Source organism: Methylobacter sp. (assembly GCF_036845245.1).
GTDB lineage: Bacteria > Pseudomonadota > Gammaproteobacteria > Methylococcales > Methylomonadaceae > Methylobacter_A.
In genome coordinates this window covers 1-57,671 of sequence record NZ_DAIUEH010000030.1, presented here as the reverse complement: position 1 = coordinate 57,671, position 57,671 = coordinate 1, and the positions used below count along the sequence as shown (strand labels likewise).

47 protein-coding genes (1 of these 47 running past the window's edge) are annotated in these 57,671 nt (G+C 48.5%); 17 read left to right on the top strand and 30 right to left on the bottom strand.

Features of this window, described 5'->3' with window-relative positions; translation table 11 throughout:
- The 14 genes from V7051_RS14260 to V7051_RS14195 all read right to left on the bottom strand — a co-directional run.
- Positions 1–435: the 5' portion of a c-type cytochrome gene (locus V7051_RS14260; protein WP_333875882.1), read on the bottom strand. Its footprint begins 132 nt before the window's first position; the window shows 435 of its 567 coding nt (coding positions 1–435); the start codon lies at positions 433–435; its stop codon lies beyond the left edge, outside the window.
- A gap of 263 nt (positions 436–698) precedes the next feature.
- On the bottom strand, positions 699–1,076 hold the full coding sequence (locus tag V7051_RS14255) for a ClpXP protease specificity-enhancing factor (protein WP_305273024.1): 378 nt from the start codon (positions 1,074–1,076) through the stop codon (positions 699–701).
- Positions 1,077–1,087: 11 nt separating this feature from the next.
- Positions 1,088–1,693 (bottom strand): glutathione S-transferase N-terminal domain-containing protein, encoded by a 606-nt coding sequence (locus V7051_RS14250; RefSeq protein ID WP_333875904.1) that lies wholly within the window; start codon positions 1,691–1,693, stop codon positions 1,088–1,090.
- Positions 1,694–1,884: 191 nt separating this feature from the next.
- The gene (locus V7051_RS14245; protein WP_333875878.1) at positions 1,885–2,607 is read right to left on the bottom strand and encodes a cytochrome c1; all 723 of its coding nucleotides are present in this window, start codon (positions 2,605–2,607) and stop codon (positions 1,885–1,887) included.
- A gap of 1 nt (position 2,608) precedes the next feature.
- Positions 2,609–4,036: a cytochrome b gene (locus V7051_RS14240; protein ID WP_333875876.1), complete on the bottom strand. Its 1,428-nt coding sequence runs from the start codon at positions 4,034–4,036 to the stop codon at positions 2,609–2,611.
- On the bottom strand, positions 4,033–4,629 hold the full coding sequence (gene petA / locus V7051_RS14235; protein ID WP_333875874.1) for a ubiquinol-cytochrome c reductase iron-sulfur subunit: 597 nt from the start codon (positions 4,627–4,629) through the stop codon (positions 4,033–4,035). The genes V7051_RS14240 and petA overlap by 4 nt, the downstream gene beginning before the upstream one ends.
- A gap of 264 nt (positions 4,630–4,893) precedes the next feature.
- Positions 4,894–5,982 carry a histidinol-phosphate transaminase gene (gene hisC / locus V7051_RS14230; protein WP_333875872.1) on the bottom strand — a complete coding sequence of 363 codons (1,089 nt, stop codon included), beginning with the start codon at positions 5,980–5,982 and terminating at the stop codon, positions 4,894–4,896.
- Between the two features lie 67 nt (positions 5,983–6,049).
- Positions 6,050–7,354: a histidinol dehydrogenase gene (gene hisD / locus V7051_RS14225; protein WP_333875870.1), complete on the bottom strand. Its 1,305-nt coding sequence runs from the start codon at positions 7,352–7,354 to the stop codon at positions 6,050–6,052.
- A 175-nt stretch (positions 7,355–7,529) separates the two neighbouring features.
- Positions 7,530–8,159 (bottom strand): ATP phosphoribosyltransferase, encoded by a 630-nt coding sequence (gene hisG / locus V7051_RS14220; protein ID WP_333875868.1) that lies wholly within the window; start codon positions 8,157–8,159, stop codon positions 7,530–7,532.
- A gap of 9 nt (positions 8,160–8,168) precedes the next feature.
- Positions 8,169–9,434, bottom strand: a complete 1,266-nt coding sequence (murA, locus tag V7051_RS14215; protein WP_333875867.1) for a UDP-N-acetylglucosamine 1-carboxyvinyltransferase — start codon at positions 9,432–9,434, stop codon at positions 8,169–8,171.
- A gap of 105 nt (positions 9,435–9,539) precedes the next feature.
- A complete protein-coding gene (locus tag V7051_RS14210) occupies positions 9,540–9,851 on the bottom strand; it encodes an STAS domain-containing protein (RefSeq protein ID WP_333875864.1) in 312 nt (103 codons plus the stop codon).
- The gene (mlaD, locus tag V7051_RS14205; protein ID WP_333875862.1) at positions 9,848–10,315 is read right to left on the bottom strand and encodes an outer membrane lipid asymmetry maintenance protein MlaD; all 468 of its coding nucleotides are present in this window, start codon (positions 10,313–10,315) and stop codon (positions 9,848–9,850) included. Before mlaD ends, V7051_RS14210 begins: the two co-directional genes overlap by 4 nt.
- 1 nt (position 10,316) lies before the next feature.
- Positions 10,317–11,099 (bottom strand): lipid asymmetry maintenance ABC transporter permease subunit MlaE, encoded by a 783-nt coding sequence (gene mlaE, locus V7051_RS14200; protein ID WP_333875860.1) that lies wholly within the window; start codon positions 11,097–11,099, stop codon positions 10,317–10,319.
- Positions 11,100–11,163: 64 nt separating this feature from the next.
- Positions 11,164–11,991, bottom strand: a complete 828-nt coding sequence (locus V7051_RS14195) for an ATP-binding cassette domain-containing protein (RefSeq protein ID WP_333875858.1) — start codon at positions 11,989–11,991, stop codon at positions 11,164–11,166.
- Positions 11,992–12,605: 614 nt separating this feature from the next.
- Between V7051_RS14195 and V7051_RS14190 the strand changes: the two genes are divergently transcribed.
- The 4 genes from V7051_RS14190 (at position 12,606) to V7051_RS14175 (ending at position 17,354) form a co-directional block, all read left to right on the top strand.
- On the top strand, positions 12,606–15,446 hold the full coding sequence (locus V7051_RS14190; RefSeq protein WP_333875856.1) for an Hsp70 family protein: 2,841 nt from the start codon (positions 12,606–12,608) through the stop codon (positions 15,444–15,446).
- A gap of 18 nt (positions 15,447–15,464) precedes the next feature.
- Positions 15,465–15,818 (top strand): hypothetical protein, encoded by a 354-nt coding sequence (locus V7051_RS14185; RefSeq protein ID WP_333875854.1) that lies wholly within the window; start codon positions 15,465–15,467, stop codon positions 15,816–15,818.
- Positions 15,819–15,838: 20 nt separating this feature from the next.
- Positions 15,839–16,090 carry a hypothetical protein gene (locus V7051_RS14180; RefSeq protein WP_333875851.1) on the top strand — a complete coding sequence of 84 codons (252 nt, stop codon included), beginning with the start codon at positions 15,839–15,841 and terminating at the stop codon, positions 16,088–16,090.
- A gap of 85 nt (positions 16,091–16,175) precedes the next feature.
- The gene (locus V7051_RS14175; RefSeq protein WP_333875849.1) at positions 16,176–17,354 is read left to right on the top strand and encodes an NAD(P)/FAD-dependent oxidoreductase; all 1,179 of its coding nucleotides are present in this window, start codon (positions 16,176–16,178) and stop codon (positions 17,352–17,354) included.
- Between the two features lie 121 nt (positions 17,355–17,475).
- Here V7051_RS14175 and V7051_RS14170 read toward each other — a convergent pair whose 3' ends face one another.
- The 4 genes from V7051_RS14170 to V7051_RS14155 form a co-directional block, all read right to left on the bottom strand.
- Complete coding sequence (locus tag V7051_RS14170; RefSeq protein WP_333875848.1) at positions 17,476–18,810, bottom strand: hypothetical protein; 1,335 nt, start codon at positions 18,808–18,810, stop codon at positions 17,476–17,478.
- Positions 18,811–19,070: 260 nt separating this feature from the next.
- Positions 19,071–20,513, bottom strand: a complete 1,443-nt coding sequence (locus V7051_RS14165; RefSeq protein ID WP_333875902.1) for an efflux transporter outer membrane subunit — start codon at positions 20,511–20,513, stop codon at positions 19,071–19,073.
- Positions 20,514–20,694: 181 nt separating this feature from the next.
- Positions 20,695–23,883 carry an efflux RND transporter permease subunit gene (locus tag V7051_RS14160; protein ID WP_333875846.1) on the bottom strand — a complete coding sequence of 1,063 codons (3,189 nt, stop codon included), beginning with the start codon at positions 23,881–23,883 and terminating at the stop codon, positions 20,695–20,697.
- Positions 23,880–25,049, bottom strand: a complete 1,170-nt coding sequence (locus V7051_RS14155) for an efflux RND transporter periplasmic adaptor subunit (protein ID WP_333875845.1) — start codon at positions 25,047–25,049, stop codon at positions 23,880–23,882. Before V7051_RS14155 ends, V7051_RS14160 begins: the two co-directional genes overlap by 4 nt.
- Positions 25,050–25,279: 230 nt before the next feature.
- Between V7051_RS14155 and V7051_RS14150 the strand changes: the two genes are divergently transcribed.
- A complete protein-coding gene (locus V7051_RS14150; protein ID WP_333875843.1) occupies positions 25,280–25,924 on the top strand; it encodes a TetR/AcrR family transcriptional regulator in 645 nt (214 codons plus the stop codon).
- Between the two features lie 89 nt (positions 25,925–26,013).
- Here the strand turns inward: V7051_RS14150 and V7051_RS14145 are convergent, their stop codons facing one another.
- The 6 genes from V7051_RS14145 to pgaB all read right to left on the bottom strand — a co-directional run bounded on the left by V7051_RS14145 (position 26,014) and on the right by pgaB (position 33,663).
- The gene (locus V7051_RS14145) at positions 26,014–29,145 is read right to left on the bottom strand and encodes an EAL domain-containing protein (protein ID WP_333875841.1); all 3,132 of its coding nucleotides are present in this window, start codon (positions 29,143–29,145) and stop codon (positions 26,014–26,016) included.
- A gap of 221 nt (positions 29,146–29,366) precedes the next feature.
- The gene (locus V7051_RS14140) at positions 29,367–29,672 is read right to left on the bottom strand and encodes a hypothetical protein (RefSeq protein WP_333875839.1); all 306 of its coding nucleotides are present in this window, start codon (positions 29,670–29,672) and stop codon (positions 29,367–29,369) included.
- A 38-nt stretch (positions 29,673–29,710) separates the two neighbouring features.
- The gene (locus V7051_RS14135; RefSeq protein WP_333875837.1) at positions 29,711–30,160 is read right to left on the bottom strand and encodes a tellurite resistance TerB family protein; all 450 of its coding nucleotides are present in this window, start codon (positions 30,158–30,160) and stop codon (positions 29,711–29,713) included.
- A 17-nt stretch (positions 30,161–30,177) separates the two neighbouring features.
- Positions 30,178–30,519 carry a tetratricopeptide repeat protein gene (locus V7051_RS14130; protein WP_333875835.1) on the bottom strand — a complete coding sequence of 114 codons (342 nt, stop codon included), beginning with the start codon at positions 30,517–30,519 and terminating at the stop codon, positions 30,178–30,180.
- A 280-nt stretch (positions 30,520–30,799) separates the two neighbouring features.
- Positions 30,800–31,642, bottom strand: coding sequence for a tetratricopeptide repeat protein (locus V7051_RS14125; RefSeq protein ID WP_333875834.1), 843 nt, complete (start codon positions 31,640–31,642; stop codon positions 30,800–30,802).
- Positions 31,643–31,746: 104 nt separating this feature from the next.
- Positions 31,747–33,663 carry a poly-beta-1,6-N-acetyl-D-glucosamine N-deacetylase PgaB gene (pgaB, locus tag V7051_RS14120; RefSeq protein WP_334181151.1) on the bottom strand — a complete coding sequence of 639 codons (1,917 nt, stop codon included), beginning with the start codon at positions 33,661–33,663 and terminating at the stop codon, positions 31,747–31,749.
- 453 nt (positions 33,664–34,116) lie between these two features.
- On the opposite strand from pgaB, the gene mgtA reads away from it, so the two are divergent.
- Together mgtA and ppk2 are read left to right on the top strand one after the other, a co-directional pair.
- Positions 34,117–36,660: a magnesium-translocating P-type ATPase gene (gene mgtA, locus V7051_RS14115; protein ID WP_333875832.1), complete on the top strand. Its 2,544-nt coding sequence runs from the start codon at positions 34,117–34,119 to the stop codon at positions 36,658–36,660.
- Positions 36,661–36,779: 119 nt separating this feature from the next.
- Entirely contained in the window at positions 36,780–37,565 is a 786-nt protein-coding gene (gene ppk2 / locus V7051_RS14110) for a polyphosphate kinase 2 (RefSeq protein ID WP_333875830.1), read from the top strand.
- Positions 37,566–37,569: 4 nt separating this feature from the next.
- Here the strand turns inward: ppk2 and V7051_RS14105 are convergent, their stop codons facing one another.
- The 6 genes from V7051_RS14105 to V7051_RS14080 form a co-directional block, all read right to left on the bottom strand.
- Positions 37,570–38,265, bottom strand: a complete 696-nt coding sequence (locus V7051_RS14105) for a TVP38/TMEM64 family protein (RefSeq protein ID WP_333875828.1) — start codon at positions 38,263–38,265, stop codon at positions 37,570–37,572.
- A 142-nt stretch (positions 38,266–38,407) separates the two neighbouring features.
- On the bottom strand, positions 38,408–38,749 hold the full coding sequence (locus tag V7051_RS14100) for a hypothetical protein (RefSeq protein WP_333875826.1): 342 nt from the start codon (positions 38,747–38,749) through the stop codon (positions 38,408–38,410).
- Positions 38,750–38,934: 185 nt separating this feature from the next.
- A complete protein-coding gene (lon, locus tag V7051_RS14095) occupies positions 38,935–41,358 on the bottom strand; it encodes an endopeptidase La (RefSeq protein ID WP_333875824.1) in 2,424 nt (807 codons plus the stop codon).
- Positions 41,359–41,367: 9 nt separating this feature from the next.
- Complete coding sequence (locus tag V7051_RS14090; RefSeq protein WP_333875821.1) at positions 41,368–41,670, bottom strand: Hsp20/alpha crystallin family protein; 303 nt, start codon at positions 41,668–41,670, stop codon at positions 41,368–41,370.
- A 251-nt stretch (positions 41,671–41,921) separates the two neighbouring features.
- The gene (locus V7051_RS14085) at positions 41,922–42,437 is read right to left on the bottom strand and encodes an aspartate carbamoyltransferase (RefSeq protein ID WP_333875820.1); all 516 of its coding nucleotides are present in this window, start codon (positions 42,435–42,437) and stop codon (positions 41,922–41,924) included.
- A gap of 110 nt (positions 42,438–42,547) precedes the next feature.
- Entirely contained in the window at positions 42,548–42,691 is a 144-nt protein-coding gene (locus V7051_RS14080; protein WP_333875818.1) for a hypothetical protein, read from the bottom strand.
- A gap of 361 nt (positions 42,692–43,052) precedes the next feature.
- On the opposite strand from V7051_RS14080, the gene V7051_RS14075 reads away from it, so the two are divergent.
- The 10 genes from V7051_RS14075 (at position 43,053) to V7051_RS14030 (ending at position 57,440) form a co-directional block, all read left to right on the top strand.
- Positions 43,053–43,181: a DUF3096 domain-containing protein gene (locus V7051_RS14075; protein WP_333875816.1), complete on the top strand. Its 129-nt coding sequence runs from the start codon at positions 43,053–43,055 to the stop codon at positions 43,179–43,181.
- A 111-nt stretch (positions 43,182–43,292) separates the two neighbouring features.
- Positions 43,293–43,676 carry a DUF4398 domain-containing protein gene (locus V7051_RS14070; RefSeq protein WP_334181150.1) on the top strand — a complete coding sequence of 128 codons (384 nt, stop codon included), beginning with the start codon at positions 43,293–43,295 and terminating at the stop codon, positions 43,674–43,676.
- A 22-nt stretch (positions 43,677–43,698) separates the two neighbouring features.
- Positions 43,699–44,496, top strand: a complete 798-nt coding sequence (locus V7051_RS14065; protein WP_333875814.1) for an OmpA family protein — start codon at positions 43,699–43,701, stop codon at positions 44,494–44,496.
- A gap of 80 nt (positions 44,497–44,576) precedes the next feature.
- Positions 44,577–44,720, top strand: a complete 144-nt coding sequence (locus V7051_RS14060; RefSeq protein WP_333875812.1) for a hypothetical protein — start codon at positions 44,577–44,579, stop codon at positions 44,718–44,720.
- 296 nt (positions 44,721–45,016) lie between these two features.
- Positions 45,017–45,706, top strand: coding sequence for a DUF5752 family protein (locus tag V7051_RS14055; protein WP_333875810.1), 690 nt, complete (start codon positions 45,017–45,019; stop codon positions 45,704–45,706).
- Positions 45,703–46,944 (top strand): glycosyltransferase, encoded by a 1,242-nt coding sequence (locus tag V7051_RS14050; protein WP_333875808.1) that lies wholly within the window; start codon positions 45,703–45,705, stop codon positions 46,942–46,944. The genes V7051_RS14055 and V7051_RS14050 overlap by 4 nt, the downstream gene beginning before the upstream one ends.
- A 9-nt stretch (positions 46,945–46,953) precedes the next feature.
- A complete protein-coding gene (treZ, locus tag V7051_RS14045) occupies positions 46,954–48,807 on the top strand; it encodes a malto-oligosyltrehalose trehalohydrolase (protein WP_333875806.1) in 1,854 nt (617 codons plus the stop codon).
- A 258-nt stretch (positions 48,808–49,065) separates the two neighbouring features.
- A complete protein-coding gene (gene treY, locus V7051_RS14040; RefSeq protein ID WP_333875804.1) occupies positions 49,066–51,975 on the top strand; it encodes a malto-oligosyltrehalose synthase in 2,910 nt (969 codons plus the stop codon).
- 188 nt (positions 51,976–52,163) lie between these two features.
- Positions 52,164–53,843, top strand: coding sequence for an autotransporter assembly complex protein TamA (locus tag V7051_RS14035; protein ID WP_333875801.1), 1,680 nt, complete (start codon positions 52,164–52,166; stop codon positions 53,841–53,843).
- A 156-nt stretch (positions 53,844–53,999) separates the two neighbouring features.
- A complete protein-coding gene (locus V7051_RS14030; protein ID WP_333875799.1) occupies positions 54,000–57,440 on the top strand; it encodes a translocation/assembly module TamB domain-containing protein in 3,441 nt (1,146 codons plus the stop codon).
- Positions 57,441–57,671: the final 231 nt, after the last annotated feature.

Genomic DNA, 57,671 nt, shown 5'->3' with positions numbered 1-57,671 from the left:
ATGCTGTCCGGCAAGTCTTGGAAACTGACCGTTACCTCCGCCAGTGGAACCGTGGCATCCCTGGCACATAGCGGCTTTGGATTCGCCTGATTTTGCCGATGCCGGATCGCCGCCAGACTTAACGGGTTGCTGGCTGGAGAAGTAAACGGCAAGGTTGGCGATATCTTCATTATTCAGGTTGGCTGCCATCGATTGCATCATAGGATTAATGCGATCTCCAGCTTTGAACGCTTTAAGCTGATTGGCTAGGTAGGTCGATTGTTGTGCCGCCAGGTTGGGCCATTGCGCGTTGCTGCTGTTGCCTTTGGGGCCATGACAACTGACGCAGGTCGCTGCTTTTTGCTCTCCTGCCGCCGTATCTGCTGCAGAAACCGGCAAGGTAAAAAAAACAGTCAGTAAAAAAGATGCGGTAATGGATTGTTGCAGTGAGTTCATGGGCCACCTCTTGGGATAAGGGTTAGGATTATCTGTTTGACGGGCTATCGAAAGAGCGTGTCTTTTCAGATAGATTTTTCACTATACAACTAAAAAGATTAACTGATAACAAAAAAAGTTAAAGTTAAAGTTAAAGAAGAGGTATCGAAGATAACAAGCTTTTTTGTAAATCAGAAACAAGTTTATGATATTTGTGCTCTATAAAAAACGCTGGATAAGACGAGTGCTATGTTCAGAAAGTCTGGACATAGCAAAAATCACCGCTATTTTACGATGCGTAAATTTGGTTTTGCGGCTGGTTTTTTGACAGGTGGTGGTTCGTCGCCATCACCATCTTCCTGATCGAAGATCATGCCTTTGCCGTTTTCTTTAGCATAGATTGCCAGCACAGCAGTTATGGGGGTGCTAATGTGCATTGGTTTTCCGCTAAAGCGGGCATTAAATTCAATTTCCTCGTTACCGAGAGAAAGCCCCTGTATTGCTTCCGGCCTTATATTTAAGACGATTTTTCCGTCTTCAATAAATTCTTTCGGCAAAACCGCACTGGTATCTTCGGCATCTACAAGAAGATGCGGTGTCAGGTTGTTATCAATAATCCATTCGTAAATTGAACGGATTAAATAGGGCTTTAGAGAAGTCATTTTGTTAGGGTCTACTTTAAAGGCTCGATCATTTCTTTTTCAGCTTCACTCAGGCTACGCTTGAATGCGGCTCTGTTGAATATGCGCTGGGCATAATTAGTAATCACTTCATTTGGAGTTGCCACGTCAATCCCTATGCTGGGTAAACGCCATAATAAGGGAGCTATAACGCAATCGATCAGTGAAAACTCGTCACTCATAAAATAGGGTCTGGCAGCAAAAATAGGTGCAGCAGATAATATGCTTTCTCTGAGCATTTTTTTAGCGCGGGCAGATTTTTTCTCTCCGGAAAATAAAATCTCGTCCAGTAACTGATACCAGTCCTGGTCGATGCGCTTGATTAGCATTCTTGCATTTGCCCGTGAAACCGGGTCCATTTGGTGTAAAGGAGGATGCGGAAAGCGTTCGTCCAGATATTCCATGATGATACGGGAGTCATAAAGAACCAGGTCTCGTTCAATCAATGTAGGTGACGTTCCGTTAGGATTTAGCTCAAGTAAATCTTCAGGCGGCTCTGTCGGGTCATAATATTCTATGTCTGCGACAACTCCTTTCTCGTGCAAAACAAAACGGGCGCAGTGACTCATCGCGCATGTTGGTGATGAGAACAGCGTCATTACAGATTTACGAGTAATATTTGTCACGAATAACAACCTCTTTGAAGACGTATAGGGCGGTAAAAAAGGGCATTATAACATGGTTGGCGAGGTTTTTATTTACAGTTGTTAGATTGAAGTACTGGGGAAAGATGGGCTTTTTCGTCAGCCCATCTTTATAGTTCTGATAACTATGTTCCTTTACCCGAGAATTAATCGATGTCCTTCCAGTATTCTTTCTTCAGCAGATAAGCCACAACTAAAAACATCAAAATGAAAAATATCACGTATTTTCCGATACGCTGTCTTTCAAGCTGCACGGGTTCTCCGGCATACACCAGGAAATTAACCAAGTCATTGACGAAAATATCAAATTCTCCTCCGGACAATGTCCCCGGTTTTTCAATAACTAACTTGTTATATTCTTCACCCCATATGGTTTTTCTGGGTTCTGCATACTGATCACCTTGCAATTGCCACAACGGGTTAGGCATAGCGGTATCCTCGAAAACCAGGTTGTTTACCCCTCTAGGGCTTTTGGGATCAATATAGTAGCTTTTTAGATAGCTGTACAACCAATCCGCACCACGCGATCTGGCAATTAGCGACAAGTCTGGAGGCTGAGTGCCAAACCACTTTTCAGCGTCATGCGCATTCATGGCACTGTGCAATTGATCGTAGATATTGGCTCCTTCCGGTGCGATATCCTTCAATATCTTTTTTGGATCGACATCAGTATCAAGAGCAATACGCAGGTAACGAATATGCTTGATTGAATGGCAGCCAAGACAATAAGTGACAAAGTGTTTCGCTCCCCGCTGCAATGAAGCATTATCGGAAAGATCAACATTCGCTTCTTGCAGCTCAATGCCTTCCGAGGCGGCAACCCCAAAAGACAGCAATAACAATAAAAATAATGCTATTAAATTTTTCATATTAATCCAGGCTCCCTTTTGCTTTTTTTGCTAATCGACTGATAACGTTTCTTATGCCTTTGGGATTAGGCTTTCTGGCAAAAAAAGAGCTTTTAAAAGCGGTATGACCAATTTCAGTAGTTGCCGGTTTTAATTCAGTAATCTCCTCAATTAATGTGGGCAATTGCTCCTCAAGGTTATGTAATTGCTCCTCAAGACTATGTACTTTGGTTAACCTTTGGGGTAGCGGCTTGGTTTTCTCCCAGCGAGTATAAATGGGCATTAACAGGAAGAAACCAAAATAAATGGTGGTAAATAGTCGTGCAAAAATAGTGGCTGTCGGGGTCGCAGGTTGCGTGCCCAAATAGCCCAGCGCCAGGAAGCTGATTACAAACAGGCACAAGGCTTTTTTGTAAATGCCGCCGCGATAACGAATCGATTTGACCGGGCTGCGATCCAGCCACGGCAACAGGAATAATACGACTATCGCTCCGCCCATGCCGATAACCCCGGCAAATTTATCGGGAATCGCTCTTAAAATGGCATAGAAAGGGGTGAAATACCAGACCGGCGCTATATGCTCCGGGGTTTTCATCGGGTCGGCAGGGATGAAATTAGCGTGTTCAAGAAAATAACCGCCCATTTCCGGCATATAAAAAATAACCGTGGCGAAAAACAGTAAAAACACGCCTACACCGACCAAATCTTTGACCGTGTAATAAGGATGGAAAGGAATACCGTCCACCGGATGGCCCCATGGATCCTTGGAGTCCTTGATTTCAATGCCGTCAGGGTTGTTGGAACCCACTTCATGCAAGGCCACGATATGCAGGAACACCAGCATGACCAAAGCCAGCGGCACCGCAATAACATGAAAGGCGAAGAACCGGTTCAAGGTCGCATCGGAAACCACATAGTCGCCTCTGAGCCAGAGCGACAGGTCATCACCGATAACAGGAATGGCGCTGAACAGCGAGATAATAACCTGCGCTCCCCAGTAGGACATTTGGCCCCAAGGCAACAGATAGCCCATGAAGGCTTCGGCCATTAACGCAACAAACAACAGCATGCCGAAAATCCAGACCAGTTCGCGTGGGTGCTTGAAGGAACCGTAAAGCAAGCCTCTGAACATATGCAGGTACACAACGATGAAAAATGCCGACGAACCGGTTGAGTGCATATAGCGAATCAGCCAGCCCCAGTTGACATCGCGCATGATGTATTCTACGGAATCGAATGCCAGTTTGGCATCCGGCTTATAGTTCATCGTTAAAAATATACCGGTCAGGATCTGGTTAACCAATACCAGTAAAGCTAGTGAACCAAAGAAATACCAGAAATTGAAGTTTTTAGGCGCATAGTAATGCGTCATGTGTTCATTCCAGAGTTTGGTCAGCGGAAAACGCTCCAAAAACCAATCGTTACATTCAGTTATGCGGCTACGTTTCATGCGGCTTCCTCTGCAGATTCACCAATAATCAGTTGTGTATCGGTAATATAGCGGTAAGGGGGGATTTCCAGGTTAGTAGGCGCCGGTACACCGCGATAAACGCGACCGGCCAAGTCAAACCAGGAACCGTGGCATGGACAGAAAAATCCGCCTTTCCACTTATCGCCAAGATCACTAGGCGCTATTTCTGGACGGAACGTGGGAGAGCAGCCCAAGTGAGTACACAAGCCCACGGCAACAAAAATCTCCGGTTTAATCGAGCGTACCGGATTTTTACTGGATTCCGGCTGTATCGAGTCGTGAGAAAGAGGATCTCTCAGTTCATCGTCCAGCGTTTTTAGTGTCTGGAGAACCTCAGGGGTTCTGTTGAGTATCCAAACCGGTTTGCCTCGCCATGCGACCCTGATTAGTTGACCGGATTCCATTTTACTTAGGTCAACTTCAACAGGAGCGCCGGCTGCCATCGCCTTGGCGCTAGGTTGCATTTGAGCAAGAAAAGGAACAGCTAAGTATCCTGTGCCGACTGCGCCAACCACGGTCAAGGCCGAGGTTAAAAACTGGCGTTTGGACTGATCGACGCCTTTATTATTCATTATAGAACTCTCCTGATTAAGTCTGCGCTTCTTAAGAGCGCATTATTTTCTATCGCCAATATACCATTAGAACTTATAAGATTTGAAGTGCTTATGGCGCTGGTTTTGGTATTTGTTAGCCGTTAAAAATAGTCTGAAACAATGCGTAAAGCACAAGTCTATGATATTGCAATAGATTGTTTACTATAAGGCAACATTAACGCTACTAAACTTTTTGTATACAAATGATGTGTATTTGATGATTTGATAAGGCTGTATTCCTAATTATGAAGTGACTAGGCTTTTTGTTAATGCAGTTAGAAAGGCTGCATTTTCTTCCGGTGTACCTATGGTTACTCGCAGACAATCGGCTAGCAAGCCGCCTTGAGGGCTAAGGTTTTTAATTAAAACGCCTTGTTTTTTTATCGATGCGAAGATTTCATTTGCCCGGTTTTCCGGTGTCTTAAACAGAATAAAATTAGCAGCGCTGAGATAGGCGGTAATACCGTTTAACGTATTCAATTTATTAAAGACGAGCGAGCGTTCAGCGCAAATTTTTTGCGTTTGTTGATCAAATAATGCTTTGTGGGACAGGGCAAAGTCCGCGCTTATCTGGGTGAGGCTGTTGATGTTATAGGGAAGGCGGATTTTATGAAGTTGTTCAATGATGCCCGGCAAACCTGCAATGTAGCCGAGGCGTAAGCCCGCCAGTCCCAGTTTAGATACAGTACGCATGACCAACAGGTTGTCGTATTGTCCCAAGCTGTCGATAAAACTGGCGTCGGCAAAAGGTGCATACGCTTCATCAATGACTACCAAGCCCTTGGCGGTCTTTATGATTTCCCGAATCGACGCTTTTGAAAATAAATTTCCGGTAGGATTATTCGGATAGGCCAGAAAAATAACCGAAGGTTGATGCTTTTCCATCGCGTCCAGCATTGCCGGTAGGTCCAGCTCGAAACTGTCGGCAAGCAACGGAATGCCGTAGTAGCTCAGTCCCAGACAAAGACTCAGCTGTTTATACATCACAAAGCCCGGATCCGGCGCCAGCACGCAGGCATTGGCAGGCAGCGCCATTAACAGCAACTGGATGATTTCATCGGAACCATTGCCCAGCAGCACATCGAACCGGTCGGGGATTTGATTCAGGCGCTTGATGGTTGCAGTCAGTTGCCTGGCTTCAGGGTCGGGATAGCGGTTCAGCGGGCAGTTTTTCAACGTTTCCAACCAGCTTTTTTTGATATCTTCAGGCCAGCTGTAAGGGTTTTCCATTGCATCCAGCTTGATCAATCCAGTGGCATCTGCAACTTTATAAGCGGACATCGCCAGAACTTCTTTACGAAAAATGGACGAAATTAAATTGGATTGTGTCATGTTCAAATTTTAAGGCTGTAGTACGACTTCAGTCGCCCAAGGCATAAAGGGCGACCGGTAGCCCTACTTATTTAATTCTATATTCCGCAGATCGGGCATGGGCAGTCAGGCTTTCGCCTCGTGCCAATACAGATGCGGTTTTGCCCAAAGTATCGGCACCTGCGTCAGAACAGTTGATCAAACTGGAGCGTTTTTGGAAGTCATAAACACCCAATGGCGACGAAAACCGTGCGGTGCTGGAGGTCGGTAATACATGGTTGGGTCCGGCACAGTAATCGCCCAATGCTTCGGCAGTATAGCGGCCCATAAAAATAGCACCGGCGTGGCGGATGTGTTTGCACAAGGCTTCCGGGTCTTCAACGGAGAGTTCCAGATGCTCAGGCGCAATGGTGTTAGCTACATCGGCGGCTGCCTTTAAGTCATTGACCTTGATCAGTGCGCCACGCATAGTCAGCGATGTTTTGATGATCTCGGCTCGTTCCATTGTCGGTAATAATTTGTTGATGCTTTGCTCAACTGCATTCAGATAATCAGCATCAGTACTGATCAATATGGCCTGGGCATTTTCGTCGTGTTCGGCTTGCGAAAACATATCCATTGCAATCCAGTCCGGATTGGTTTTGCCGTCGCAGATAATCAGGATTTCCGAAGGTCCGGCGATCATATCGATGCCCACTTGCCCGAATACCAGTTTTTTTGCGGTAGCCACATAGATATTGCCGGGGCCTACAATCTTTGCCACAGCGGGAATGGTTTCCGTACCGTAAGCCAGTGCGGCAACGGCTTGCGCACCGCCCATCGTAAATACGCGGTCTGCACCGGCCAGATAGGCGGCGGCCAGAACCAGTTGATTGGTATCGCCGTGTGGTGCAGGCACGACCATGATCAATTCGCCGACGCCCGCCACTTTGGCCGGTATTGCATTCATCAACACCGAAGAAGGATAGGCGGCTTTACCGCCGGGCACATAAAGCCCTACGCGATCCAACGGTGTGATTTTTTGCCCGAGAACGGTGCCGTCAGCCTCGGTATATTGCCACGATTCGATTTTTTGGTGCTCGGCATAAGCGCGGATACGGTCTGCGGCAGTTTGCAAGGCCTGGGCTTGTTCAGCCGGTAAGCTGTTCCAGGCCGATTTGAGCACTTCCAGCGATAATTCCAGTTCAGAGGCTTGAACGATGTCGCGATGGTCGAAACGATTGGTGTATTCGATAACCGCTTTATCGCCGTTTTTGCGGACATCGGCAATGATAGCTAAAACTCGCTGATGAATTTCCAGGTCGTCGGTTTCATCAAAAGCCAGCAGATTTTGTAATTGCCGTTCAAAATCAGCGGATGAGGCGTCGAGTCGGGTGATATTTATATTGGACATAGGCAGATAACCGAAAATTTCAAATGATGCAATATACTCAATCCAATAGTGTAAATGGATTGATTAATTCACCACGAAGACACGAAGAGTACGAAGAGTACGAAGTCTTTTTTGGTTTTCTTCGTGTACTTCGTGTCTTCGTGGTGCAATGCTTTTAAATTGAGTCTATGACAGGCTAGCCTCTTTTCGCCAGCGTCTTCTCAAACTGGTCTAATAATGTCTGAATCGCCTGGTGTTTCATTTTCATTGCCGCCTTGTTGACGACCAACCTGGAGCTGATATTCATAATCAAATCGCGAGGTTCCAGGTCGTTGGCTTTCAGTGTATTGCCGGTATCGACAAGGTCGACAATACAATCGGAAAGACCGACCAAGGGAGCCAGTTCCATCGATCCGTACAATTTAATGATTTCAGCTTGTATGCCCAATCCGGCAAAGTAACGCTGGGTTATTTTAACGTATTTAGTCGCAACCCGAACCCGCCCGGAAATCGCGGGCGCATCTTTATGTGCGGCCGTCATTAACCGGCAGCAAGCGATATTCAAATCTAAAGGTTCATACAGACTTTCAGCGCCGTGCTCCAGCAAGATGTCTTTTCCAGCGATGCCCATGTCGGCAGCGCCATATTCGACAAATGTAGGGACATCGGTGGCGCGGATGATGACCAGCTGAACATCATCTCGAGTGGTGCGTAAAATCAGTTTGCGGCAGGTAAGTGGATCGTCAATCGGCGTGATGCCTGCCTCTGCCAATAACGGCAGGGCATCTTCATAAATTCGGCCTTTAGATACGGCAATCGTTAACATAGTCTTACCTTATCTTGGGACGCGGCGTATCGTCGCACCCAATTGAGAGAGTTTTTCTTCGATGTGGTCGTAACCGCGGTCGATATGGTAAATCCGATCAACCAAAGTATCCCCTTCGGCCACCAGCGCCGCTATCACCAGACTTGCCGAAGCTCTTAAATCAGTCGCCATGACCGGTGCGCCGGTCAGTTTTGTAACGCCGGTACAGATGGCGGTATTTGATTCCAGCTTAATGTCGGCGCCCATGCGCTGCAATTCCTGAACATGCATGAAGCGATTTTCGAAAACCGTTTCAGTGATAATGCCGACGCCGTCGGCGACGGTATTCATGGCGGTGAACTGCGCCTGCATATCGGTCGGAAAGGCCGGGTATGGCGAAGTACGAACCGAAACAGCCTTAGGCTTTTTGCCGTGCATATCCAGTTTGATCCAGTCTTCGCCGGTGGTGATTTCAGCGCCGGCTTCAACCAGTTTTGCCAGAACAGCGTCCAGAATATCGGGGCGGGTATTTTTCAGCCTGATACTTCCGCCGGTAATCGCGGCGGCAATCAGATAGGTGCCGGTTTCAATCCGGTCGGGAAGGATGTCATAGTGAATGCTTTCAACGCCCAGCTTTTCAACGCCTTCGATGACCAGTACATCGGTGCCTATACCGGTGATTTTTGCGCCCATTTTATTAAGAAAGTGGGCCAAATCGGTGACTTCAGGTTCCTTGGCTGCATTTTCAATGATCGTGGTTCCTTCGGCCAGGACGGCCGCCATTAACAAGTTCTCCGTACCGGTAACGGTGATCTGCTCCAGAACCAGTCGGCAACCTTTAAGCCGAGCCGCTTTGGCATGGATGAAACCGTTTTCGACGGTAATATCGGCGCCCATCTTCATTAGGCCGTTAAGGTGAATGTCAACCGGGCGAGAGCCGATAGCGCAGCCGCCGGGTAACGATACATGGGCTTCGCCGAAGCGGGCCACTAAAGGCCCTAGTACAAGTATCGACGCACGCATGGTTCTGACCAGCTCGTAAGGTGCAACAAAGCTGTTGATCGTGCTGGAATCGACTTCGATATTCATTTTCTCGTCGACGGTGAGATGAACACCCATGCGGCCCAGCAGTTCCATGGTTGTGGTAATGTCATGGAGATGCGGTATGTTGCCGACGCTAACCGGCGCTTCCGATAGCAATGTGGCGGCCAGAATCGGTAAAGCGGCATTTTTGGCGCCGGAAATACGCAGTTCTCCGGAGAGTCTCGCGCCGCCGGTAATAATTAGTTTATCCATAAGATTTTAAGGTCAAAGGTTAGGTCAAAGGTGCAAGGCTTAATGGTGAAAGACTAAAAATTAAATGCTTACGTATAATTTTTTCCTTTCATCTTAAACCTTCACTTAATCGGTTTTGATTGCAAAATGGCTCGATTGATCAAAGCCGCTGAGTTTGGCAAGATTGAGCAATTGTTCGGGAATATTTTTGAAATTTAATTGCGTCCTGTTGTGCCGGGCATATTTTATCCATTCAATCATCAGTGCGAGCCCCGCACTGTCGGTATTGGCAACACGACTTAGATCAACAGTGACTTCACTTGCCGCTCTTAAGAATGAAAATGATTTGAGGCTTTGTTTATCGATGGTTGCGAACGTTAAATCGCCATCAATAACAAAATGCCTGGGCCCTTGTTTAATAATATTTAGCCGACTCACTTTTTTTCTGCCGCAGATTTAAACAGGAACTGGCCAAGCGCCTTTTCCAGAATAATGGCGGATTGGGTGATTTCAATTTTTCCGCCGTCTTTTAAATACTCGTCCGAACCGCCCGCATCCAGGTTAACGTATTGTTCGCCTAGCAAGCCTGCGGTGAAAACGCTGGCGGTGGTATCGTCGGGAAGAGTGTTGTATTGCTTGTCGATGCTCAGTTTGACAACGGATTCATAGGTTTTAGGATCGAAACTGATAGCACTGACTTGGCCGATTTTAACGCCGGCCGATGAAACCGGGGATTTCACCTTCAATCCACCTGAATTCTCAAAGCGGGCAGTAATCGTATAACTGTCATGCTCGGTAAATGAGCTTAGATTACTCACTTGCAAAGCAAGAAAAAACAACCCGGCAATGCCTGATGCGACAAAAAGTCCGACAAATGTGTCCTGGGTATTGGTGTGTTGCATGTTAATTATCTCCAAACATGAGTGCGGTCAGAATAAAATCAAGACCTAAAATACTAAAAGCTGAATTGACTACAGTACGAGTGGTGGCCCGGCTGACCCCTTCCGAAGTCGGGATTGCGTCATAGCCTTCAAACAATGCTATCCACGAAGCGACAAAGCCGAACACGAGGCTTTTGATAACGCCGTTGATAATATCATCCTGAAAATCAAGTTTGGCCTGCATTTGCGACCAGTAAGCACCCTCGTCAACGCCTAACAAGCCGGAACCAACCATTTGTCCGCCGATAATGCCTACTGCACTGAACAGTGCGGTAAGTAAAGGCATCGATAATAATCCTGCCAAAAAGCGGGGAGAAATAATGCGTTTAATCGGGTCGACAGCCATCATTTCCATGCCCGACAACTGCTCTGTCGCTTTCATCAAGCCGATTTCCGCCGTTAACGCGGAACCGGCCCGGCCTGCAAATAAAAGCGCAGAAACGACGGGGCCGAGTTCCCTGACCAAAGAGGCCGCAACCATGACGCCCAGCGTTTCTTCTGCGCCAAAATCGGAGAGTATATAATAGCCTTGCAGGCCCAGCACCATGCCGACAAACAATCCGGAAATAGTGATAATCAGGAAAGACAGCACCCCGACCGAATACATCTGGTTAAGCAGCAGCCGAGGGCGGAGCAGCACACTGAGTATGCCGGAAATAATCTGTAATAGGAAAAACGTGCCTCGGCCAAGCTTGGTAAAACCGGTGCGGGTGTTTTTGCCCAATTGCTGTAGAAATTCAATCATATTAATAGTTGTTTTAAACAGTCAGTATTGTTTCGACAAGGTGAAAAGTTGTTCGTCTTTAACTTTAATAACGTTTTCCTGTTGATAATAAATCATCAACGTAATCTTTTGCCGGATAATGAAAATGCGCCGGGCCGTCAGCAGCGCCGGTCATAAACTGTTGCACCCAGTCGGATTCGGATTGTTCGATTTCCTTAGAGGTACCCTGACCGACCACTTTGCCTTCTGCAATGACATAAATATAATCCGCTATTGCTGCGGTTTCCTGAACATCATGAGAAACAATGATGCTGGTTAAGCCCAGGATAGTATTCAGAGACTTGATAAGGTGAACCAATGCCCCTTTGGAAATAGGGTCCTGACCGGTAAAAGGTTCATCATACATGATCATCATCGGATCCAGCGCAATCGCCCTGGCCAACGCAATACGCCGAGCCATGCCGCCCGAAAGTTCGTTAGGCATCAGGCTGCGCGCTCCTCTTAAACCTACCGCCTGCAATTTCATCAGCACCAGCGTACGGATCATCGATTCGGGCAGATGAGTATGTTCACGTAACGGAAACGCGACATTATCGAACACGCTCATATCCGTTAATAACGCGCCGCTTTGGAACAGCATGCCCATGCGTTTGCGCAGATTGTACAGTTCCGACCGGCGTAACTGGTGGACATTGCTACCATCGACGGTGATAGTGCCTTGTTCAGGAAACAGTTGGCCGCCAATCAGTTTTAACAGAGTCGTTTTGCCCGTGCCGCTTGGTCCCATGATGGCGGTTATTTTACCGCGCTCAAATTCCAGCGATATATCGTCAAAAATTTTCTTGTTGCCGCGAGAAAACGACAAGTTTTGAACAGAAACCAGGCTATTTTTCGGGGAGACGCTGTTGTCCATGCGTAGAGAGTTATATGGGGAATTAAACGGACTATTTTCTATGACTACTCCCTGTTAAGTCAATCTATTGTGCCGATTGTCCAGAGGCAATAATTATATTAAGGTTGAATTTAGTTGCGCCTTATGAGTATTCGAACGCTATATCTTTGAATATTGTCGATGAGTTGGGTGTGGTAATTTCCTTCGACGCCATTATCGGCATAGGGGAGGATGTAAATCTAAAACATTTCGTGTATCCTTTTTTAGTAACTGATGTTACGCAAACTACATGAGAATCCCGAAGATGAAGATATTCAAGATCACTACTGTGTGGCAGAAAATGTTCGACGTGGTATTGATCACGCCGAACCGGAAAGAACACTAAGCCAGGGTGAAGTAGAGCTGTAGTTCGGTCAATTGTTTACAAAGTAGATTGGTCGCCGTAAACAATAGAAAATTTGCATTCAATCGCAGATTGTATTGCCAAAGACTTTCGTATTAATGCTCAGTCAGTTGCAGCAAAAGTTTTGATGTTTTAGAAGTTTTGCTTCGCATCCTTTTGTCGCTGTTATCCACGGAAAAGATTGATTGATAATATCTTGAACCGTTTGAAATTATAAAATTGCAAAAGCATCGTGAAAAATCTTACCTCACACTATCTAGTCGGCATCGACCTTGGCACAACGCATACCGTTGTCGCTTATGCTAAAGCCGATGATATCAACCAGGAAATACAAATTTTCCAAATCGAGCAGTTGATAGCGCCCGGCCAGGTTGCTCCAAGGCCGTTGCTGCCATCTGTGCGTTATCACCCTGCAACCGGCGAATTGTCCGAAGCCGATCTGTCATTCCCTAGTGGAGCGCGGTCGGAAGAAGCCGCGGTCATTGGCGAGGCTGCGCGTCTTTTAGGCGCCAAAACCAAAGGGCGGTTTGTAACCAGCGCGAAAAGCTGGCTGTCGCACCCGTCGGTCGATCACGGTGCAGATATCCTGCCGTGGGGTAGTAGCGATGACATCAATAAAGTTTCGCCTATCGCGGCCAGCGCCAGTTACCTGTCGCACATTCGTACCGTCTGGGGACATCGATTTCCCGATGCTCCGTTGGAACAACAGGATATTGTGATTACCGTGCCTGCTTCGTTCGATGAAGCGGCAAGATCGCTGACGCTGGAGGCGGCCCGGCTTGCAGGGTTAGATAAGGTCAGGCTGCTGGAAGAGCCTCAAGCGGTTTGCTACGACTGGTTAAGACGTAATACCGGCAGTATTAATCAGGCACTGGCTAATGTGCATCTGCTGCTGGTTTGCGATGTCGGTGGCGGTACTACCGACTTAACGCTGATCAAAGTAGAGCAGGGCGAGCAGGAACCTAAATTAACCCGCATCGGCGTTGGTGATCATCTAATGCTGGGCGGAGATAATATCGACCTAGCCTTGGCGCATCTTGCCGAAAGCCGCTTGGGTAATGAGGGAAAACGCTTGTCGGCGGCGGATCTGTCGCAACTGATCGAACAATGCCGGATTGCCAAGGAGCGTCTATTGGCAGACGATGCGCCGGAGCAAATCAATGTCACCTTGTTGGGCGGCGGATCCAAGCTGATCGGCAGTTCCCGTTCTGTTGCATTGTCTAAAGATGAAGTCAGGGAAATTGCGCTGGATGGCTTTTTCCCATTGTCAGGACTTGATGAGTTGCCGGACAGGAAACGTAGCGGCGTGGTCGAGTTCGGCTTGCCGTATGCCGCAGAACCCGCGGTCAGCAAGCATATCGCGGCATTTTTAAAGCTGCACAATGCCGCATCCCGTGAAGCCTTCGCCGCGTATGCCAGCGGCAAGCCTGCGGCATACACACCATCCATGGCGATAAAGGGAGAGGGCTGCGTACCCGATGCATTGCTGCTGAACGGCGGCGTGTTCCGCAGCCAGCCGATTACCCAACGCATTGTCGATTTAATCCAGTCGTGGCGCTCCAGTCCGCCGGTGTTGCTGGAAAACAAGCATCCCGAACTGTCCGTGGCTTTCGGAGCGGTCAGCTATGCGATTGCGAGGCGGGATAAAAAACTTAAAATCGGCGGCGGCTCGGCGCGCAGTTATTTTCTGTTGGTCGATACCGACGATTCCAGCAAACAGCAAGGCCCTTCGGCTCTACTCAGGACAGGCATTTGTATCCTGCCCAAAGGCAGTGAAGAAGGCGATGAAGTCATCCTGAAAGACCGGCGTTTTGCGTTGCGTTTAGGCGTTCCGGTGCGTTTTCATCTGGTTTCATTGTCCGGTGACGGCGACTTCAAACCGGGCGATGTGACCGAAATTACCGACTTGTTTCATTCCCTGCCGCCGCTGGCCGTGGCGTTTGAAGGTGACGACAGCAAGCCGAATGCCGAAGTCGTCGTCGAGTTGGCGGTCACGCAAACCGAAGTCGGTACGCTTAAAATTCAATGTATTTCAGTTGCGGACAGCAGCCAACGATGGGATGTTGAGTTTCAAATCAGAAAAAAAACGGCTGGATTACAAACGGATGCCGCTTTGCCCGCTAATTTTAATCAGATCGCCGAACAGATACAGACCATTTTCGGCGCTAAATCCAGGCAGGTTGACCCCAAAGCGGTCAAAAACCTGCGTGCCGATCTGGAAAAGCTCATCGGTGTTGCGCGTACCGAATGGACGACGCCATTGCTAAGAGCCATGTTCGGCACTTTATTGGAAGGGTTGAAATACCAGCGCCGCTCCGAAAACCATGAACGCGTTTGGCTGAGCCTGGCCGGTTTTTGCTTGCGGCCCGGTTTCGGTTATCCGCTGGATGACTGGCGCGTCGAGCAATTATGGAAAAACTATCCGCAAGGCATCCAGTTTGTTAACGAAACCCAAAACTGGACAGAATGGTGGACATTATGGCGACGCATTGCTGGCGGTCTGGATACGGCGGCGCAGGAAAAGATTTTTGCCGATATTGCAAAATTCCTGAATCCGGCTGCGGCAAGACAACCCGGTGTTGCCAAGCAAATCAAAAATCGCGGTTACGACGATATGGTGCGGCTGGCAGCCGTTTTGGAACGTCTGCCGGTCGCCAAGAAAATACAACTGGGCGAATGGCTGCTTAAACGCCTGGAAAAAGCCGGCGAGCCCAGCCAGACTTGGTGGGCGGTCGGACGTATCGGGGCCAGGATGCCGTTTCACGGTAGCAGTCATAATGTTATTCCTGCCGATACCGTCAGTTTGTGGTTACAGCAAATTTTGGCGGTAGACTGGAAGAAAATTCCGCAGGCAGGCTTTGCCGCGACACTGATTACCCGGATGAGCGGCGACAGGGCACGGGATATTGATGAAGTAATGCGTCTGCAAGTCATTGAAAAATTAAAGCTGAGCAAAGCGCCCGCATCTTGGATCGACATGGTCGAGCAGGTGAAAGAGCTGGACGAAAAAGAAGAAAAACAAATTTTTGGCGAGGCATTGCCGCCGGGATTAAAACTCATCAATGAAGCGTAGCGCTTAAAGAAGGGAATAATGAAGTTAGTTAGTATCGTCCTTATCGCAGGCATCATTTTGCTGTATTTCATAGATTCGGCGTTTAAATTGAATACGTTTGATCCGGAAATGCTGATTCACAGCGGCCTGAGGTTTTTTATCGGCTTTTTGATTCTGGGAATCGGTGTTTTTTATGCGCATAAAATAAGGCTCAAATTTGCAATTTGTCTGGTGTTGGCGCTGGCTTTGGGCGATGACGTCTGGGATTACACCCGGCATGTGAATAGTTTTAACTTTGAAGTCTTTTTGCACAGTTTGTATATGTTGCTATGGGGTTCTTTGGTGGGGTATGTACTTATGAGGCAGTGGCTGGATAGGATCAGGCCGGAATAAGGCGATCCAAGTCTGCATTGATGACTGATGATTTTGATTTCATAAACGGTGTATCCGGGCGTATTTGTAATCTTACAAGTTGTAAATTTAAAAATCCTGCCGTCTATTTTTTCGATGCATTAGCCGCACGCGGCGTAGCGCGCCGTGCGCGCCAAAGAGATAGCAACGTTTTTCAAGCATCGGGAAAGGCGCACACGGCACGCTCTACAGTGGAGAGAACTTTGTTCCATTTTTATAACAGAAGAAGCATTGTTTTTAATCACGTTTTTTAGCTTAAATGCAGTGACGCAACGCGAGGGAACGAGCACGCTTTCTTATTTTTCGTGTCACCCATAACAATATTTTGAAAGAAAAATCATGACTGACACAGAAGTCCTTATCATCGGCGCAGGCGCGTCGGGCCTGATGTGCGCAATCGAGGCAGGCAAGCGCGGGCGTAAAGTACTGGTTCTGGATCACGCCAACAAAGCCGGGAAAAAAATCCTGATGTCCGGCGGCGGTCGCTGCAATTTCACCAATTATTCCATTGAGCCGAATAACTATATTTCGCGCAACCCGCATTTTTGCAAGTCGGCGCTGAGCCGCTACACCCAGTGGGATTTTCTGGCGTTAATCGGGCGGTACCAAATCCCTTTTCATGAACGGGAGCATGGCCAGTTGTTCTGCGATGAAAGTGCTAAAAATATTCTGGAGATGCTGTTAGCGGAGTGCGACAAGGCCGGTGTGGGTGTGCAGTTGAATACCAGTATCGATTCGGTTGAACGGCTGGCTGACCGGTTTCATCTTAAAACAAACAACGGCAATTTTACAGGTCAATCATTAGTCGTTGCGACAGGGGGCTTGTCGATACCCAAAATGGGTGCGACGCCTCTGGGCTATAGGATTGCCGGGCAATTCGGTATTAATGTATTGTCTACCCACGCGGGCCTGGTTCCGTTTACTTTGCAGCCGGAAGACAAAGAAAAATTCTCGGCGTTGTCGGGTATTGCGGTGCCTTGTGTTGTCAGCAATAACCGGCAGAGTTTTAGTGAAAATGTCTTATTTACTCATCGCGGCTTGAGCGGTCCGGCTATTTTGCAGATTTCATCCTACTGGCGTGCCGGAGAGGACATTACGATTAACTTGCTGCCGCAGGTAAATCTGGAAATAGAGTTAAAATCCAAGCGTCAGCAAAAACTCAAAAGCAAGTTAAAAACAATTCTGGAAGGCTATTTACCGAAGCGGCTGATCAGTGTTTTTCTGCCTGAGGATGTGCTGGATTTGTCGTTACAGGATTTGTCGGACAAACAGATACAGCGGGTTGCGGATAGGATTAACAGTTGGACGATCAAACCCAATGGCACTGAAGGTTATCGTACCGCTGAAGTGACTTCGGGCGGTGTTGACTGTGATGCGGTTTCTTCCAAAACCATGGAAAGCAAGCAGGTGCCGGGGCTTTATTTTATCGGTGAAGTGCTGGATGTTACCGGTTGGCTGGGCGGCTACAATTTTCAGTGGGCATGGTCGTCAGCCTGGTGCGCAGGACAATATTGTTGACTTAACGATTTTGCGTTGAGCACTGAATCTGCCTAACAGTGGAGGTACCAATTGACCGGTAGAATATGCCGAACATTCTCTACCGGTCAATTTGTCAATCAGGAGTCTTATGCGCCTGTCATCATTTATCTTTCGATCTGAACTTACTATAAAAGCCTTTCAGCTTTCCCGGTGCTTTTTCATCGGGCTGTTGGTCTGCACTGGGTTGATCTGTATTTTGCGGCAATATTTCATCCGGTGTTGTGTCTGTCCATTGTGGTTCTGTTTTAACCGGCGGTTGTTTTTTACCGAACAGGTTTTTGATTGTTCCAAGTGATTCTTTAGTGGGAGTCACCGGTTGCTGTTCGACATCCAATGATGCATACAGAGCTTCTTCATGTGTCGGTTGCTTTTTACCGAACAGGTTTTTGATTTTTCCGAGTGATCCTTTGGCTGGAGCAGCCGCTTGTTGTTCGATGTCGGACGATACCGATGGTGTTTTTCTAACGACCGGTTGCATGTCTTCGTCCAGCACCAGATCGCTCGACTCTTCCTCTTCGATAACTCTTACCGAATCAGCTGGCGTTTGTTCAAGCTGCCAAGTAGGCGCAGCTTGCGGCTCTTCAATAATTTGTTCGACTTGTTTATCCGGTGCAGGCTGGGCAATCGCAGTATCTTCAAACGATGGACTTTCCACTATTTGTATCGGTTGTTGCCAGTCGCTGGCAGCCCTGAATATTTCCGGTTTAGGTTCTATTTTGGGCTCTATAGGTTGTGTTACAGCAGGCTGGAAATTTTTCAGGGTGTCGGATAAAGCCTGCTGGCTATTGTTTTGCTGTTGCAGTATCGATTTTTGTTCTTCGAGAGCCTGTTCCAGTTTGGAAAGTTGGCTAGTGTGATTGTCTAGTGTCGATTGCAGCGCATTAAGCAGGGTTTCTTTTTCGGCCAATTTTGCGGTGGCTGCCTGACAGGTTTGCTGCAACTCGTTTTTTGCCTGTTGCTCGATACGCAGACGATCTATCAGTTGCATGACGACTTTATCATGTTGCTGCCACAGCGGGTCTGCCTTAACGTCTTCGCTTGCAAGTAACGGCCGTTCGCCAAGATCAAAACTTGTTGCCAATGTCTGGATAGTTCCGGCAACCTGCTGGTTACGTTGGTAAATCAGCTGTTCAAGCGCTAAAGCCCGTTGCTTTTCGGCTTGAACGACAGATTGGGCTTTTTCCATTTGTTCAATAGTTGACGCCAGTTCCGCTTGGCTGAGCTGTAGCTCTTGTTGCGTAGCGTTGATAGTTTTGAGTGCGGCTTTTTCACTGGCCGCTTTGCTTCTTTTTATCGCGCTAATCCTGATGCTGTAAAGTATTGCCGTCAGCAGCCACACAGCTGTCGCTAATGCCGCAGCGTACAACGGATTATTCAAGGTCAAAAGATACCATTCGGAAAGCATCGCTTTGATAAAGGGTAGGTATGTTTGCATAGATGTTCCTCAATAATAAGATTTCTACATATTGTACTCGGAGCACTGTTAGCGATGCGATATTTTTACCAGAGCGTTATTCGGCGATTGTTTTTGGACGTTGCGATATTGCCAAAAGGATTGCTGTAGGGCGCGCTGCGCGCGCCTTGGGAACTGGGTAAATAGAAGGGAAGATTGCACAATAGTCGATTCAGGTAAAGCAGACAGAATGATTTAGGATACAACATTCTGCAAACGCCTGTTATTGCCGGCTAGACTGTTCATTGCACATTTGCTTTGCTCAAATCAAAATCCGATGCCCAGCCGCCGCCCAATGCTTTGTAAAGTGCCGCCAGCGCGGTCGCGGTGGCAGTTTCACTTTGGGCCAGACGATCCTGGTCTTGCAGAAGACGCAATTCGGTATCCAGTACTGTCAGAAAGTCGGTTACGCCTTCTGTAAAGCGCACGTGCGCCAGTTCATACGCTCTTTCGCTGGCTTTGGCTGCCGAGGTCAGCAATTTTCTCCGGCTTCGTTCCCTGTTGTAATTGACCAGCGCATTTTCGGTTTCTTCCAAAGCGCTCAGCACGGTCTGCTCGTATTCAGCCAGACTGGCCTCGGCACGGGCATCAGAGGCTTTGATGCGGGCATACACGCGGCCTAAATCCAGGGCCGCCCAACTGATCCTTGGACCAACCGAGTAAGTATCCGAGCCAACTCCACCGACTCCCGACAGCGTAGTGGCTTCGAGAGATAAGGTGCCGACAAAAGTTACCCGGGGAAAAAGGTCGGCAGTGGCAACACCGATACGGGCGGTAGCCGCTGCCAGCACCCGTTCGGCGATGCGGATATCGGGGCGGCGGCGTAACAGTTCCGCGGGCCGACCGATGTTGATGGTCTCGGGGATTTTAGGCATCGGCGCCTGCTGCGACAACTTCTCTGTCAGGGCGCCGGGAAGCTGTCCGGTGAGCACGCTGAGCCGGTGCATAGCCTGGTGAATCGCATACTCTAAAGGCGGAATGAGCGCCCGGGTGGAATCGAGCTGAGCTGTTGCCCTCGAAGTATCGAGCTCTGTGCCGCGACCGCTTTCGAGCCTGACGCGGGTTATTTCCAGCGTTTGGGTCTGGTTCTTGGCATTTTTTTGCGCTGTTGCCAACTGGTTTTGCAGCCCTCGCAATTCGAAATAGTTTCTGGCTACTTCAGCGATCAGGCTGACGCCGAGATCCCGAAGGCTTGCTTCCTGCGCATCGACTTCGTCGCTGCTCGCTTCGACGTTACGGCGCACGCGGCCAAAGAAGTCGATTTCCCAAAAAGCATCGAAACCGGCATTATAGAGTTTCAGTTGACGCGGCGCGTAATTCAGGTTGTTTAAGGCGCCAAGACTGCGTTTCTGTTCTGTGTAATTGGCATGCGAAGTCACTGTAGGCGCCAGACTCAATCCCGCCTCCATGTAAAGAGCCCGTGCTTCGCGAAGATTAGCGCGAGCGGCCTGGAGATTGCGGTTGTGCTGGACAGTCCGGTCGACAAGCTCGGTTAGGTCCTTGTCTTCAAACAGATTCCACCATGCTAATTCGACATCCTGCGCAGAAAACTCCGGGTTGCCGGCATTGGAGAAGTCTTGTCCGGCATCGGTAGTCGGGGCCTTATAATCGGGACCTACTGCGCAGGCGCTCAGTGTTGCGGCGCAGAGTAAGGCCAGACTAAAAGTTCTGCTTCGATCAAGCATATTGCCAAGCTGTGTAACAGGGCTAAATTCTACGAAATGTATCTTTTTCATAGGTTATATTGTCGTTAAATGTGGAAGCAGTTGCCTGCCGGAGTGCAAGCAACTGCTTCCACTCCGGTTGCCTGCGCTGATTGATTCGTTAAGCATAATGCAGTATCAGTTTTCTTATAGCGCAGCTTTTTCATAAGTCGTGATCGGAATGAGTCTGTTGGGGCGGTTTATGTCTGGAAGACTGCCAGCGTTGCGCCAAAGCTTGCGCAATGACGTAAAACACCGGCGTTAACAGCAGACCGAATAAGGTCACGCCCAGCATGCCGCTAAACACCGCAGTGCCGAGCAACCGACGCGATTCTGCTCCCGCTCCTTGGGCGACCACCAGCGGAAATACGCCCATGATAAAAGCGAACGAAGTCATCAAAATGGGCCGCAATCTGATCCGCGCCGCTTCCACCGCCGCATCGAAACGGTTAAGCCCGCCTTCTTGGCGGCGCTTGGCGAATTCCACGATAAGAATCGCGTTCTTGCTGGCCAATCCCACCAGCACGATGAATCCGATCTGGGTGAAGATATTGTTATCCATGCCGCGTATCCACACGCCGGCCAACGAAGACAGAATGCACATCGGTACGATCAGGATCACTGCGAACGGTAACGACCAGCTTTCGTACTGGGCTGCCAGGGCCAAGAATACGAAGATTACGCTCAATGGAAAAACCAGCAGCGCGACATTTCCGGCCAATACTTGCTGCAAGCTGAGCTCGGTCCATTCGAAGTCGAATCCCGGCGGCAGTTCGGTAGCCATCAATTTGTTCATGATACTAATGGCCTGTCCGGAGCTGATCCCGGGTAAGGTGTTGCCGTTAATTTCCGCAGTCGGGTACATGTTGTAGCGGGTGACTTTGTCGGGGCCGGTGATTTCCTTGACCGACATCAGGGACCCGAGCGGCACCATGCCGCCTTGAAGATTACGCGTCTTTAACTCCGCGATGTCCGCCGGTTTCATACGAAACTCCGAATCGGCCTGCGCGACCACCTGGTAAGTCCTGCCGAAACTGTTGAAGTCATTGACATACAGCGAGCCCAGATAAATCTGCAAGGTGTCGAATATTTCTTTCAATGGGACATCCATCGACTTGGCCCGGGTGCGGTCCACGTCCAGGAAAAGCTGCGGCACTCCGGCCCGCAAGGTCGTAAACAACCCGGCCAGACCCGGCTGCTGATTGCCTTTGGCGATCAGGTCGTTGGTAGTGCTTTGCAACGCATCGATACCGGCATTGGAGCGATCCTGGATCTGCAGCTTGAAACCGCCCACCGAACTCATGCCCCGGATCGGAGGCGGCGCAAATACCGCAATGTAAGCATCATCGACTTGGGCAAGGCGCTGGCTGAGGCTTTTGACAACCGCATCGGCGTAAAGTTCAGGGTGACCGGCGCGTTGCTCGAAGCCGTCCAGCCGAGCAAACATCGTCGCGACGTTGGATTGGCTGGCGCCGCTCAAAATCGAAAATCCGGCATAGGCGTTCACATGCTTGACGCCTTTCGTTTCCATAATAATACGGGTGGCTTTTTGTACCACTTCCTGGGTGCGCGCCAGCGAGGCCGCATCGGGCAGCTGTGCATACATGATCAGGTAGCCTTGATCCTGCTGTGGAATGAAGCCGGTCGGCACTTTTTCGAAGGCCAGCAGGTTGAGCCCATTAAGCCCTACATAGAGCACCAGGACAACGGCTGTCATACGAATCAGCCTGCCGACCAAACGAGCGTAGCCGTCGCTGAACGAGTCGAAAAAACGGTTGAATCCGCCGAAAAACCAGCCGAACAGCCTATCGAACAAGCGGGTGAACCAGTCCTTGTCGCCATGCGCCCGATCCAGCAGCAGCGCGCATAAAGCAGGGCTCAGCGTCAGTGAGTTGAATGCCGATATGATGGTGGAAACCGCAATGGTCAGCGCAAACTGCTTGTAAAAAGCGCCTGAAACCCCGGTGATGAAAGCGGTGGGCACGAACACGGCGACCAAAACCAGCGCGGTAGCAATGATGGGGCCGACGACTTCGTCCATAGCTTTCCGGGTGGCATCCCTAGCCGATAAGCCTAAGGCGATGTGGCGTTCGACGTTTTCTACGACCACGATCGCGTCATCGACGACGATACCGATAGCCAACACCAAGCCGAATAACGATAAGGTATTAAGCGACAAGCCCAATGCCGACATCACCGCGAAAGTGCCGATCAAAGAAACCGGTACCGCAAGCAGCGGGATAACGGCGGCGCGCCAGTTTTGCAAAAATATCACCACCACGAGCACGACCAGCAGCATGGCTTCGAACAAGGTTTTGATTACCGCGTCGATAGACTGCTGGACAAATACTACAGTGTCGTAAACCATCAGGTAATCGAGACCTTCGGGGAAGCGCGGCTTGAGCTTTTCCATCGCATCGACCACCGCTTTTTTGGTGTCCAGCGCGTTGGAGCCGGGCAGTTGGAAAATCGCGAGACCGACGGTGGGTTCGCCGTCCAGAAATAGGCCGGAGTTATAGTCTTTTGCGCCCAGCTCGATGCGGGCCACGTCTTTGAGGCGGGTCACCTGACCGTCAGCACCTTTTCTAATAACGATTTCGGCGAACTGATCAGCTTCCAGCAGTCGGCCTGTCGTAGTGACCGTGTACTGAAAGTCGGTGTTTTCCTTAGTGGGTTGTTGGCCGACGACGCCCGCCGCAACCTGGATGTTCTGCTCTCTGATCGCATTGACCACGTCATTGGCGGTCAGGTTGCGGGCGGCAATCTTTTCCGGGTTCAGCCAGAGGCGCATACTATAGTCGCGAGCGCCGAAAACGATAATGTCGCCGACACCCGGCAATCGCGCCAGGGTATCCTTGAGTTGCAGCAGCGCGTAATTACTCAAATAGACGCTGTCGTAGCGCTTGTCCGGCGAGATCAGGTTGACCACCAGGCTCAAATCGGGGCTGCGCTTTTTGACGCTGATGCCTTGTCGACTTACTTCTTGGGGCAATCTGGGCTCGGCCAGGGCCACGCGGTTTTGCACCAGTACTTGGGCCTTGTCCAGATTGGTGCCCGGCTTGAAAGTGATGGTCAGCGCCATGCTGCCGCTGTTGGTAGACTGGGAAGACATATACAGCATATCCTCGACGCCGTTTACTTCCTGCTCGATAGGCGTCGCCACGGTTTCGGCTACTACCGCCGCATTAGCGCCGGGATAGGTTGCACTGACGACCACGGTAGGGGGCGCAATCTCGGGATATTGGGCGATCGGCAGACCGATTAGCGCAAGGCTACCGACCAGGATAATAACGATGGATAATACCGATGCGAAAATCGGGCGGTCGATGAAAAAGTGTGTGAATCGGTTCATGGCTTATTTGTCTCCATCGCGCCCGCGAGCGAGATGCGTTCCGAGGTCACCTTGATACCCGGCCTGAGTTTTTGGATACCTTCGATAACCACCCATTCTTCAGGCTTCAATCCTTGAGTGATCACGCGGGACTGACCGATATGAGCGCCGAGTTCCACCTTGCGGTATTCCACTTGGCTTTCCTGATTCACAACCCAGATAAACCGTTGCGCCTGATCGGTACCGATAGCTCGATCGGGAACCAGGATAGCCGGGTACGGAGCGCTCCCGCGCACCCGCATCCGCGCAAAAAAACCGGGGCTTAACAGTTGGTCCGGATTAGCGAATACGCCTCGCAACGTCAAGGTGCCGGTGGCTGCATCCTCACGCGGCGAGATATAGTCGAGGCGGCCTTGATGAGGAAAGCTAGCCTCATCAGCCACAGCCAGCTCTACCGGAGTCCGTTCATCGCCCAAGTTGCCGCGTCCTCCTTTTTGGGCCTGACGCCGATATTTCAACACCGAGCGTTCGTCCGCATCCACATAAACATAGACAGGATCGGTAGAGACGATAAAGGTCAACAAGGTTGCATCGGCTCCGCCACCGCTGACCACGTTACCGGCGGTGATTAATTCACGTCCGATCCGGCCGTCTATCGGGGCGCGGACCTTGGTAAACTCCAAGTTCAATTTTGCGGTGTAAACATTGGCTTGTGCAGACTGAACTGCCGCAACGGTTTCCCGAAGCCCCTTGCTACGGGCGTCGTGCTCCTCTTCGGAGATTGCTTTGGCGCTAAATAAACGCTCGGCTCGTGCCAGGTCGTTCTTTGCCAGTTCGTGCCGGGATTTGGCGCGTTCCAGTTCAGCTTCGGCGTAGTTCAGTTGGGCGGTAAATGGTCTCGGATCGATCAGGAACAGAAGGTCGCCTTTATGTACCCTGTCGCCGGCCGTGAAGTTCACTTTCTCCAGATAACCGCTGACCCGGGCGCGCACATCTACCGAATCGACGGCTTCGATACGGCCTGTATACTCATCCCATTCGGTCACTTCTTGCGACAGGGGCTGGGCGATTTTGACTTTGGGCAGTGGGCCCGGGCCCGGTTGAGTCCCTGAATTCTCAGGGTTTCCGCATCCGCTTATTGCCAGTAGTGTGATGACGGCTAACAGGCCGGATTGTCGGCGCTGCATTAATGTTCCGTTATTCGAAGGCGTTCTTTGCTGCCATGCTTTTTGAAAGACTTTAGAGATTGACTCTCTAATTATTGAATTTAAGCGATGGACGGCAACCGACATGAGAGTTTCTTTTTGCATCCTTTTTACACTCTGCTTATTAAGAATAAATGGTAAGATATATTATCATTAATTTAAGGTATGATCATAATAATTTGACCCCCATGAGTTTTGTGAGTAATTAGGTAATGATTAAATGTGGACGACCTCGGAAAGGAGAGGAGCTTTTAAGCCGTGATCGGTTATTGGATACTGCCTCCGACCTTTTCCTTGAATACGGTTATGGGAACCTCAGTCTGGAGACCATCGCTCGGGATGCGCGCGTGTCGATGCGGACTATCTATAGCCAGTTCGGCGGTAAGTCCGGATTATTCGGCGCGGTGATCAGACGTTGCAGTGATCAGTTTGTCTCCGATTTGTCGGAGGAGCAGGTTTTGGAGAGCTCTCCTGAAGACGCGCTGGTCTTTTTCGCCAAACAGTTTTTGCATCGCATCACACGGCCTGATGTAGTGCGCATGCGCGCGATACTGATTGGTGAGTCGCCACGCTTCCCCGATCTTGCGACTCAATTTTATGAACAAGGCCCGCAACGTACTCTGGATCATCTCGCCCAGTTTTTCGCCCGCCAGCAGAAGACCGGCTATTTTGCCGCAATGGATCCCCATTTTCTGGCCGACCTGTTCTTGAGCACGTTACGAAGTGAAAAGTTTCAAAAACTGCAACTCGGTTTAGCGCCAACGCCGGACGAAGCGGAAATCGATGTCTGGGTGCGTCAGGCGGTTGGCTTGTTTCTGCGCGGTAGCCTGAAACACGGGCAGGAAGGTCGTGATTGAACCGTCCGGCCGGGCTCATTAATCTGTCTGTAATATTAAAAAACACATGGGAGTTGCGGATTAAATCCAGTAGAAAATATTAAACGTCTTTAGTTTCGAGGAGCTGTCAGTAACTGACTTTCAAGCTCTTCGATAGGTAACGGCTTGCCAAATAAATAGCCTTGAAATACGGTGCAACCCAAGGATTTTAGCAGCTCATCCTGTTCGGTATCCTCAACGCCTTCGGCGATTACAGCGATCTGCATTAATTTACCCAAGGTAATCACGCTATGGATAATGTAAGCGTCATTGTTATTTCCCATGAGGTTTTCCATGAAACTTTTATCGATTTTGATCTGGTCGAAGGGCAGGTTTTTCAGGTAGCTGAGTGATGAATAACCGGTGCCGAAATCGTCCATCGCGAGAACAATGCCGATGGACTTGAGCTCAAGCATCTTTGCGATAGCGATATCTATTTCTTTCAATACCATGCTTTCGGTCAGTTCCAGTTTTAGCTGTTTAGGTTCGATGTCGTATCGCACCATGATCCCACGCACTTCATCGACGAAACCCGGTTGATAGAACTGCTTGGCGCTAACGTTCACTGCAATGCTCAGGTTGCGGGCTAAAGGCAGGCTTCTCCATACTTTGAGTTGGGCGCAGGCAGTTTCCAATACCCAGCGCCCGATGATCAGGATGATATCCGTCTCTTCGGCCAACGGAATAAACCGGGCAGGAGGAATCAAGCCCAGTTCGGGATGATTCCAGCGAATCAGCGCCTCCACGCCAATCATCTGTTTCTTGTCATCAACTTGCGGCTGGTAGAAAAGTTTTAGTTGATTATTGTTGATTGCCTGCCGTAAGGCAGATTCGAATTTGGCTCGGTGCTCCAATTCCTGCTGCATCGCAGGATCGAAAAACCGGTAGGTATTTTTGCCGCTTTTTTTGGCCGCATACATCGCAGTATCCGCCTGCGCCAATACACTATTGGCTGTCGTGCCGGAATCGCAAAACAGTACTATGCCCATGCTGCTGGAGCAGTTATGTACGACACTACTTAAAATATAAGGTTCCGCCAATGCCGAAACAATCTTTTCCGCCACCGTTTTTACCTGGAAAGCGGCACTGTCGGATGTTGTGCCTAGTTCTCCCAGCAGCACGATAAATTCATCTCCGCCCAGTCGAGCCACGGTATCTGTTTCCCGTACGCAGGCTTTCAATCTGTGTGCGACTTCGACCAGTAGCTCATCGCCGACTCCATGTCCCTGAGTATCATTTAGCAGCTTGAAATTATCCAGATCGAGAAACAGCAACGCACCATAGTATCCGGTGCGTGCCTGAATGGCGATAGCATGCTCCACACGTTCAGTCAGCAGACGCCGGTTCGCTAACTCCGTCAAGGTATCGTAGAAAGCCAGACTTCTGATTTTTTCTTCGGACGTTTTGCGTTCAGTGATGTCGGTAAAATTACCGACATAATGAGTAATACGTTCTGCATTATCCGTGACAGCCGTTATAGCCAGCCATTTTGGGTAGATATGGCCATCCTTATGGCGATCCCATATTTCGCCTTCCCATTGACCATCGCTCTGTAAGGCGCAATGCATGGTGCGATAAAACTCCTGGTTATGGCGCCCTGATTTAAGGATAGAAGGTTTATGGCCGATGGCTTCTTCCGGCATGTAGCCGGTAATCTGGGTAAATGCCCGGTTAACGCGTACGATAATCTCGTCGGCATCGGTAATAATAATGCCTTCCTGGGTCTCGAAAGCGGTAGCGGCAATACGCAGTTCCTGTTTGGCTCGGATGCGTTCGGTAATGTCCTTAAAGAAGGCGACAAAATAGCCGCCGTCTTCGTCAATGAAAGACGCATTGACTTCAACATCCCATACACTCCCATCCTTGCGACGGTGCCGGGTTTCAAACGTATCCGTCTCATGCAACATGATATTACGGATATGTTCAGCCGTTTTTTCCGGTGCTTCCTGCGCCTCCAGATCGGTAATCCGCATTCCGACCAATTCCGTCTCCGAATATCCGGAAAGACGGGCGTAGGCAGGGTTGACTTCCAACAGGCGACCCTCTTTGTCCACTTGCCAGAAACCCTCGTTGGTGCTTCGAATGACCGAATAGTATTTTCTATGGTGCTCGTAGAGTCCGGAGGTGCGTTCGACAATCTTTTGCTCCAGCTCGTATTCGGACGTTTTTAACCGGCTGAGAGTGTTATTCACCTGTTCGACCATACTATTGAACAGTTGCGACAGCTCGGCGGTTTCGCGATAACCGTGCGAGGAAATTTGTTGCGTGAAGTCTCCCCGGGACAAGGACTGTGTCATGTCAGTCAGCGTAATAATAGGTTTGGATAAACGCTTTCCGATCATCGCAGCGATTAACCAGGCTGAACAAGTAAAAATAAAGGCCGTTCTGCCCAGGTCTATAATCAATCGCGTCAATGGCGCAAAGGCTTCGGCCTGATCGATATGCGCCATAATGCAACCGCCGCCGATTTCCGGTACGAACCGAAAGCCATAGATGATAGGAACACCGTGATAATCAAGATCGAGAGTTTCGCCGCTTTCATGGCGTAAACAGTGTTGCATCGGTATGGCTGAAATGGGTTTGATAGTTCCTTGTTCCGAGGGATAGCGCGGCTTGGTAATGAAATATCCACGGTTATCGGCCAGAAAGCTTTCTCCCGATTGCCCCAGAACCGAAGAACCAACGAATATTTCTTGCAGTGCCTGTTCGGCCGAATAAGTCGTCATTAGATTAAAACCGGACGTTGAATCGGCAGCAATCAGTGATAACAACGAAATGCCGTTTACCGTAGAGATTGTTGCAATCTGCCCTGGCAGGAAAGGTGTGTCTAACTTGTCGAACGCTATCGCTTCGCTGCCCAAGGTAAGGTCGCCCTCAATTCCTGAATGAAAAGTAAAGCCGATAATATGATTGATAGAGACAAACTGCTCCAGCGTGGCGCGGACGCAGCTGTTAATACCGCCATCGCTGCGGTGACAGAGGGCGATCAATCTGTCCAGTAAAGCTTTGCCGTGCTCGTTGTTTCTGTGCAACTGCACACGCAGTTCTTCATGGCGTGCGTCAGCAATATGGCCTACGTCTTTGATGCGATTTTCTCTGATATCGTCGTACACAAACCAATAAGCGGCTGCGCCTATCAACCCGGTGGGCAGTAAAAGGCACAATAACAGCGTTACCGTTAAATGTGTTTTTATCGATCTCATTCCCATGGTTTGCTTATTTACGTACTTTTAAAAACATAAACAAAATCCCTCGTTCACTTATTACGATTTGTACAATTTTAAGTGTACACCCCGGGAACGGGTTATAGGTATAGTTTCTATCGATCCAGACAGGAACTAAGGAAACATAAAATGGGTAGGAAAATCGCTCAAGGAGTCTATAAAAGGCTTATTCCCTTGATAATAATCAGGTGAAGTCTGAATCAAACAATTTCAAAAGAGAAAATCACTGTAATCAATGTCATTGAGAACAATCCCAGCAAAAAGAGCATTTCCGCCCAACGCTCCAAACGTTCAGTGCATTGCTCTAAACGAATCGATGAAAAGGAAAGTAAGGCACTCACCATAAACAATAAGCTATCTATAGCCAGGGCTTTGTCGATCAGGTAGTTAGCCAGCCCAGGGGGCATGCTTTTAACAATACTGATGACCATGATGCAGACGCCCACCATCGTTGCGGAATTCGGCAAGATATGATGAGAAAGGTCGCTGGAATTACGATCTTTCATAGCGTTTTTGTATTAATCGATTAATCACAAGTGTTTGCTTATCCGAGCCCAATCCGGTTTTTCGTCATAATAAAATCGGTATGGGAAACATGCAAAAGATCGGCAATTTTTCGTACCAGATATTCTTCGTTCATATCCAATACGCCATCAATAAAAGCGATTTTCCATAGCGATTCGATGAGTCGGACTTTTTGGTCCGGGCTGTATTCCTTATTGATTAAGGACGTAAATTGAAAGTAATCGGTTGCCTGTTTTCTTTGTTGTTCGGCCAATTCTATTAAAGCAGCCGCTTGCTCGGCAGCTAAAGAAAAATTTTGTTGAACCAGCGATAAAATAAGTTCTTGTTCCGTTATCTCGACTTTGTCGTCCATATGCATCATTTCGAGGAACAAGACAACAGTCGCAAGTTGCAACTGTTGTTCTGAAAGCTCTTCCGATGCTGAAAGCGCAAGATGTCGGTCAAAAAAAAGTTTGATCAGGTTAAGCATTTTTTAAAGGATTCCATCTATTTCGCCGGGCTCATCGCATCAAGATTGCTTTGTGCCGCAGAATGCCCCTGATCTGCGGCTTGCTGATATAACTCAAGAGCCTTGGCTTCGTCTTTGGGTACGCCCAAGCCATTCTCATAAATATAAGCGAGGTTATATTGCGCATCAGGATCTCCCGATTTCGCTTCTCTTCGCCATTGGGAAATCTTATCTTCTGTCACAGTTGCGACAGGGGGCACGACTTTTTTTGTTTGGGTACTATTATCGGCTGCATTTTCAGTACAAGCTCCGAGTGATATCGCAGTTGCTATAACGATGGCAATGGGAATGAGGTTTACTGATTTATGAAGTAATGTCATTGTATTAGTCCGGTTAAAAAATAAAAAAGCAGCGTAAGCGCCGGTAATTTATTGTTTAGTATGAGTTAATTTGCATTGTAAATTTAGCGCTATTATCTCTTCTGTCCCTATTGGCGAGAATAGGTATTTTTGCCTATACCGCCAAAAGTACAATAGTTTCAGTTAACCATCACCATGCGTAGATCAGGCTGCCGAGCTTACTGGTTAAGTTTAACAACTACCTCTGACTATTACAGAATCAGGAAAATAAGATTACCAACACCGGGTCTGATATAGCCAACTAAGTCCAGTCGTCATCTCCATCACCATCACTGGCTACGTCATCATCCCAGGAAGACGCATCTGCGATACCAAAATCAGTACCGCCCATATCGTCATCTGCACTGATGTTGCTGGATGATGTCCATGGCGAGCTATCATGATGCGGCGGTTCGGGGACAACAACGTCGTTATTTTTGTCGCCATCGATAAAGTGGTGCATCAACGCTTCGCCGGCCACGACACCGGCACCCAAGGCCGCGCCCGTTGCCAAGTTTCCGATAATGCCGGGGCCCATTCCGCCGGCAGCAGGCTGAGCCATTACCGAGCCGTTTCCATTTACACCGGCAGGTGTGATATTTGATCCCGGGCCATTGCCTGCATAGTTATTGGCAGGAATTATCTTGGAATTTCTCCGGCTCATAAATCCAATTAAAAATACGATTAAACCAATACCCAAGATTAAAAGAACCGCCGGCATCCAGTCTTTGACGGTAGACGGAATGCTTTGACTACCGATATTCGGCTGTACTATTCCGTTTGACACGGAAGCAATGCGACTCTTAAGACTGCTCACTGCTTCCGGTTTGGCAAAGGGGAGGCCAGGCTGTAAACGTTCGGCAGTATTCAGTTCAACACCGGCGCTGCTGAACAGGCCTTGTTTGGCAAGTAATTCAGCTTCCACAAAGTGCGCCTTGGCACTATTGGGATGATCGTGCAGCACCTTATCCATCATGGCTTGCGCTTCCTTAAACTTCCCGGCTTCGGCCGCCAGATAGACCTGATGCATTGAGGGTTCGTCTTCGGCAAAAGCAGGTACTGTTAAAAACAGCAGTGCGAGGGCGATAATGCAATGTTTTAACATTGTTCAACTCCTAATTTTAAATGTGTGGTTTATGAATTGGGTGCGGCAATAAAAATAATGCCGCTAGCTTATATTTAAAATATTAATCCTTCAGCATTGGGCATTTAAGGCAAAGCCGAAAGCGAAAAGTATTTTTGTAAATCCTTCAAACGGGGCTGATCCAGAAAAACATCATCCGGATAATAACCGATATGTCGAACCCCCAGTTTTTTCAATATTTTCAGCTGTTCAATAAAAAACGGCGAAGGCGTTTTCTCCTGAGTCTTCCAATTGACTGTTTGTAATTCAAATATGGATTTCTTCAGCCCTTCGGGATAACGAGCCGCCGCCGTGACTAATCCTGTTAACGGTTGGCCGGATTTTTTTACCTCCTCGATAAAAGGTATGGCTTCAATAGCCACATAATTGTAATGTGCCGAAAAGGATTTAAACGATTGGGCATATTGTTCTTCACTATCCGGTTTTAACAACGGTAAGGCGTAGAGCTTACGCGCCGTTTTTATACCGGGACGATTATCTCGTACCCTGTTAGCCAGCTCATCGGTAAATTGGCTAATCAGCTCGGTTTTATGTTGAGCCCATGCCAGACTCATTTTGGGGCTTACATGTAATTTTTCAAATTGATCGGGTAATCCCCATACATTTCGTCCAAAAGCTAACGCTGCTGGCGATACATCTTCATGATCGGATAACATGCCGTCGTCATGAAATAAAATTCCGTCAACATTACAGTACCGGCCCAAGTCTTCATAAATATCAATTATATAACGCCGTGCTTCAGGCTGGAAAACCGAAAGCCGCGTGTAAATATGATTGGACTTTTGAGCTTTACCGTCCCGCCATTCCTGCACATACCATGAATCCGGCAGTTTGTTCTGAAAAGCAAAAACCGGCAGCCATGCATACACATTAACGCCGGCACGCGTTTTCAGCTGCCAGGCGACATGGCTGAGCAAATCCTGTTTAACCGGTAAATGCCGGTTAGGAAAATACAAGGCATCGGCATTGCCGTCATCGTCGGTATCGGAGTAGGCTTGAAGAAAGACGCTAGTAATGTGCGAGTTTGCGATGCGTTGAACCTCGGCGTCTATATTGCGTTCAGTCTGTTTTGGATCTTTATCATAGAGAAATCCCATATCCAAACGCGCTATCCGTAGCGATCTGTCGGTGCGCAATTTACTGACAATTTCCGCAAATTGGCGGACATCAGGATTATCAGTCATGATTAAACGGCGCAATACATCGATATTGGCCACCGTATTAAAACCGTCGATCAAGCCCATGGTCATAGGCATTCCGGCCTCGCGCGATGCTTCGAGAGCAATATTGTTGTATTCCCCATACGGCCAAACCATGACTCTGGGCCACACGCCCGCATGTTGAAAAATGAAGTCGGCGCTTTTTCTTAGGGCCAGATGGATACGCTCCCGATACTGACTATCGGTTTCATAATGACCCGTTGTAAAGTCATATAAACGGGTGACCGTCGCGGCTTGGTTATCGCCTTGCGGATTGGCAACGGCACTTTTGTGCAGGTCATAAGTATGTGAAGCCATTTCTACCAGGCCGGACTTCACCATTTCTCTGACTTGATCCCAAGTGAGCAATTGCTTACCGGCTTCGTCAGGGATATCGATGCCTTCTATCCAAGTACCTATCAAAGCAATAGTGGCCGGGTAATGATATTTCTTTAATATTGGAAAGACTCTGGTGTAAAAACTCTGATAACCGTCATCAAAGGTTAACAGCACCGATTTATCAGCTATCGAATTCTTACCTGCCGCCGCATCAAGTATGTTTTGCATACTGACTATTTTATAGCCGTTTTTTTTCAGCCAAGCCAAGTGTTCTTCAAAATGATCGACACTGACATCCATCGAGTTTAAAGACGATTTTGCGCTACCTGCCGTTACAATATCGTGGTAGTTGAGCACCAAAAAGTGATGTTCTTCGGCGTAAGCCGCTTCGGTAATAGAGATCAGGAAAGCCAATATAAACAGTTTATTAAGCCACTGAGCCACGATAACGATCTTTGACGGAAACATAATACCCAATTTTCATGTTATGAAGCTCGCGAAGTCTATTTTATAGACGAGGCTTCGATTTCCAACCCTATGCCCAACTGAGCGAAGAATCAGCCTGGCTAAAACGAGTTGTTTTGATTCATCTGTTGTACCTGTATAACAGGCGGACAAAGAAAAATCTAAAGCCAATACGCTACTTAATAAATATCTAAAGCAATTTATAAGCCATTAATAGCATAACTAGGCTATTCAAATGATAAGAAACGCCGGTTTGTCCTAAATGGATGAAATCAACCGGTCATAATCGATTTTCCGGTGCAAATCAACCGGTAGTCAATAGGCGCAGTTCCAGGCTTTACGATTAATGATTCAACCAGAGAGTATTACCTTAAAGTCGGGCTGATAGCTACAATAATGACAAACACCATGGAGTCACATAAAGGTTTAATCATGAACAATACCGTAAAAAAAGAAAGCTCTGAAGTTCGTAGCGCATTTTGGAATATCCCTGCCGAACAGCAACTCAAACAGCTGAATACGACAGTTCAAGGATTAAGTAATGAAGAAGCCGGGCAACGCATTAAGCGTTACGGCGCCAATCGGCTGAATAACAAAAAACAGACCGGAAACTTACGACTGTTTTTGGCCCAGTTTAAAAGTTCCATTATTCTGATACTGCTTTTTGCTACCGGTCTGTCGTTCTATTTACATGACCGGCTCGACGCGGCAATCATTTTAACGATTGTTTTGATTAGCGGTTTGTTAGGATTCTGGCAGGAAAAAGGGGCGGCCAGCGCGATAGAAAAGTTGCTTGAGATCGTGCAAATCAAGGTTAACGTAATCCGTGACGGTGTAACCTCGGAGATTGCCGCCGAAAACCTGATTCCCGGCGATATTATTTTACTCAAGGCGGGAGATGTTATTCCTGGAGATTGTCTGATTCTGAAATCCGACAACCTGTTTATTGATGAAGCCATATTGACCGGAGAGAGTTATCCGGTCGAAAAACTACCCGGCGTGTTGCCGGCAGATACCGCATTAGCTCAGCGTACCAACGCCTTATGGATGGGAACGCATGTACAGAGCGGCGCTGCAACAGCGCTGGTGATTGCGACAGGGCAGACCACGGAATTCGGTAAACTTTCCCTGCGCATTAAGTTAAAGGCGCCTGAAACCGAGTTCGAGCGCGGCATCAGGCGTTTTGGCTATCTGTTGATGGAAATCACGCTGATACTGGTCATGCTGATTTTTGCAGTCAATGTCTATCTTGAAAAAGCGGTACTGGATTCGTTTTTGTTTGCACTGGCGCTTGCGGTAGGCTTAACGCCGCAATTACTACCCGCAATTATCAGCATCAATCTGGCTCACGGCGCCAAACGCATGGCTGAAAAGAAAGTCATCGTCAAAAAACTGGCTTCAATCGAGAATTTCGGCAGTATGAACGTGCTTTGTTCGGATAAAACCGGCACCTTGACCGAAGGCACCGTCCATTTGCGTAGCGCCTTTGATTTATCCGGCAACGCCAGCGATAAAGTCGCATTTTATGGTTACCTTAATTCTGTTTATGAAACCGGCTTCAGTAATCCGATCGACGAAGCGATCAGGCAGTTTCGGCAGTTCGATCTGAAAGACTGCGAAAAACTGGATGAAATTCCTTATGATTTTTACCGTAAGCGTCTAAGCCTGTTAGTTTCCAAACAAGGCGAAAACATATTAGTCACCAAAGGCGCGCTGACCAATATACTGGCCGCCTGTTCGGAAGCTGAAAATGCCGACGGCACTTTGATGCCCATAGAATCGGCGAGCGTGCAAATCCAGCAGCGTTATGAAGATTTCAGCCGACAGGGATTTCGTACTTTGGGACTGGCCTATAAGCCGATGGATGCCAAGTCACGGATTGATAAGACCGATGAGACCGGCATGCGCTTTTTAGGTTTTTTGTTATTTTTCGATCCCCCCAAAGCAGACTGTGCCGATACGATCAAGCAATTACGTGAGCTGGGCGTGACGCTAAAAATTATTACCGGCGATAACCGTTTGGTAGCGGCCACCGTCAGCAAACAACTGGGGCTTACAGAACGCGAAATTCTTACCGGCCCGGAAATTCAGAAAATGAGCGATCCGGCATTAATCAATAAAGTGGTGGATGTCGATTTATTCGCCGAAATCGAACCCAACCAGAAAGAACGCATTATCATTGCGCTGAAAAAAGCCGGTTTTGTCGTCGGTTACATGGGTGACGGTATTAATGATGTGTCCGCGCTGCATGCTGCCGATGTCGGCATTTCCGTCGATAGCGCGGCTGATATCGCCAAAGAGACGGCCGAAATTGTGTTATTGGAAAAAGATTTGGCCGTGCTGGTGCATGGCGTTCGTGAAGGACGTATCACCTTCGCCAACACGCTGAAATACGTGTTCATGGCAACCAGCTCCAACTTCGGCAACATGTTCAGCATGGCCGGCGCATCGCTATTCCTGCCTTTTTTGCCGTTATTACCCAAGCAAATTTTGTTGACCAACTTACTAACCGATTTTCCGGAAATGACCATCGCTTCCGATAATGTCGATGCTGAAATGGTCTCGCAGCCCAGACGCTGGGATATTAAATTCATCCGTAAATTCATGATCACCTTCGGCTTCGTCAGTTCTGTATTCGATTTTATGACGTTCGGCCTATTATTGCTGTTGGATGTCTCTACAGAACAATTCCGCACCGCCTGGTTTTTGGAATCTGTGGTTTCAGCCGCACTGATCGTGTTTGTGGTGCGTAGCAGCAAGCCGTTTTTTTCCAGTCGGCCCGGCAAATATCTGGTCGTCGCAACGTTGACTATCGTTGCCGTTACGGTCGCGTTACCTTATACGCCGATTGCTCCGTTAATCGGTTTTGAGCCGCTGCCTATCCGCTTGCTCGGCTTGCTTGGCGTTATCGTCATGCTCTATATCTCAACGGCTGAAATAGCAAAACACATTTTTTATCGTCTGGTAAAAATGTAAATAGATAGATTTAATTCACCACGAAGGCACGAAGTACACGAAGTTTTTACTCCGCTTTTCTTCGTGTACTTCGTGCCTTCGTGGTGTAATGCTTTTTTCATTCCTGAGGCGCATTAATCATGACCAAAAAACACGATAAACAAATGACCGGCAAAAAAGATTACAAACAGACCTTGAATCAGTTGCAAATCGAATTGGTTAAACTGCAAAATCATCTTATCAAGCATGACGATAAGATTCTGATCATCTTTGAAGGACGCGACGCCGCTGGAAAAGACGGGACCATAAAACGTATTACTCAGCATCTAAGTCCTCGCGAAACGCGCACGGTAGCGCTCGGAAAACCTTCCGACCGGGATGCCGGCAGTTGGTATTTTCAACGTTACGTCGCGCATCTTCCCGCCGCCCAGGAAATGGTGTTATTCAACCGCAGTTGGTATAACCGCGCAGGGGTCGAACATGTGATGGGTTTTTGTAGTGATGAACAATATCATGAGTTTCTCGAAACCGTGCCCGGCTTTGAGCAGATGTTGGTTCGATCCGGGATCAAGTTGCTGAAGTATTATCTGGATATTAGTCAGGATGAACAAAAGAAACGCCTGAAAGACAGGGAGACGGATCCGCTTAAGCAATGGAAAAGCAGTCCGATTGATAAAGCGGCGCATAAGCATTGGAATGAATACAGTTTGGCCCGTAACATCATGCTTGCCGGAACGCATCATTTTACCGCGCCCTGGACTGTGGTCAGGGCTGACGACAAACAATCCGCCCGCATCAATGTGATTAAAGATATGTTATTTCGTCTTGATTATAAGGGTAAGAATGAAGGGCTGGTACTTCCCGATACGGATATTGTTTTCAATTATGAAGAAAGTTATCTGCACAACGGCATGATAGCGCCGTAGTTATTTAATCTTTATATCCCAGTTGCTTTACCGCATTTCCCGCAAGTTTTGCGACATAAATCAACACGGCCACGGAAATAACCAAACCAACCGTCAGTAGCGGGTATGAAACCGTACTCTGCGGCGAAGCGTCGCTGATTAACCCGGACAGATGCTTGGCGCTATAGCCGAAATAAACCAGGCTGATGTTGTAAATTAAAATACCGCTGGTAGCTGCTAAATAAGGGCGGAACCTGACTTGAGTCACCGAAAAGGCATAACTGAGCATTGCAAACGGCAAAGGTGTCAGACGGAGTAAAAACATCAGCTTGAATTCATTGTCATTGATTATCTCGTTGAGTTTGGAAAAACGCTGATGTTTAGCAAGATGCGAAATGACTCTGTCACGTAATAAATGCCGACCCAGAAAAAAAATAAATGCCGATGCCAGATAGGTTGCCAAGATGATGTAAAACACTCCGGCGCCGATCGGGAATAATATCCCCGCAGCAAAACAGAGTGCGTCGGCTGATATAAAAAAAGGTGTCAGTACAACAAATAACAAAATAAAACCCAGTGGCGCAAAAGCGCCCATATTCTGAATCCGGACTTCCAGGCCGGGAAGATAAAGTTTCAGCCCATGCCCGATAAGCAGCACCAGTCCAACAAGCATTAAAGCTATGGCTAATTTATTGATAAGGGGCATGTCTTGCAAATGCATGTTTTATTTACTCCCTGAAGGAATTAGTAAATTATTCGGTATGATTATTGTTAGCTTATAACATGGGATTGAGTTCGAGGGGACTACTTTAGCAATTACTGCTGGGCAGGAAGTGAGGAAAGTTCGAGGATACAGCAGCGTTTCAATAATGATAATGAAGATCACATTCTCCAAAGAGCCGGTTGCTGAGTGGAATGTCGCCTACTGCGTTCTGAATAACATCGACATCGCAGTCGACATTAACCGGCGTTTTTTTGAGCGCGAACGCTTGGGCTTCGTTGTTATTGTGTGCCGACATGTCCGAGCTACTTAACGTGTTCATCTTTTCATCCGCAAGCCATTTATCCGGTAATGTCAGTATCAAATCAGAAGGTGGATCAGATTGATCAAATGCTTTTTGACTATCTGCATACGCAGGCATCGAGCAACATAGAACAAATCCGGTAACTCGTAATAACATCTTCAAGAAAATAACCGCTTTCATGATTTTTCTCCCATTTAATCTTGGTAATAAAAGATTAGACAATCTGTCGAAAAAATCAATAAAAGTGTAAATCAGTATTCAATATCAATGTTTACGAGATATTAAACCGCGGTTTTACCCGCCTAACGCTGTAATAAAAAAACCGGTCAATTTTCTGTCTTTCGTGTATCAGTCTATTGGAAGGTTTAGGTTTTAAGATCATTTTCCACAGCAATGCTTAATGCGTCATCCACATTTTCCAACCAGATAAACCGGAGCTGATTTCTTACCGCTTCGGGTATTTCTTCAAAATCTTTTTTGTTCAGTGCCGGAAGCATAACTGTTTTTAGCCCCGCTCTGGCCGCAGCGATGACTTTCTCTTTAATGCCGCCGACCGGTAATACCAGTCCGCGCAGGCTGATTTCTCCGGTCATTGCCACATTGCTGTGTACGGTGCGCTCGGAAAATGCGGAAAATAATGCAATAAACATTGCAACGCCCGCGCTGGGGCCGTCTTTAGGAATGGCACCCGCCGGTACATGAACATGAATGTCGTTCTTTTTGAATATTTCCGGGCTTAAATTCAATTCATTGGCGCGCGATTTCACCAGGCTTAATGCAGCCTGGGCGCTTTCTTTCATGACCTCGCCCAACTGTCCGGTAAGGATAAGCTTGCCGTCACCGGGCAGACGGGTGGCTTCAATAAAAAGAATATCGCCGCCGACCGGTGTCCACGCAAGTCCGGTAGCAACGCCCGGAACGCTGGTACGCATCGCGACGTCGCTGTAAAACCTTTTCGGGCCCAGAATGTCCGCAATATGCTCGCTGTCGATCTGTTCACTCATGACAATGCCTTCGGCGATACGCATCGCTACGTGGCGGAATGCCGAGCCGATCTCGCGCTCCAGATTCCTGCAACCGGCTTCACGGGTGTAGTCCTGAATAATGGTCAGTATCGCGTCGTCGGTAATTGTGCATTGCTCGGGGCTTAAACCGTTACTTTCCTGTTGCCTGTGTACCAGATAGCGTTTGGCAATCTGAAGTTTTTCCTCGGAGGTGTAGCCGGTCAATTCAATGACTTCCATCCGGTCGCGCAAAGGCCCGGGAATACTGTCCAATACATTGGCCGTTCCGATAAACATCACATGGCTCAGATCGAATGCGACCGCCAGGTAATTATCGCGGAAAGTTGAGTTTTGCTCGGGATCCAATACTTCCAGCAAAGCCGAAGAAGGATCGCCATGAAATCCTCCTGAACCAATTTTGTCCATTTCATCGAGCATAAATACCGGATTATTGGTGCCCGCCTTGCGTATCGATTGAATAACGTTGCCCGGCAGTGCACCGATATAAGTGCGCCGGTGGCCGCGTATCTCGGCTTCGTCATGCAGGCCGCCGAGGCTGGCGCGTATAAATTCGCGCTCGGTTGCGCGGGCTATGCTGCGACCCAATGAAGTTTTGCCGACGCCGGGCGGTCCGACAAAGCATAAAATAGGGCTCTTGCCATTGGGGTTCAGCTTGCGCACAGCCAAGAATTCCAATATGCGTTTCTTGATTTTATCCAGGCCGTAATGATCTTCGTTAAGAATTTCACGGGCTTTTGCGATATCGATAACGCCCGCGCTTGAGACCGACCAGGGCAGTTCGGTTAACCAATCAAGGTAGGTGCGAATCATCGAATATTCACCGCTGGCATCCGGCATGTGCTGTAATCGGGCCAGCTCCTTGCGCGCCTGTTTTTCCACCTCTTCGGGCATTTTTGCCGCGCTGATGGCTTTGCTTATTTCTTCAATCTCGGCAGCGCCGCCTTCTTCTTCGCCCAATTCCTTTTGGATAGCCTTCATTTGTTCACGCAAAACGAATTCGCGTTGGCGTTGCCCCATCGTTTCCTGGGTTTGCTCGTTGATCTTGTTGGAAATTTTTAATACTTCGACTTGATAATTGAGTAACTCCAGAATTCTGTCGATACGTGCCTGTATATCAAACAGAGCCAGTATCTCTTGTTTTTCGACAGCTTTTGATATCAGGTAACTGGCGACCAAATCGGCCAGCATCGGAGGTGAAGTGATGGATTGAATCGCATTAATCAGTTCATCAGGCACTTGCTGCGTCTGGGCCAGCACTTCCAGCGCTTTTTGTTTGAGCGTTATGACGCGCGCTTCGACATCCTGGGAACTTGTTTCAGGTTCTTCATAAGGTTCGATCCGGGCGACGAGAAACGGATAGCCCTGTAAAAATTCCTGTACCCGAAAGCGTTGCACCCCTTGGCAAATGACATGATGCGTGCCGTCAGGCGCCGTTATATAACGTAAAATTTCCGCGACAGTACCGACGGAATAAAGGTCGTCAGGATTGGGCTCTTCATCTTTATCGCGCAATTGCATCAGCAATCCGATCGGTTTTTCGGAGCGAACAGCCTCTTGCACAGCGTTAATAGAGAGTTTACGGCCGATCACCAGCGGAGAAACGTTTTGCGGGAAAAGCACGGTTCCGCGCATAGGCACAATGATCATCGCGTCATTGGGAACAGGCGGAAATTGCGCCGGAGCTTCCTGTGTTATCGCTGAAGACGGCTCTTCCTTATTCGTTGTTGATCCCAGAAGTATATTTTTCAGATCCTTGATTTGCATAAAAAGCCCTTATATTTTTCGCAGTGAAATTAACAAACAACCGTTCACCAGTTCATTAGTGCCGATTTCAAAACGCCCCTCGGGCAGATCAATGCGCCGCTCAAATCGCCCATAAGGGATTTCCAGGCGTCGAATGTACGCTTTTGAGCTGTCCGGTAAATGGCGGTGTCCGTCAATAGTCAAATGGTCGTCTTCAAGCATCACTTTCAAATGTTCCGGGGCAACTCCCGGTAGCGCAATCATGATTCTGAACCCATAATCGGTTTCGTAGACATCGATCGGCGGTTCCCAAGCCGGTCGTTTGGAGTGCATAACAGCCCTCCTAAAAAATTGCTGATGCAGGCGGTCGGCCCGGTCCAATATTTCACAAGCTTCTGCCCACATCCATGTTTCAAGATTACGTAATGGCATAATGTCTTATTCCGGAGTGTTGCAGTTTGATTATTCAAGCCGCTTAATTATTTTTTTTCGGTTCATAAAGTACAGTCGGCTTTTATCGCAACTCAGGACAAGAGTCTCAGAGTATTTGCCGACTGTGGCTGCCATAGATGATTACCGTTCATTTATTCCGCAATTGTTGAATGATGCTGACTATGTCCCGGTATAACGTCGTTACCGTGATCTTTCAGTTGGGCGTCAAACCATAGATGAAGAGCCTGAATAAATTGGGGATACTCGGTCGAATAATGGATCTGTGCACCATTTTCTAAGGCTTTATATTCAAATTTTATATCATCGGTTTTAGCCAATTTTAACTGAGCCAGACCGGGCATATCAGCGCCGTGAACACTTTCAGTCGTTGAAAAATCACCTTTTCTGAACGCATTGGCAATTTTAAGTAAGTGTTCTTGGATCAATTTTATCTGCTTGGTATTGTCTGGCGATTTTGCGACGACATGCTGAATACCGCCATGAACAGTTTTGGTAAACGTTTGCAAGGTTTGGTCCAGTGAATAGGGCACCACCCGCTGTACGCGATGATGCACTTCCTCAACCGGCTTAGAGGGGGCTTGTTCAATAGCCGACGCGGTTGTATAAAAAAACACAAGCCAAACCAAGATTAATGGGTGATTTTTCATAATCGCACTTCCCGTTTAGTTAAGATCCAATGAAATTGACTTATGAGAAACTCTAAAACTCATAATGAAGTATCCCTTGCTTATGAATCCCGATAAATCCGTACAAGTACTTATAAATGCCGGTTTTGATGAGCCGCAGAGGAATCGGTACGCATTAAGAACATCCAGCCTTGACATTCAATGCTGTAGGAGCGGGCCATGCCCGCGATATTTTGACCGTGATTGTTGAGTTGCAGCTCCTTGGCCGCGGGCATGGCCCGCTCCTACAACGCTTAAATTTAATGGCCTGCGCTCTAAGTATTCATGCTTATTGAATATGGTTCGTAACCTTGTATTCTGGTCGCGTAATTGATGAGGATAGATTAGGTTTTTGGCCTGATGATGACTTCATTAAAGCTAACGGCGGAGGTTTCAGCTTTCTTATTTGCGCGAAAGAAGTTCTGTATCAGGATGCCGGAACAGCTTTTTTCAATCCGAAACAGGCGTCATAAAAAAGCAATCTAAAAAATCGACGAGGATTAAACATATTTTCAGTATCAACCAAGTCTGAGCCTGATTCCGAGGCGTCCGACCAGGAACCATAAGCTCAAGCCATGACAAAGGAAAGGTGGATCAATGTACGTTAATACACAAGCACTTCTCTCGCTTATCGCCGGAATTCTCATACTTCTCCGGCCTGCCTTATTGAATTACATCATCGCCATTTATCTTATTATCGTCGGCGTTCTGGGCCTGATCAGATGATTTCCGACAATGTCAAAGGTCAATGATATTCAGGACTTCCATCAAAACGTCTATACGCCAATCCGTAACTTGGGTTCTTGCGAATCCGTAGATCATCAAAAGGTGCATATTATGTTTACAGCTAATACGTTGTTGAGATTAGGGCCGTCGGCAGTATTGACAAGCTTGTTGTTCCTGGCGGGGTGCGGCTCGGCTCCGCCTAAAGATGCGCTGTCGCAGGCTGAAACAACCATTCAGAACGCAGAGCGGTCCGGGGCATCGCAGTACGAGCCTGAGCTGCTTAGCAGCGCTCGTACCAAGCTCAATCGCGCCAACGAGAAAGTGAAAGATGATGAAAATGATGAGGCGCGCAGAATGGCGGAAGAGGCCACTGCCGAAGCGACTTTAGCTGCTGCCAAAGCCGAGGCGGCAAAAGAGGCCCAACAGGCGGATGAAATGAAAAAGGCGATAGAAGCTTTGAAACAGGAATCTTCGCGTGAAAGCGAAGGTCAATAACCAGCCATCTTGGAGGCATGCCATGCGACCACAAATCTCTTTCCAGCTATCATCATTGGCCAGTATTTCCCTTGTCCTATTGAGCGGGTTGATGACAGCTTGCACACCGGCCGCCAATATGAGCCTTGACCGGGCTCGTAACGACTATCAGCAAGCGGCAAGCGACCCGGCAGTCAAGGCCGATGCTTCCGCGGATTTGTTTGCGGCCGAAAAGCTGCTGCAACAAGCCGAGGACTCTTGGAAGGAAGATGAAGACTCCGACGAGGTGGATCATCTTGCTTATCTAACCAGCCGAAAGGTGGACTTGGCGCGAGCTGTCGCTAGCCAGGCCGAATCGAAAAAAGCCTTTGAACAATTGAGCGCTCAAAAAGACCAGGTCCGCTTGCAGGCCCGCGATGCTGAAATCGCTAGGTTGAAAGCCAAAAAGGTTCCGCAAGGTATTCTGGTGACATTGGGCGATGTACTGTTCGATACGGGGCGTGCTAATCTGAAAGCCGGAAGCCTTCAGAATATGTATCCCTTGGTGGAGTATTTGAAAAACCATAGCGACACAATGGTCAAGATTGAGGGACATACCGATAACCGGGGATCTTCGGAATATAACGCCAATCTTTCACAAATGCGGGCCGAGGCCGTCAGTGCTTTCCTGGTCAACAACGGCGTCTCGCCGCAACGTATCACCGCGCAGGGTATGGGTAAGGATTATCCGGTCGCAACCAACTCAACCGCAGCAGGTCGTCAGCAAAACCGTCGCGTGGAAGTCACTATAACCGATGCACCGCAAACAATGACGCCGACTTCTTCGGGGAGCGGCATGTAAGGAGCATCGCCTGTCTCTGGAGGCCGTCAGAGTTTTTTTAACGTATTTACAGAGCAGGATAAGTAGTTGAGGTAAACATCATGAGCATTAAAGAAGCCCATCAAGATAAATTCGATGCTCAACCGGGCGAACATAGCATCAAGATTGATCAATTAAAGGCCAAAGCGGACAAAACCGAAGCGGAGGCCAAAATCGAGTATTACGAGCAGATGTATTCAAATTAAAGCTGTGGGAATTACAAAGCCTTATATATTAATGGCTTGTATATAAGGCGTATTTTGTTTTGCTGCGGAATTTGTGAAGAATTACCCCAAAAATCAGGCGGCTGCACAAATGTAAAGTGTATCAGGTCTCCTGATCAGAGGGATTCAAGCCGGAACAGGAGCCTTGCCAATGGTCATGATGCAAGGCTTTTAAATTTTATCGTGGCCATTCACCTGATTGGGTGCGGCGTACCGGGCTCTAAGCTCAAGATTTTGAGCTATTCATTTACTTGATTCTAACGCATGGAATTTTAAACATGAATACGATAAATACTAAACCCGAACCGGAAATACCGCATTTTGCATTAAAAGATTGCGCATTAATCGCAATTGCCACCCATAGACGCGCGAATACCTTAAAAGAATTCCGCGATCATATCAGTACCTTGAGCCCGGATAGCTTGTATTACCATTTTTGGGCGAGTCTGTTATTGCCGCATTTTGAAGAACGCGAGTACATCAACGATTTTGCCAGTTGGGTGCGCCATGGCCTTTCCGATACCAAATTGGCGGAACAACTGGCCATTCTTGACCCGACCTCATTCGATGATATCGATGAATTACGCTACCAGCTGCTGGAATACATCGATGATCGCATGGAAGAAAGTGAATATTTGCAATGGACTCGAGCTACGCGACAGTTTGAATTTATTCGCTCGCAGATTGTGGTATTCGATACCGGCACCCAAATAAGCGAACCGCATGCAATGTCGGACCTGATCTCCCGAATGTCGGCAAGCAGTATCTTTTACCATTTTATTGATGCCCGTCGCCGTGCTCCGGACAAAATGGATGATTTTTGTCGATGGCTGACTTTTTTTGGCGAAACTTATCAGCCCTTAATTGACCGGCTAAACGATATCGACCCTTATTTCAGTACGTTGGTGGAATTACGTCAACAAGTGGCAACCGCCTTTGAAAGCAATTTTTCGGAGCGAGCGTCATGACAACGATGTTAGAGGCTTATGCAGCGGTCACCGGCGCAGATGTGATCCGGCATCTGCAACAACTGGCGGAACTGTTGAAAGGCAAGTCTGTCGTGCATGTCAATTCCACTCGCGTTGGCGGCGGTGTTGCCGAAATATTGGAGAAACTTGTGCCGCTTTCCCGGGAACTCGGCATCGATACGCGCTGGGAAGTCATTACCGGCGATAGTGAGTTTTACCAGTGTACAAAAAGTATGCATAACGCAATACAGGGTGACAAAATCAATATTCCCGATAACTTGCTGAAACATTTTCTGGAAGTGAATGAGCAAAATGCCAAGCAATTGTGCACTATTCTGGAAGAAGCAGACTTTGTCTTTATTCATGATCCGCAGCCGGTTGCACTGCTCAAGTATTGCAGTAATCGAAAGGGCAAGTGGATCTGGCGTTGCCACATCGACGCCAGTCATCCGAACCGCGGAACCTGGCGATTTTTAGACCGGTTTGTGCGTGAATACGATGCCAGTATTTTTTCATTATCGCAGTTCGTTCAATTGCTGCCGCATCCCGCCTATATTATTCCACCCAGCATCGATCCTTTAAGCGACAAAAACATCGACTTGGCTCAAGACGAATTAGATACTGTGCGGATACGTTTCGGCATAGATCCCGATGCGCCGATGATCGTGCAGGTCTCGCGTTTTGACCGGTTTAAAGATCCGGTAGGCGTTATCAAAGCTTATAAACTCGCCAGGCAATATATACCTACCTTGCAATTGGTACTGGCCGGTGGGACTGCAACGGACGACCCGGAAGGCGAGGTCGTGCTTGATGAAGTGCGCATCGCAGCGGGTGATGATCCGAATATTAAAATCCTCCTGTTGCCGCCGGACGCACATCGCACCATTAATGCGTTACAACGGCTTGCTGATATTGTGCTGCAAAAATCCACCAAAGAGGGCTTCGGTCTTACCGTAACCGAAGCGCTTTGGAAAGGTAAGCCGGTTATCGGCGGCGATACCGGCGGCATTCGTTTACAGGTCATCAATTTTCATACCGGATTTTTAGTCAACACGCCGGAAGGAGCTGCGTTGCGCATTCGTTACTTGTTTAATCAAAAGCAGAAAATGCAGGAAATGGGCGTTAAATCGAAAGAGTTCGTCCGCGAAAACTTCCTGCTAACCCGCCAATTACGTGAGCATCTGACCTTAATGGTATCGCTGCAACATAGCGCAGGTGACCGTATCGAATTAAGTTGAGCTTTAGCGATGTCAAGCGTGCATCGATCACATGCCATGCCGTTCGGAACTCATATCCGGGATGACGGTAAGATTAACTTTAGATTATGGGCGCCCGGAGCCGTCAAGGTTGAACTATGCCTGCAAGGCCGCGCGCCTGAACTCAGGTTATTGATGACGCCCGAAGCGGATGGCTGGCATGGCATTACCACCGAGCTGGCCGGTATCGGGTTTTATTACCAATACCTGATCGATGAAGCCTACTATATTCCCGATCCCGTTTCCCGTTATCAACCTCAGGATGTGAACGGTTCCAGCCAGGTTATCGATCCCAATGCCTGGCAATGGCAGGACCATGACTGGAAAGGACGGCCTTGGGAAGAGACCGTGTTTTATGAACTGCATGTCGGCACTTTCAGTGAAGAAGGCACTTTTGCGGGGGTAAAAAAACGCCTGGATTATCTGGTCGATTTGGGTGTGACCGCAATACAGCTAATGCCTATTGCCGATTTTCCCGGTCAACGTAATTGGGGTTATGACGGCGTATTGCTGTTTGCGCCTGAATGCCGCTACGGTACGCCCGATGAACTTAAAGACCTGATTGCAACCGCGCATGCGAAAGGCTTGATGGTTTTTAACGATGTGGTTTACAACCATTTCGGTCCGGAAGGCAATTATCTGTATCTGTATGCGCCGCCGTTTTTCACTGATCGTTTCCAGACTCCGTGGGGCGATGCTATCAATTTCGACCTTGAACATAATCACTGGGTGCGCTGGTTCTTTATCCACAATGCCCTATATTGGTTGGAGGAATATCATTTCGACGGTTTACGCTTCGATGCGATACACGCCATTTTTGATGACTCATCACCGGATATTCTGGAAGAGCTGGTCGAAGCCGTCCGGCTGGGGCCGGGATACGATCGTCCTGTCTATTTAGTATTGGAAAACGACAATAATGCCGCTCATTATTTAAGACACGATCCGTCTTTGCCGTACCGTTATTTCGATGCGCAATGGAATGACGACCTTCATCATGTTTTGCATGTCCTGTTAACCGGCGAGAATACAGGGTATTACCGAGATTATAGCCAACAGCCTCTACGTCATTTGGGCCGCTGTTTAACCGAGGGTTTTGCTTATCAGGGCGAAGGCTCCGCTTACCGGGACGGGAAACGGCGAGGCGAATCTTGTTCGGGTTTGCCGATGACGGCTTTTGTATCTTATTTACAGAACCATGACCAGATCGGTAACCGGGCACTGGGTGAGCGCATCTCAAGCCTTTGCGCTTCGGAAGCTTTACGCGCGGCGACAGCGGTTTTATTGCTGTCGCCTACGCTTCCGTTGTTGTTTATGGGACAGGAGTGGGCTTGTAGCCGACCTTTTACCTACTTTGTGGATTTTCCCGAAGAGTTGGGCGATAGCGTGAACTTGGGCCGGTTTCAGGAATTTTCCAGATTCCCGGAATTTAACACTATAGAATCGCAATTAAAAATACCTTTGCCCAATGCAGCGCAAACCTATCGGGCGGCCATATTGGCATGGGATGAAGCGGACAGGGAGCCGCATCGTCAATGGCTGGCCTATCACCGGGAGTTATTGCGACTTCGTCGCTGCCACATTACCCCAAGGATAAAAACAATAGCCGCGGGACAAGCCCATTACCTGATTTTTGATGACAAGGCATTAACTGTGCAATGGCGGTTGAACGATGCTTCAACGCTAAGGTTGGTCGCAAATCTTGGCAACGAATCGGCAAAGATTGATTATGCCTGCCGCGGAACCGTGTTGTTTGCCAGTGATTCCGAAGTGGATAAAAACTTGCGCCAAGGCTTTTTAAGCCCTTGGTCAGTGGTTTTTTATTTAGAGGAAGCCGAAAAATGATTCCCGAAAAAGCGGCTTATCCACGAAAGGCACGAAAAGCACGAAAAAACTTAAGTGGATATGTAGGGCGTGCCGTGCGCGCCTTAGAGATTATTAAGGCGCGCACGGCACGCCCTACGGTAGATGAAGCTGGACGATTATGTTATCCCTCGTCCTGTGAATGGCCGAACCCTTGCCTGTGCATGTTATTCATTAATTCACAGCGTTCGTGCTTTTCGTGTCTTTCGTGGACTGATTGTTGTTTTTAGGCTTAGCAGCGTGACTGCCGATTTTAATATGACGGTTTTGCCTGATCCGCTAAATCAGCCGGGACAGGCGGTCATTCCGGTTTCGACTTACCGCCTGCAATTTAACAAGCAGTTTACGTTTGCCGAGGCGACCCGGTTTATTGCCTATCTTCGCCGGCTCGGCATCAGTCATTTTTATGTCTCTCCCTACCTGAAAGCCCGTCCGGGCAGCACGCACGGTTACGATATCGTCGACCATAACGAACTCAACCCAGAAATCGGCAGCCATGAAGATTTCGAACGTTTTATCGATGAATTGCATAAGAACGGGATGGGCTTGGTAACGGATATTGTCCCGAACCACATGGCGATTATGGGCAGCGACAATATCTGGTGGTTGGATGTGTTGGAGAATGGTCAGGCTTCCTGTCATGCCTCGTTTTTTGATATTGATTGGTATCCGGTGAAGAAAGCGCTGCAACATAAAATATTGCTCCCCGTGCTCGGCGACCATTACGGCAATATCTTGGAACAGCAGGAACTGAAACTGGTTTTCGATGCCGAGCAGGGCGAGTTTAGCGTTTATTACTATCAGCACCGGTTTCCGGTCGATCCGCAAACTTATCCGTTTATCCTGAACTCGCAACACCAACAGTTGTTGAATTATTTCACTGCCGACGATCCTGTGTTCATGGAATACCAGACCGTCGATAACAGTTTCAGCAAATTGCCTTTGCGCACGGATAGGGCCGAGGAAAAAATAGAAGAACGTAAACGGGATAAAGAAGTCTTTAAAAAACAGCTCGCCAAGCTTTGTGCGGACAGTCCTTTGCTGACTGAGTTTATTAATTTCCGGGTAGCGGAAATTAACCGGATAGCGGGCGAGGACGGCGAATTACATGCATTACTGGAGCAGCAGGTTTATCGGCTGGCTTATTGGCGCGTTGCCGGCGACGAAATCAATTACCGCCGTTTTTTTGATATCAACGAACTGGCCGGGCTGCGTATTGAAGATGAAAAAGTATTCGATGCGACGCATCAATTGATCCTGTCGCTTATCGAACAGGGCAAGATCCAGGGACTGCGTATCGATCATGCGGACGGTTTGTATGATCCGGCAGCCTATTATCAGCGTCTTAATAAAAAAATTGCGGCTGTTTTAAAGTCCGGCACCGATCAGGATACGCCGCCCATCTATATCGTGGCTGAGAAAATTGTCGCCAACTATGAATATTTATCCAACAACTGGCCGATTCACGGCACTACCGGTTACGAGTTTGCGAATATCGTTAACGGCGTGTTTATCGATGGCAGCGCAGAAAAATCGTTCGCACATTGTTACGCACGTTTCATAGGCCATCGGCAGGATTTCGACGAACTGGTGTATCAGGCAAAAAAACAGGTGATGACGACCGCGTTGGCCAGCGAATTGAATGTGCTTGCCAACCTGTTGAGCAAAATCGCCGAGGCCAGTTCAAAAACACGGGACTACACGCTCAATGCATTGCGCAATGCCTTATCGGAAGTTATCGCATGTTTTCCTGTTTACCGGACTTATATCAACAGCCGAACCGTAGGCAAAGAGGACGGCCAGTATATCAAGTGGGCGGTTGACCAAGGCAAGCAACGAAGCGGGGCGGCTGATAAAACCGTGTTTGAGTTTATCCGGCACCTTCTGCTTCTGGAATACAATTCCGTGGCGACAGACAGGGATTTGTTGAACTTTGTAATGAAATTTCAACAATACACTTCGCAGGTTATGGCTAAAGGTTATGAAGATACCGGGCTTTATCAATATAACCGGCTGATTTCTTTAAATGAAGTGGGCGGCGATCCGCGGCACTTCGGAAACTCGGTCAATGCTTTTCATCATTTTAATCTGGAGCGGATTAAGAAATGGCCGCATACTCTGTTATGTCTATCCACTCACGATAGTAAACACAGCGCCGACGTGCGGGCAAGAATCAATGTGTTGAGTGAAATACCCCAGCAATGGCAGGAAGCGGTATTAGGCTGGCAACGTTTGAACAGGTCCAAAAAAACCAAAATGAACAGAGTCGTCATTGCGCGCAATGATGAATACCTGTTTTACCAGGTGTTGATTGGAACCTGGCCGCTGACAAGTCTGACCGACGCGGAAGCGGCCGATTATCGGCAACGCATCCGGAGTTATATGATTAAGGCGGTTCGTGAAGCAAAACAATACAGCTCGTGGCTCGATCCTAATGAAGAATATGAGCTGGCCGTCGATCAATTTATTTGCCGATGCCTGGACGCCAATACCGGTGCATTGTTCTTAAATGATTTTACCGAGTTCGAAAAAGGAATCAGGAAACCCGGTTTGTATAATGCGCTTGCGCAGGCAGTGTTATTGATAACCTCGCCGGGCGTGCCCGATATCTATCAAGGCCATGAATTATGGCAATTTACCTTGGTTGATCCCGATAACCGTCGACCTGTCGACTTCGGTAAGAACAGCCGGTTATTAAATGAGATCGAGGCGATGTTGGCGGAAACGGATTTTGACCGGCTGCAATTTATCAGCTCATTATTGGAAAATATGGAAGACGGGCGCATCAAGCTTTTTGTGGTTATGCAGGCTTTACGCTTTCGTCACCAATATGCCGGGTTATTCAGCAACGGCGAATACCAGAAAGTGAATGTCCATGGCGCCGGAGCTGACCGGTTGCTGGCTTTTGCCCGGCAAGATCAACATAACATTGCTGTTATCGTCGTACCCCGATTAAACGGACTTACAGCATCGGAAGATGTCGGGGCCGATACCTGGCTGGAATTGCCGCAAAAAGGGCCAAGGTACTATCAGGAACTGTTCAGTCAATGCCGGGTTATGGCCGAAGCAGGTGAAGATTATCTCCGGCTTTTTGTTCGTGAGCCGTTACAATCAATCCCGTTCGTCATTTTATTTGGCGTTGTTGAATAAGGTCATTTCCATGAAAGAACATTATTCCAAATGTGATTTTTTATTCACCACGAAGGCACGAAGAACACGAAGAATAAATATAAACTTCGTGATCTACGTGTCTTGGTAGTCTTGTAGGGTACGCAGTGCGTACCTTTCAGCTCATTCCCGCAACCTTCTGCATTGTGCCGTTTACACTGCTGTTGTGTATGGCGGCTCCTCCTGCTAATGCGGACGTCACCGTTAACGGGCTTGAAAGCGAGGCTAAAAAAAATGTCCAGCTGACATTGTCGTTGGCGAAAGAACAATGCCAAACGCCGGAATGGAAAATACGCGCTTTGTTTAACAAAGCCGATGACGAAATATATGAGGCCTTACGGGCTTTGGGTTATTACCACCCGGTGACTGAAAAATCACTGGTTTTCGAGCCGAAATGCTGGCAAGCGGCTTTTACGATCGATTCCGGGCCGCGAACCATTGTTGACGGCGTCGCCATCCGCTTGAACGGCGATGCCGATGACGATCCTGCGTTTCAAAAATTACGCACTGAGTTGCTGGCTGAAAACGGCAAGCCTTTGCGCCACGATGACTACGAAAAGATGAAAAGCCGCCTGCAATCGCTGGCGATGGAGCGCGGTTACCTGCAAGCCGGGTTTTCGGAAAAACAGTTGTTAATCGACAAAGCCAACAACAAGGCGCAGATCAAGCTGGTGTTCGATAGTGGCCAACGCCGGGTATTCGGCGAAGTGACCGTCGAACAGGATGTCTTGAATCCCGATTTTGTCCGTGAATTCATTTCAGTGAAAAGCGGCGATTTTTATTCCAGCGAGCAACTGGCTAAAACCCACACCGCGCTATCGAAAAGTGGCTATTTCGACAGGATAGGAATACGCCCGGATACCGAACATACCGATCAAAACCGGGTTCCTGTCAGCATCAAACTTTATCCTGCAAAAATCCATCATTACGGCATCGGCATCGGTTACGATACCGACATAGGGCCTTTAGTCAATGCGGCTTATAAGAATCGCCGGGTCAATCGCCGGGGACATTTTATTACTGCAAATCTTGATATTGCTCAGGTGCGCTCAACAGCCGATGCCGAATACAACATACCGCTGGACGATCCGGTCAACGATTTTTTCAGTTTCGGCGGCGGGTTTAAACGGGAAGAAGTGAACACCTACACCTCCAAGTCGGCAAAGCTTTCCGCGCGGTTAAAGCACGCCTTCGATAGCGGCTGGAAGCAAACGCTGTTTATCGACTCGCTTTATGAAGACTTTACCATCGGCACGACATCCAACCAGGTTTATTTATTAGTACCCGGCGGCAGCTGGCTGCGCTCAGTTGCTGACAGCACGATGCGGCCAACCCGAGGTTACCGTCTGGAGTTCAACCTGGCAGGCAGTTATAAAAATCCTGTTTCCGAGGTCAGTTTTGTGCAGGGCTCGGTAGCCGCGGTATGGACGCACCCGTTACCGTGGCGCGCCCGGTTTATCGGCCGGGCCGAGCAGGGGGCAACGCTGGTTGACCAATTCGACAAGCTGCCGCCATCGTACCGGTTCTTCGCCGGCGGCATGAACAGCGTGCGCGGTTATGCCTACAGGGACCTGGGCCCAAGGGACAATCTGGGCAATATCATCGGCGGCAAGCTGTTAACCGTGGTCAGCGCGGAATATGAACATTACCTGTTCGATAACTGGGGAGTTGCGGCATTTATCGACGGCGGCAATGCTTATAATCCGGACAATATCAGGATCAAAACCGGCGCCGGTTTGGGCGTCAGGTGGTATTCGCCTATAGGCCCGGTCAGGCTGGATTTCGCGGTACCGTTAAGTGAATCGGATTCTTCATTTCAAATCCATTTTGCCGCAGGGACGAGGTTATGATGTTGAAAAAAACAGCTTGTCCACGAAAATATTTAAGTGGAAGCTTATCTGCCGTAGGGCGTGCCGTGCGCGCCTTAATAATCTCCAAGGCGCGCACGGCACGCCCTACATTTTCGTGTCTTTCGTGCTTTTCGTGGACAAACCGCCGTTTTTAACATGATGAAGCGCATTCTCCTGATTATCTTAGTCCTGCTGTTGATGATACCTGTCGGCTTGCTCGGCTTGATGAACAGCGCAACCGGCAGCCGCTGGCTGTTGCAGACGGTTTTTTCAACTTTACCGGCACAGGTTTCAGTTAAAACCATTGAAGGCAGCTTGCTTGAACGTATTGTGCTTTCCGATTTGCTCTACAAAAGCGGCACGGAAACGGTCGCCGTTAAAAACCTCGTGTTCGCCTGGCAACCTTTCGAACTGTTTTCAGGCACTTTAAAAATTGACGATATTACGCTGAATGATGTCAGCGTCAGCGTGACTGAGACCGCGCCTTCGGAACCAAGTACTTTCGACTTTAATGCCGAGCTACCCCTGCCGGTGCAGATCGTGATTGAAAACCTGCTGTTGACCGATCTTACATTTCAGCAAGGTGACCAGCGACAACAACTACAAAAGCTGCATTTGGCCGCGTTTACCGAACAGGGCCGGGTTAATCTCGTGTCGCTGGACGTTAACGCCAAACCGGTGACCGCGACAGTCAAAGGGCAAATAGGCTTGGGCAAGGGCTTTCCATTGAGCCTGACTGCCGAGTGGCAGGCGACAACGGCCGACTACGGCTTATGGCAAGCGACAACGACAGTCAACGGCGACATCCAGCAACTGGCTTTCGATAATCGATTGTCATCGCCATTCAAATCAGCCCTAAAAGGCCGTCTGGAACAGTTGCAGGATACGCCGCGTATAAACGCTCATGGCGATTGGCAAAATCTTAACTGGCCGCTTGGCGGCGGTAAACCGCAACTCAGCAGTGAGCAGGGGACGCTTGATGTGGACGGTTTGCTCAGCGATTACCGGATCATGCTAAACGCACAGCTAACGCCGTTGTCTTTGCCGAAAGCCCAATTAACGTTTAACGGCCAAGGCAGCACCGAGGCGTTGTCCATTAAAGAACTGGAACTCAAATCGACGGCCGGGGCATTTCAGCTCGTCGGCGATGTGTCCTGGAAAGACGCTACCGTTTTCGATTTGACCGCAAGCGGGCAGGATTTTAATCCGGCCATCCTGTTACCGGAACTTCCCGGCAGCCTGACTTTTAATACGCATGTCAAAGGCAAACTGGCCGGAGCCGCATTACAATTGGATGCCGAGATTAACAAGCTGTCCGGCAAATTACGCGGTTATCCGGTCAGCGCAAGCGGCAAGCTGGCTTTGGCCGACGAACAGCTGAAAGTCGATGCGCTACAGCTTGTTTCGGGAAAGAATAAAGTGGCTGTCAACGGAACGCTGGGACAAGAGCAAGCGACTCTTATTGTCGCTATCGACGCCCCGGCTTTGGAATCGCTATGGCCGGGCCTGGGCGGAAGCTTGAAAGGAAAGGGGAATCTGCAAGGCGCGTGGCTTAATCCGTCGGTGAAATTTCAGGCCGGCGGCAAGCGTTTGCATTTTGCCGAATACAGCGCCGAGCAGTTGGCCGTTAATATCGATTATCAAGCCGATACAAAACGTACCTCAAAAATACAACTGTCCGCCAATGCGATCAAAACCGGCGGCGTTCAAATTGCAAAACTGCTGATTGACGGTTTGGGTACGCTCGAGCAGCATCGTTTTACAGCCGATATCGATTCTTCTTACGGCGATCTATCCAGCGCGTTGACCGGCAGTTTCAAAAACGATGTCTGGCAGGGCGATGTGTCGAAACTGGATTTGAATACCCGCGATGCCGGACGCTGGCAGCTTAGCAATAACCTGGTTGCCCGAGTGGCAAAAAGCCCTGCCGGTATGGATATCACCTTGGCAAAAGCCTGTTTAACTCAGCAAGGCGCCGATCTTTGCGTACAAGGGCATTACCCGGCCGACGGCGATTTTCAATTTAAAGCTAACGCGACCGCATTGCCGACAGGCTTGATGCAAGCTTTCTTACCGGAGACCATGCAGCTAAAAGGTTTTATCAATGCCGATGCGGACATGCAAAAGCAACAGGGTTCGCTGAACGGCAATTTCCGGGTGACGATGCCCGCAAACGCAAAGCTGCTGTTACAGACCCAGCAAGGGCCGATTGATTTTACCTTGGGTGCATGGTCGGTATCGGGCCAACTGAAGGAAACGCTGGTTTCAGCCGATTTCGACCTGGCCCTGACCGGCAAGGATTATCTGCGCGGGCAAGTGCAACTGGATACCGGGCTGGATAGGGCTTTGGCCGGACGGATAACAGGCTCGGTGCTTAACTTTGCCTTTTTGAATCCTTTTATTCCTCAGCTATCGAACATTAAAGGCGAGCTTAAAGCGGATTTAGCTTTACAAGGCCGCACCGACAAACCCATTGTCAGCGGAGCGCTACGGTTCACCGGGGGAGCTGTCGATTTTGCAGAGCTGGGGCTCGGAATCCGGGACATCGAACTCCAGGCGCTTGCATCCGCCAACGATGCCGAGCGCATTCAACTCAGCGGTTCGGCAAAATCGGGGCAAGGTTCAATCCAGCTCGACGGCTTTGCGAATTTGCAAGGAGCTGCCGAGCTAACGCTGAACGGAACGGATTTTGAGGTAGCTAAATTATCGGAAGCGCAAGTAACCGTTTCACCGGAATTAAAAGGGATATTTAGCGCGGACCAGCGCAAAGTGACCGGCAAGTTAAAGATACCCAAAGCAATCTTGCAGCTTACTCAACTCCCTGAGAATTCGGTAAAAGTCAGTAGCGACGAAGTGATTCTCGGCGAACAAAAAACCGAACAAAACCCGGTGAAAGCAATCCCTCTCGATGCCGATGTCGATATCGAGCTCGGCAAACAAGTCAGCTTTTCAGGCCAAGGACTGAAAAGCAATCTGTCCGGCAAATTGAAAATGACCAAGACCGGAGAAACAACGGCCATGTATGGCAATGTCAACATGGATAAGGCGACTTATAAAAGTTACGGGCAGGACCTTAGCGTCCGTACAGGACGTATCCTTTTTAACGGCCCGGTCGATAAGCCCTGGTTGGACGTGGAAGCCGTACGTGTTTCAAAAGATAAAAGCGTGACCGCTATTCTCAGCGTGACCGGCCCGCTGGATGCGCCGAAAACGCATTTATCTTCCGAACCTGACTTGCCGGAAGAAGAAGTGCTGGCCTATTTGATTACCGGCGGGCCGTTAAACGAAGTCAGCAAATCGGAAGGCAATGCGGTTGCCGCCGCCGCGTTATCTTACGGTGCCGGTAAAGCCTCATGGATTTCCGACAAATTGGGCGTAGGTGAAATTCAAGTCGAACAGGGAAAAACGCTACAGGATACGCTGGCTTCAGTAGGCCAGTACCTGACGCCGAATTTGTATGTGGGCACCAAAGTCGGTTTGTTTAATCAACAGGTTGTATTGGTATTAAAGCGCAAGCTGACCAAGAGCTTGAATGTTGAAACGCAGACCGGCACATCGCAACGGATAAAGCTTAATTATGAGAAGGATAGTAATTAAGGGACTTCAAAAGATCGTCTACGAAAAGCACGAACGTCACCAATATTCCTGCCGTAGGGAACGCTTGGTTCCGCGCTCATTGGCGCGCCCTACAACGTCCAATGTATTGAAAGATCCGGCCTAATAGTTTCAGCCAAAATAATCATTCGAAGTTCAAGCAAAACATTGCGGTACGCGATTTTATCGATCAAATGATAAATGGCGGCAACCTCCTCAAATTCGTGACGAATA

Bases quoted from the DNA above. Each gene is read 5' to 3' on its own strand.
- V7051_RS14255 (WP_305273024.1), bottom strand. From the start codon at position 1,076: ATGACTTCTCTAAAGCCCTATTTAATCCGTTCAATTTACGAATGGATT.
- V7051_RS14250 (WP_333875904.1), bottom strand. From the start codon at position 1,693: ATGACGCTGTTCTCATCACCAACATGCGCGATGAGTCACTGCGCCCGT.
- V7051_RS14245 (WP_333875878.1), bottom strand. From the start codon at position 2,607: ATGAAAAATTTAATAGCATTATTTTTATTGTTATTGCTGTCTTTTGGG.
- V7051_RS14240 (WP_333875876.1), bottom strand. From the start codon at position 4,036: ATGAAACGTAGCCGCATAACTGAATGTAACGATTGGTTTTTGGAGCGT.
- petA (WP_333875874.1), bottom strand. From the start codon at position 4,629: ATGAATAATAAAGGCGTCGATCAGTCCAAACGCCAGTTTTTAACCTCG.
- hisC (WP_333875872.1), bottom strand. From the start codon at position 5,982: ATGACACAATCCAATTTAATTTCGTCCATTTTTCGTAAAGAAGTTCTG.
- hisD (WP_333875870.1), bottom strand. From the start codon at position 7,354: ATGTCCAATATAAATATCACCCGACTCGACGCCTCATCCGCTGATTTT.
- hisG (WP_333875868.1), bottom strand. From the start codon at position 8,159: ATGTTAACGATTGCCGTATCTAAAGGCCGAATTTATGAAGATGCCCTG.
- murA (WP_333875867.1), bottom strand. From the start codon at position 9,434: ATGGATAAACTAATTATTACCGGCGGCGCGAGACTCTCCGGAGAACTG.
- mlaD (WP_333875862.1), bottom strand. From the start codon at position 10,315: ATGCAACACACCAATACCCAGGACACATTTGTCGGACTTTTTGTCGCA.
- mlaE (WP_333875860.1), bottom strand. From the start codon at position 11,099: ATGATTGAATTTCTACAGCAATTGGGCAAAAACACCCGCACCGGTTTT.
- V7051_RS14195 (WP_333875858.1), bottom strand. From the start codon at position 11,991: ATGGACAACAGCGTCTCCCCGAAAAATAGCCTGGTTTCTGTTCAAAAC.
- V7051_RS14185 (WP_333875854.1), top strand. From the start codon at position 15,465: ATGAAGTTAGTTAGTATCGTCCTTATCGCAGGCATCATTTTGCTGTAT.
- V7051_RS14180 (WP_333875851.1), top strand. From the start codon at position 15,839: ATGACTGATGATTTTGATTTCATAAACGGTGTATCCGGGCGTATTTGT.
- V7051_RS14175 (WP_333875849.1), top strand. From the start codon at position 16,176: ATGACTGACACAGAAGTCCTTATCATCGGCGCAGGCGCGTCGGGCCTG.
- V7051_RS14170 (WP_333875848.1), bottom strand. From the start codon at position 18,810: ATGCAAACATACCTACCCTTTATCAAAGCGATGCTTTCCGAATGGTAT.
- V7051_RS14165 (WP_333875902.1), bottom strand. From the start codon at position 20,513: ATGCTTGATCGAAGCAGAACTTTTAGTCTGGCCTTACTCTGCGCCGCA.
- V7051_RS14160 (WP_333875846.1), bottom strand. From the start codon at position 23,883: ATGAACCGATTCACACACTTTTTCATCGACCGCCCGATTTTCGCATCG.
- V7051_RS14155 (WP_333875845.1), bottom strand. From the start codon at position 25,049: ATGCAGCGCCGACAATCCGGCCTGTTAGCCGTCATCACACTACTGGCA.
- V7051_RS14150 (WP_333875843.1), top strand. From the start codon at position 25,280: ATGATTAAATGTGGACGACCTCGGAAAGGAGAGGAGCTTTTAAGCCGT.
- V7051_RS14145 (WP_333875841.1), bottom strand. From the start codon at position 29,145: ATGAGATCGATAAAAACACATTTAACGGTAACGCTGTTATTGTGCCTT.
- V7051_RS14140 (WP_333875839.1), bottom strand. From the start codon at position 29,672: ATGAAAGATCGTAATTCCAGCGACCTTTCTCATCATATCTTGCCGAAT.
- V7051_RS14135 (WP_333875837.1), bottom strand. From the start codon at position 30,160: ATGCTTAACCTGATCAAACTTTTTTTTGACCGACATCTTGCGCTTTCA.
- V7051_RS14130 (WP_333875835.1), bottom strand. From the start codon at position 30,519: ATGACATTACTTCATAAATCAGTAAACCTCATTCCCATTGCCATCGTT.
- V7051_RS14125 (WP_333875834.1), bottom strand. From the start codon at position 31,642: ATGTTAAAACATTGCATTATCGCCCTCGCACTGCTGTTTTTAACAGTA.
- mgtA (WP_333875832.1), top strand. From the start codon at position 34,117: ATGAACAATACCGTAAAAAAAGAAAGCTCTGAAGTTCGTAGCGCATTT.
- ppk2 (WP_333875830.1), top strand. From the start codon at position 36,780: ATGACCAAAAAACACGATAAACAAATGACCGGCAAAAAAGATTACAAA.
- V7051_RS14105 (WP_333875828.1), bottom strand. From the start codon at position 38,265: ATGCATTTGCAAGACATGCCCCTTATCAATAAATTAGCCATAGCTTTA.
- V7051_RS14100 (WP_333875826.1), bottom strand. From the start codon at position 38,749: ATGAAAGCGGTTATTTTCTTGAAGATGTTATTACGAGTTACCGGATTT.
- lon (WP_333875824.1), bottom strand. From the start codon at position 41,358: ATGCAAATCAAGGATCTGAAAAATATACTTCTGGGATCAACAACGAAT.
- V7051_RS14090 (WP_333875821.1), bottom strand. From the start codon at position 41,670: ATGCACTCCAAACGACCGGCTTGGGAACCGCCGATCGATGTCTACGAA.
- V7051_RS14085 (WP_333875820.1), bottom strand. From the start codon at position 42,437: ATGAAAAATCACCCATTAATCTTGGTTTGGCTTGTGTTTTTTTATACA.
- V7051_RS14080 (WP_333875818.1), bottom strand. From the start codon at position 42,691: ATGCCCGCGGCCAAGGAGCTGCAACTCAACAATCACGGTCAAAATATC.
- V7051_RS14075 (WP_333875816.1), top strand. From the start codon at position 43,053: ATGTACGTTAATACACAAGCACTTCTCTCGCTTATCGCCGGAATTCTC.
- V7051_RS14070 (WP_334181150.1), top strand. From the start codon at position 43,293: ATGTTTACAGCTAATACGTTGTTGAGATTAGGGCCGTCGGCAGTATTG.
- V7051_RS14065 (WP_333875814.1), top strand. From the start codon at position 43,699: ATGCGACCACAAATCTCTTTCCAGCTATCATCATTGGCCAGTATTTCC.
- V7051_RS14060 (WP_333875812.1), top strand. From the start codon at position 44,577: ATGAGCATTAAAGAAGCCCATCAAGATAAATTCGATGCTCAACCGGGC.
- V7051_RS14055 (WP_333875810.1), top strand. From the start codon at position 45,017: ATGAATACGATAAATACTAAACCCGAACCGGAAATACCGCATTTTGCA.
- V7051_RS14050 (WP_333875808.1), top strand. From the start codon at position 45,703: ATGACAACGATGTTAGAGGCTTATGCAGCGGTCACCGGCGCAGATGTG.
- treZ (WP_333875806.1), top strand. From the start codon at position 46,954: ATGTCAAGCGTGCATCGATCACATGCCATGCCGTTCGGAACTCATATC.
- V7051_RS14035 (WP_333875801.1), top strand. From the start codon at position 52,164: ATGGCGGCTCCTCCTGCTAATGCGGACGTCACCGTTAACGGGCTTGAA.
- V7051_RS14030 (WP_333875799.1), top strand. From the start codon at position 54,000: ATGATGAAGCGCATTCTCCTGATTATCTTAGTCCTGCTGTTGATGATA.